General features: G+C 39.2%; 61 protein-coding genes (1 of these 61 running past the window's edge). 20 read left to right on the top strand and 41 right to left on the bottom strand.

Annotated features, from left to right (window positions below):
• The 5 genes from AC106S_RS01115 to AC106S_RS01095 all read right to left on the bottom strand — a co-directional run.
• Positions 1–171, bottom strand: partial view of a B12-binding domain-containing radical SAM protein gene (locus AC106S_RS01115; protein WP_482437292.1) — the start only. The gene continues 2,019 nt to the left of window position 1, outside the view; only the first 171 of its 2,190 coding nucleotides appear in the window; the start codon lies at positions 169–171; its stop codon lies beyond the left edge, outside the window.
• A gap of 367 nt (positions 172–538) precedes the next feature.
• Positions 539–1,279 carry a bactofilin family protein gene (locus AC106S_RS01110; RefSeq protein ID WP_482437291.1) on the bottom strand — a complete coding sequence of 247 codons (741 nt, stop codon included), beginning with the start codon at positions 1,277–1,279 and terminating at the stop codon, positions 539–541.
• Positions 1,280–1,520: 241 nt separating this feature from the next.
• Positions 1,521–2,399, bottom strand: coding sequence for a DMT family transporter (locus AC106S_RS01105; RefSeq protein ID WP_482437290.1), 879 nt, complete (start codon positions 2,397–2,399; stop codon positions 1,521–1,523).
• 76 nt (positions 2,400–2,475) lie between these two features.
• On the bottom strand, positions 2,476–3,747 hold the full coding sequence (locus tag AC106S_RS01100) for an aminotransferase class I/II-fold pyridoxal phosphate-dependent enzyme (protein ID WP_482438409.1): 1,272 nt from the start codon (positions 3,745–3,747) through the stop codon (positions 2,476–2,478).
• Between the two features lie 83 nt (positions 3,748–3,830).
• Positions 3,831–4,868, bottom strand: a complete 1,038-nt coding sequence (locus AC106S_RS01095) for a PLP-dependent cysteine synthase family protein (protein ID WP_482437289.1) — start codon at positions 4,866–4,868, stop codon at positions 3,831–3,833.
• A 222-nt stretch (positions 4,869–5,090) separates the two neighbouring features.
• On the opposite strand from AC106S_RS01095, the gene AC106S_RS01090 reads away from it, so the two are divergent.
• The 3 genes from AC106S_RS01090 (at position 5,091) to AC106S_RS01080 (ending at position 10,777) form a co-directional block, all read left to right on the top strand.
• Positions 5,091–8,576, top strand: coding sequence for a glycosyltransferase family 117 protein (locus AC106S_RS01090; RefSeq protein ID WP_482437288.1), 3,486 nt, complete (start codon positions 5,091–5,093; stop codon positions 8,574–8,576).
• Between the two features lie 102 nt (positions 8,577–8,678).
• Positions 8,679–10,166 (top strand): hypothetical protein, encoded by a 1,488-nt coding sequence (locus AC106S_RS01085; protein ID WP_482437287.1) that lies wholly within the window; start codon positions 8,679–8,681, stop codon positions 10,164–10,166.
• A gap of 83 nt (positions 10,167–10,249) precedes the next feature.
• Positions 10,250–10,777, top strand: coding sequence for a DUF1697 domain-containing protein (locus AC106S_RS01080; protein ID WP_482437286.1), 528 nt, complete (start codon positions 10,250–10,252; stop codon positions 10,775–10,777).
• A 900-nt stretch (positions 10,778–11,677) separates the two neighbouring features.
• Here the strand turns inward: AC106S_RS01080 and AC106S_RS01075 are convergent.
• The 6 genes from AC106S_RS01075 to AC106S_RS01050 form a co-directional block, all read right to left on the bottom strand.
• Positions 11,678–12,235: a DUF4256 domain-containing protein gene (locus AC106S_RS01075; protein WP_482437285.1), complete on the bottom strand. Its 558-nt coding sequence runs from the start codon at positions 12,233–12,235 to the stop codon at positions 11,678–11,680.
• A 37-nt stretch (positions 12,236–12,272) separates the two neighbouring features.
• Complete coding sequence (locus tag AC106S_RS01070) at positions 12,273–12,671, bottom strand: DoxX family protein (protein WP_482437284.1); 399 nt, start codon at positions 12,669–12,671, stop codon at positions 12,273–12,275.
• A gap of 18 nt (positions 12,672–12,689) precedes the next feature.
• Positions 12,690–13,268, bottom strand: coding sequence for a YdeI/OmpD-associated family protein (locus tag AC106S_RS01065; RefSeq protein WP_482437283.1), 579 nt, complete (start codon positions 13,266–13,268; stop codon positions 12,690–12,692).
• Between the two features lie 159 nt (positions 13,269–13,427).
• On the bottom strand, positions 13,428–13,925 hold the full coding sequence (locus tag AC106S_RS01060; protein WP_482437282.1) for an SRPBCC family protein: 498 nt from the start codon (positions 13,923–13,925) through the stop codon (positions 13,428–13,430).
• Between the two features lie 156 nt (positions 13,926–14,081).
• Positions 14,082–14,414: an ArsR/SmtB family transcription factor gene (locus AC106S_RS01055; RefSeq protein ID WP_482437281.1), complete on the bottom strand. Its 333-nt coding sequence runs from the start codon at positions 14,412–14,414 to the stop codon at positions 14,082–14,084.
• Between the two features lie 501 nt (positions 14,415–14,915).
• Positions 14,916–15,335: an XRE family transcriptional regulator gene (locus tag AC106S_RS01050; protein WP_482437280.1), complete on the bottom strand. Its 420-nt coding sequence runs from the start codon at positions 15,333–15,335 to the stop codon at positions 14,916–14,918.
• A gap of 150 nt (positions 15,336–15,485) precedes the next feature.
• On the opposite strand from AC106S_RS01050, the gene AC106S_RS01045 reads away from it, so the two are divergent.
• Complete coding sequence (locus AC106S_RS01045) at positions 15,486–15,710, top strand: SymE family type I addiction module toxin (protein WP_482437279.1); 225 nt, start codon at positions 15,486–15,488, stop codon at positions 15,708–15,710.
• A 287-nt stretch (positions 15,711–15,997) separates the two neighbouring features.
• Here the strand turns inward: AC106S_RS01045 and AC106S_RS01040 are convergent, their stop codons facing one another.
• From AC106S_RS01040 to AC106S_RS01030, 3 genes are all read right to left on the bottom strand, one after another.
• Entirely contained in the window at positions 15,998–16,471 is a 474-nt protein-coding gene (locus AC106S_RS01040) for a DUF6265 family protein (protein ID WP_482437278.1), read from the bottom strand.
• Positions 16,472–16,739: 268 nt separating this feature from the next.
• Positions 16,740–17,549 (bottom strand): DUF6597 domain-containing transcriptional factor, encoded by an 810-nt coding sequence (locus tag AC106S_RS01035; RefSeq protein WP_482437277.1) that lies wholly within the window; start codon positions 17,547–17,549, stop codon positions 16,740–16,742.
• Positions 17,550–17,759: 210 nt separating this feature from the next.
• Complete coding sequence (locus tag AC106S_RS01030; RefSeq protein WP_482437276.1) at positions 17,760–18,155, bottom strand: VOC family protein; 396 nt, start codon at positions 18,153–18,155, stop codon at positions 17,760–17,762.
• A 149-nt stretch (positions 18,156–18,304) separates the two neighbouring features.
• Between AC106S_RS01030 and AC106S_RS01025 the strand changes: the two genes are divergently transcribed.
• Positions 18,305–18,823 carry a hypothetical protein gene (locus AC106S_RS01025; RefSeq protein ID WP_482437275.1) on the top strand — a complete coding sequence of 173 codons (519 nt, stop codon included), beginning with the start codon at positions 18,305–18,307 and terminating at the stop codon, positions 18,821–18,823.
• 30 nt (positions 18,824–18,853) lie between these two features.
• The gene (locus tag AC106S_RS01020; RefSeq protein WP_482437274.1) at positions 18,854–19,441 is read left to right on the top strand and encodes a hypothetical protein; all 588 of its coding nucleotides are present in this window, start codon (positions 18,854–18,856) and stop codon (positions 19,439–19,441) included.
• Between the two features lie 362 nt (positions 19,442–19,803).
• Here AC106S_RS01020 and AC106S_RS01015 read toward each other — a convergent pair whose 3' ends face one another.
• From AC106S_RS01015 to AC106S_RS00995, 5 genes are all read right to left on the bottom strand, one after another.
• Positions 19,804–20,097, bottom strand: coding sequence for a hypothetical protein (locus tag AC106S_RS01015; protein WP_482437273.1), 294 nt, complete (start codon positions 20,095–20,097; stop codon positions 19,804–19,806).
• A gap of 163 nt (positions 20,098–20,260) precedes the next feature.
• Complete coding sequence (locus AC106S_RS01010) at positions 20,261–20,545, bottom strand: bacteriocin-like protein (protein ID WP_482437272.1); 285 nt, start codon at positions 20,543–20,545, stop codon at positions 20,261–20,263.
• Between the two features lie 416 nt (positions 20,546–20,961).
• On the bottom strand, positions 20,962–21,555 hold the full coding sequence (locus AC106S_RS01005) for a TlpA family protein disulfide reductase (RefSeq protein WP_482437271.1): 594 nt from the start codon (positions 21,553–21,555) through the stop codon (positions 20,962–20,964).
• Between the two features lie 8 nt (positions 21,556–21,563).
• Positions 21,564–22,100 (bottom strand): TlpA family protein disulfide reductase, encoded by a 537-nt coding sequence (locus tag AC106S_RS01000; RefSeq protein ID WP_482437270.1) that lies wholly within the window; start codon positions 22,098–22,100, stop codon positions 21,564–21,566.
• Positions 22,101–22,291: 191 nt separating this feature from the next.
• Positions 22,292–22,699, bottom strand: coding sequence for a hypothetical protein (locus AC106S_RS00995; RefSeq protein ID WP_482437269.1), 408 nt, complete (start codon positions 22,697–22,699; stop codon positions 22,292–22,294).
• A 185-nt stretch (positions 22,700–22,884) separates the two neighbouring features.
• On the opposite strand from AC106S_RS00995, the gene AC106S_RS00990 reads away from it, so the two are divergent.
• Positions 22,885–23,676, top strand: coding sequence for an XRE family transcriptional regulator (locus tag AC106S_RS00990; protein ID WP_482437268.1), 792 nt, complete (start codon positions 22,885–22,887; stop codon positions 23,674–23,676).
• A 66-nt stretch (positions 23,677–23,742) separates the two neighbouring features.
• On the opposite strand, the gene AC106S_RS00985 is transcribed toward AC106S_RS00990, so the two are convergent.
• On the bottom strand, positions 23,743–24,180 hold the full coding sequence (locus tag AC106S_RS00985) for a hypothetical protein (RefSeq protein ID WP_482437267.1): 438 nt from the start codon (positions 24,178–24,180) through the stop codon (positions 23,743–23,745).
• An 11-nt stretch (positions 24,181–24,191) separates the two neighbouring features.
• Positions 24,192–24,803, bottom strand: a complete 612-nt coding sequence (locus tag AC106S_RS00980) for a class I SAM-dependent methyltransferase (protein ID WP_482437266.1) — start codon at positions 24,801–24,803, stop codon at positions 24,192–24,194.
• 162 nt (positions 24,804–24,965) lie between these two features.
• On the opposite strand from AC106S_RS00980, the gene AC106S_RS00975 reads away from it, so the two are divergent.
• Complete coding sequence (locus AC106S_RS00975) at positions 24,966–25,457, top strand: hypothetical protein (protein ID WP_482437265.1); 492 nt, start codon at positions 24,966–24,968, stop codon at positions 25,455–25,457.
• 218 nt (positions 25,458–25,675) lie between these two features.
• Here the strand turns inward: AC106S_RS00975 and cysK are convergent, their stop codons facing one another.
• The 7 genes from cysK to AC106S_RS00940 all read right to left on the bottom strand — a co-directional run bounded on the left by cysK (position 25,676) and on the right by AC106S_RS00940 (position 31,634).
• Entirely contained in the window at positions 25,676–26,587 is a 912-nt protein-coding gene (gene cysK, locus AC106S_RS00970) for a cysteine synthase A (protein WP_482437264.1), read from the bottom strand.
• Positions 26,588–26,609: 22 nt separating this feature from the next.
• The gene (gene epsC / locus AC106S_RS00965) at positions 26,610–27,440 is read right to left on the bottom strand and encodes a serine O-acetyltransferase EpsC (protein WP_482437263.1); all 831 of its coding nucleotides are present in this window, start codon (positions 27,438–27,440) and stop codon (positions 26,610–26,612) included.
• Positions 27,441–27,445: 5 nt separating this feature from the next.
• Positions 27,446–28,684, bottom strand: a complete 1,239-nt coding sequence (locus AC106S_RS00960) for a sulfate adenylyltransferase subunit 1 (protein ID WP_482437262.1) — start codon at positions 28,682–28,684, stop codon at positions 27,446–27,448.
• A 191-nt stretch (positions 28,685–28,875) separates the two neighbouring features.
• Entirely contained in the window at positions 28,876–29,784 is a 909-nt protein-coding gene (gene cysD / locus AC106S_RS00955) for a sulfate adenylyltransferase subunit CysD (protein ID WP_482437261.1), read from the bottom strand.
• 11 nt (positions 29,785–29,795) lie between these two features.
• Entirely contained in the window at positions 29,796–30,509 is a 714-nt protein-coding gene (locus AC106S_RS00950) for a phosphoadenylyl-sulfate reductase (RefSeq protein WP_482437260.1), read from the bottom strand.
• An 80-nt stretch (positions 30,510–30,589) separates the two neighbouring features.
• Positions 30,590–31,006 carry an RrF2 family transcriptional regulator gene (locus AC106S_RS00945; protein WP_482437259.1) on the bottom strand — a complete coding sequence of 139 codons (417 nt, stop codon included), beginning with the start codon at positions 31,004–31,006 and terminating at the stop codon, positions 30,590–30,592.
• 118 nt (positions 31,007–31,124) lie between these two features.
• Positions 31,125–31,634, bottom strand: coding sequence for a GNAT family N-acetyltransferase (locus AC106S_RS00940; protein WP_482437258.1), 510 nt, complete (start codon positions 31,632–31,634; stop codon positions 31,125–31,127).
• Between the two features lie 142 nt (positions 31,635–31,776).
• Here AC106S_RS00940 and AC106S_RS00935 point away from each other — a divergent pair, with 142 nt between their 5' ends.
• The 3 genes from AC106S_RS00935 to AC106S_RS00925 all read left to right on the top strand — a co-directional run bounded on the left by AC106S_RS00935 (position 31,777) and on the right by AC106S_RS00925 (position 34,308).
• Positions 31,777–33,171, top strand: coding sequence for an aminopeptidase P family protein (locus tag AC106S_RS00935; RefSeq protein WP_482437257.1), 1,395 nt, complete (start codon positions 31,777–31,779; stop codon positions 33,169–33,171).
• A 230-nt stretch (positions 33,172–33,401) separates the two neighbouring features.
• On the top strand, positions 33,402–34,010 hold the full coding sequence (locus AC106S_RS00930) for a DNA-3-methyladenine glycosylase (protein WP_482437256.1): 609 nt from the start codon (positions 33,402–33,404) through the stop codon (positions 34,008–34,010).
• Between the two features lie 130 nt (positions 34,011–34,140).
• The gene (locus tag AC106S_RS00925) at positions 34,141–34,308 is read left to right on the top strand and encodes a lmo0937 family membrane protein (protein ID WP_482437255.1); all 168 of its coding nucleotides are present in this window, start codon (positions 34,141–34,143) and stop codon (positions 34,306–34,308) included.
• Positions 34,309–34,388: 80 nt separating this feature from the next.
• Here AC106S_RS00925 and AC106S_RS00920 read toward each other — a convergent pair whose 3' ends face one another.
• Positions 34,389–34,895 carry a TlpA family protein disulfide reductase gene (locus AC106S_RS00920; protein WP_482437254.1) on the bottom strand — a complete coding sequence of 169 codons (507 nt, stop codon included), beginning with the start codon at positions 34,893–34,895 and terminating at the stop codon, positions 34,389–34,391.
• Position 34,896: 1 nt separating this feature from the next.
• Entirely contained in the window at positions 34,897–35,331 is a 435-nt protein-coding gene (locus tag AC106S_RS00915) for a rhodanese-like domain-containing protein (RefSeq protein ID WP_482437253.1), read from the bottom strand.
• A 368-nt stretch (positions 35,332–35,699) separates the two neighbouring features.
• On the opposite strand from AC106S_RS00915, the gene AC106S_RS00910 reads away from it, so the two are divergent.
• Positions 35,700–37,379 carry an FAD-binding dehydrogenase gene (locus AC106S_RS00910; RefSeq protein WP_482437252.1) on the top strand — a complete coding sequence of 560 codons (1,680 nt, stop codon included), beginning with the start codon at positions 35,700–35,702 and terminating at the stop codon, positions 37,377–37,379.
• Between the two features lie 9 nt (positions 37,380–37,388).
• Positions 37,389–38,192, top strand: coding sequence for an SDR family oxidoreductase (locus AC106S_RS00905; protein WP_482437251.1), 804 nt, complete (start codon positions 37,389–37,391; stop codon positions 38,190–38,192).
• 117 nt (positions 38,193–38,309) lie between these two features.
• Here AC106S_RS00905 and AC106S_RS00900 read toward each other — a convergent pair whose 3' ends face one another.
• Positions 38,310–39,299 (bottom strand): aldo/keto reductase, encoded by a 990-nt coding sequence (locus AC106S_RS00900; RefSeq protein WP_482437250.1) that lies wholly within the window; start codon positions 39,297–39,299, stop codon positions 38,310–38,312.
• Positions 39,300–39,577: 278 nt separating this feature from the next.
• Between AC106S_RS00900 and AC106S_RS00895 the strand changes: the two genes are divergently transcribed.
• Complete coding sequence (locus tag AC106S_RS00895) at positions 39,578–40,846, top strand: NAD(P)/FAD-dependent oxidoreductase (protein ID WP_482437249.1); 1,269 nt, start codon at positions 39,578–39,580, stop codon at positions 40,844–40,846.
• A gap of 48 nt (positions 40,847–40,894) precedes the next feature.
• Complete coding sequence (locus tag AC106S_RS00890) at positions 40,895–41,896, top strand: SDR family oxidoreductase (protein ID WP_482437248.1); 1,002 nt, start codon at positions 40,895–40,897, stop codon at positions 41,894–41,896.
• Positions 41,897–41,986: 90 nt separating this feature from the next.
• On the opposite strand, the gene AC106S_RS00885 is transcribed toward AC106S_RS00890, so the two are convergent.
• From AC106S_RS00885 to AC106S_RS00865, 5 genes are all read right to left on the bottom strand, one after another.
• Positions 41,987–42,880: a hypothetical protein gene (locus AC106S_RS00885; RefSeq protein ID WP_482437247.1), complete on the bottom strand. Its 894-nt coding sequence runs from the start codon at positions 42,878–42,880 to the stop codon at positions 41,987–41,989.
• Positions 42,881–42,892: 12 nt separating this feature from the next.
• Complete coding sequence (locus AC106S_RS00880; protein ID WP_482437246.1) at positions 42,893–43,723, bottom strand: hypothetical protein; 831 nt, start codon at positions 43,721–43,723, stop codon at positions 42,893–42,895.
• A 13-nt stretch (positions 43,724–43,736) separates the two neighbouring features.
• Positions 43,737–44,561, bottom strand: coding sequence for a hypothetical protein (locus AC106S_RS00875; protein ID WP_482437245.1), 825 nt, complete (start codon positions 44,559–44,561; stop codon positions 43,737–43,739).
• A gap of 102 nt (positions 44,562–44,663) precedes the next feature.
• Positions 44,664–44,987 (bottom strand): helix-turn-helix domain-containing protein, encoded by a 324-nt coding sequence (locus AC106S_RS00870; protein WP_482437244.1) that lies wholly within the window; start codon positions 44,985–44,987, stop codon positions 44,664–44,666.
• A gap of 8 nt (positions 44,988–44,995) precedes the next feature.
• Entirely contained in the window at positions 44,996–45,436 is a 441-nt protein-coding gene (locus AC106S_RS00865; RefSeq protein WP_482437243.1) for a transposase, read from the bottom strand.
• A gap of 564 nt (positions 45,437–46,000) precedes the next feature.
• On the opposite strand from AC106S_RS00865, the gene AC106S_RS00860 reads away from it, so the two are divergent.
• The 3 genes from AC106S_RS00860 (at position 46,001) to AC106S_RS00850 (ending at position 50,393) form a co-directional block, all read left to right on the top strand.
• Positions 46,001–47,590, top strand: a complete 1,590-nt coding sequence (locus AC106S_RS00860; RefSeq protein ID WP_482437242.1) for a tetratricopeptide repeat protein — start codon at positions 46,001–46,003, stop codon at positions 47,588–47,590.
• Between the two features lie 142 nt (positions 47,591–47,732).
• The gene (locus tag AC106S_RS00855; RefSeq protein ID WP_482437241.1) at positions 47,733–49,580 is read left to right on the top strand and encodes a chloride channel protein; all 1,848 of its coding nucleotides are present in this window, start codon (positions 47,733–47,735) and stop codon (positions 49,578–49,580) included.
• Between the two features lie 312 nt (positions 49,581–49,892).
• Positions 49,893–50,393, top strand: coding sequence for a hypothetical protein (locus tag AC106S_RS00850; protein WP_482437240.1), 501 nt, complete (start codon positions 49,893–49,895; stop codon positions 50,391–50,393).
• 49 nt (positions 50,394–50,442) lie between these two features.
• Here the strand turns inward: AC106S_RS00850 and AC106S_RS00845 are convergent, their stop codons facing one another.
• Positions 50,443–51,459, bottom strand: coding sequence for a phosphotransferase enzyme family protein (locus AC106S_RS00845; RefSeq protein WP_482437239.1), 1,017 nt, complete (start codon positions 51,457–51,459; stop codon positions 50,443–50,445).
• Between the two features lie 9 nt (positions 51,460–51,468).
• Positions 51,469–52,503, bottom strand: a complete 1,035-nt coding sequence (locus tag AC106S_RS00840) for a threonine aldolase family protein (RefSeq protein ID WP_482437238.1) — start codon at positions 52,501–52,503, stop codon at positions 51,469–51,471.
• Positions 52,504–52,588: 85 nt separating this feature from the next.
• Here AC106S_RS00840 and AC106S_RS00835 point away from each other — a divergent pair, with 85 nt between their 5' ends.
• Together AC106S_RS00835 and blaIND are read left to right on the top strand one after the other, a co-directional pair.
• Positions 52,589–53,242, top strand: a complete 654-nt coding sequence (locus AC106S_RS00835) for a metal-dependent transcriptional regulator (RefSeq protein WP_482437237.1) — start codon at positions 52,589–52,591, stop codon at positions 53,240–53,242.
• Between the two features lie 495 nt (positions 53,243–53,737).
• Complete coding sequence (gene blaIND, locus AC106S_RS00830) at positions 53,738–54,457, top strand: IND family subclass B1 metallo-beta-lactamase (protein ID WP_482437236.1); 720 nt, start codon at positions 53,738–53,740, stop codon at positions 54,455–54,457.
• A 134-nt stretch (positions 54,458–54,591) separates the two neighbouring features.
• Here the strand turns inward: blaIND and AC106S_RS00825 are convergent, their stop codons facing one another.
• Genes AC106S_RS00825 through AC106S_RS00815 form a run of 3 tightly spaced genes read right to left on the bottom strand, consistent with a single transcriptional unit; the run spans position 54,592 to position 57,657 of the window.
• Positions 54,592–55,731, bottom strand: a complete 1,140-nt coding sequence (locus tag AC106S_RS00825) for a hypothetical protein (protein ID WP_482437235.1) — start codon at positions 55,729–55,731, stop codon at positions 54,592–54,594.
• A gap of 27 nt (positions 55,732–55,758) precedes the next feature.
• Positions 55,759–56,661 (bottom strand): TssN family type VI secretion system protein, encoded by a 903-nt coding sequence (locus tag AC106S_RS00820; RefSeq protein WP_482437234.1) that lies wholly within the window; start codon positions 56,659–56,661, stop codon positions 55,759–55,761.
• Positions 56,662–56,715: 54 nt separating this feature from the next.
• Positions 56,716–57,657 carry a type VI secretion system baseplate subunit TssG gene (locus tag AC106S_RS00815; protein ID WP_482437233.1) on the bottom strand — a complete coding sequence of 314 codons (942 nt, stop codon included), beginning with the start codon at positions 57,655–57,657 and terminating at the stop codon, positions 56,716–56,718.
• Positions 57,658–57,671: the final 14 nt, after the last annotated feature.

The following is a 57,671-nucleotide window of genomic DNA, read 5'->3' as shown; positions in this document are numbered from 1 at the left end:
AACCTTCCGGATGCCGTCTTTTGAAAAAAGTTTTAAAATAACATCAATTCCTAAGTCAACCTGATAACTGGAAATTTTTTTGGTATTCAGAAATCCCTTAATATAAGCGGTTGCCGGATAAGGGGTATTGAGCTGGGTAAAAGGCGGAGTGATAAGAAGAAGATCTTTCAACAGGAGTTTTTTACAGATTTATTTATAAATTCAGTTTAACAGAAGAAATAACAATGTGTTTTCATTTGAAAAACAAGCGGTTATGATTTGTGATTTCTTTTTCTAACTGCCCGCCAAAGATAGACAATTTGTGCTTTATATTGCAAACCCGGAATTTGATTTATTGGCAGACCGGCTGACCGGGATAGAACAATTTTAAGCATCCTGCTGCTCATTATTAAATTTTTTCTGCTCGCAGATTCAGCAGATTTTTATATTTAGATGAATAGAAATTTGCCTCTTAAAAGAAGTATAACAGGTAAAAGACTTTTACCATAACATTTTTCAACAAAAATATTTCCCGGGTTTAATTAATCTACGATAAAGTTTAATAGAATAAAGCCTCTACACTGTGATGGCTGATAAAATGCAGAAAAGCTTCCTCATCAAAATATCCGTTTTGGTCCAGAACCTTATGATGAAGTCTGGCTGCTTCTGTATCACTGTCAATTAAAGCATTTTCAATAAATCTTCCTGATTTTCCATCGATTTCATTATGGAAACTGATCAGGTATCTGGCATATATCCTGCCTTCTGAAACGGTGTACTGCCCGTTTTCTGCAACAAGGGAAGCATAGATATTACCTACGGTATACGTTTCATGATCATTGGACGATGCTCCGAACAAAACATTACAGGAAATACTGCCTGAGGAATAAAGAGAACCGTTAACAATTATATTTTTAGCTTTGACCTGACCTGTTACAATAAGAGTAACATAATCTTCAACGAATAAATTGCCGCTTAAGTTCAGGTCTCCTTCAATAAGCATAATTTTGAAACCTTCACCTTCTTCTGTAATCAGATTCAGGGAAGTGGAACATTCATTTTTCATCAGCAGGATTTCAGGTTCCTCCTCATCATTATCCATCTGCAAAGAGGCTTCTCTTATTTTTTCGGCTGTTTCAGCGTCCAGCATTTCAAGAAATTCTGAAAAACTGTCATCATCCGGATCATTTTCGCTGAGAAAAGTAAAATCGAGGGCGGCCTGAACAGCAGAATATAGTTTTTCAGATGCTATTTTTATCCTGCCATTGAGCTGTTCTTTTGTGAGTCTTTCTGTTTTCATTTGTGGTGTTTATTGATAACATAAAACTGCGTCTCTGTAAACAGGTTCTGCAGCTGAGGGATTGTTACACAAATATACATGGAAAAACTGAAAAATTTTACGCCAGAATATCAAATTTGCTTTTAAAAATTCTATGGAGTAAATAGATATATCTTTTTTTATTCGTACCTGACCTGAGAATTTCAAGACCAGGAGAAGCAGCCATTATATAAGACTGAAGAAAATCTTTGTCTGATCATCCTTAAGCATGGCTTATCCTTTTTTTATCCCCAATTACATTAAGGATAACTCCCAGAAGAATCAGCGTGATCCCGATAAAAAGATTACCTGTGAATTTCTCATGAAAGATCAATACGCTTACCATTACAGCTACTACGGGCTCCAGTGCTCCTAAAATGGCTGTTGGTGTGGAACCAATATATTTAATAGCGTATACAAGGCATAAACTGGAAATAACAGTGGTAAGAAATGCAAAGACTATAAAACTGAAAAATACAGACAGGGAAGGAACAGCAAATGACTCGCCGCCTGTGGAGGCTTTAAGCATAAAAAATGCTGAAGTAAACAGCATAGAATAGAAGGAAAGCTTAAATCCTGATACTTTAAGCTCTGATTTGTTGACAATCACCATATAAAGTGCATAAAACAGGGAACTTAGCATCACAACTCCCAGACCCGCAAAATTGATTTCCAGACCTTCTCCCTTTAAACATAAAACAATAACTCCTGCAAAAGCCAGTAACAGGGAAATTACAGATAGTTTTGTAAGTCTTTCCTTATAAAAGAAAAACATGATGAGTGCTACAATGACCGGATAAATGAAAAGCACGGTGGAAGCAATTCCCGGCGTGAGGAAATCGTAACCTATAAAGAGAAACTCAGAAGAAAGGGCATAGCAGATCCCCAGTACGGCAAGGATTAAAGTTTCCTTTTTGCTGATTCTGAAACGCTCTCCGGAATAAAGCAGGTACCCGCCTACCATCATCGCTGAAAACAGAAAACGGTAAAACAAAGTAATATCCATAGAAAATCTGGCCTGTTTCAGCGGCAGGATAAAAATAGGGATCAACCCATATGAAACGGATGATAAAACACCCAGCATATAACCCTTGAATTTCATTTTCTTTATATCAGTTTTTAAAGATGGCATAAAAAAACCACTGAATTTTCAGTGGTTTTTTTTTAATTTTTTATTATCAGATCGGCTTGAAACTTAAACCCTGCTCCTGCAGAAGTTTCTGTTCCTGCTCTTTATAGTAACCACTTACTAATTTATCGTGAATTGCTTCAAATGCAGCCAGCGTTTCATTAATTTCCGCATCTGTATGAGAAGCAGTAGGAATTAATCTCAGAAGGATCATTCCTTTCGGAATTACCGGATACACTACTACTGAAGTAAAGATTCCGTAGATCTCTCTTAAATCTTTTACCAGAAGAGTGGCTTCTACCGGCGTTCCCTGCATCATCACCGGAGTTACACAGGTATTGGTATCACCAATATTGAATCCTCTTTCTCTAAGTCCGTTTTGTAATTTATTTACATTTTCCCAAAGTTTGGCTTTGATTTCGGGTCTTGTTCTCAGTAGCTCAAGTCTCTTTAAACCTCCTATTACCATTGGCATAGTAAGCGATTTGGCAAAAATCTGGGATCTTAAATTGAATTTCAGGTATCTGATGATTTCTTTATCTCCGGCTAAAAATGCTCCGAATCCTGCCATTGATTTGGCAAAAGTAGAGAAATAAACATCGATCTGATCCTGGCATCCCTGCTCTTCACCAGCTCCGGCTCCTGTTTTTCCAAGTGTCCCGAATCCGTGGGCATCGTCTACCAGAAGTCTGAAACTGTATTTGGATTTCAGCTCGCAGATCTCTTTAATTTTCCCCTGCTGGCCTCTCATCCCGAAAACACCTTCCGTGATCACCAGGATACCTCCTCCTGTTTCTTCTGCAACTTTAGTCGCTCTCTGAAGGTTTTTCTCAAGGCTGGCAATATCGTTGTGTCTGTATGTAAATCTTTTTCCGGCATGAAGTCTTACACCGTCTACAATACAGGCGTGAGAGTCTACATCATAAACAATTACGTCGTTTCTGTTCACCAGGGCATCAATGGTAGAAACCATTCCCTGATAACCGAAGTTTAATAAATATGCTGATTCCTTCTGTACAAAATCTGCCAGTTCTCTTTCCAGCTGAAGGTGCTGCTCTGTTTCCCCGGACATTGCTCTCGCTCCCATCGGGTAAAACATCCCGTATTCTGCTGCTGCTTTGGCATCAGCCTCAATTACTTCAGGGTGATTACATAATCCTAAATAATCATTGGCACTCCAGAAAATTACTTCTCTTCCCTGGAACTGCATCCTCGGACCGATAGGCCCCTCTAATCTCGGGAATATAAAATAGCCTTCTCCGTAATCTGCAAACTGTCCAAGAGGTCCTGGATTTTCTTTTATTCTTTCAAAAATATCCAACATTTTGTATCGTAATTTTTAAGTAAAAAAGCCTTTCCTGTAGAACACAAAAGGCTTTATTTGTATCGTGGTTTATATTATCTCTATTTAATAAATTCGGTTTTGAAAACTTCGTCGTAATTATGTACGCAGTTGTTGACAAACCCCTGTTCAGCCATCCATTTATCGCTGTATACTTTGGTAATATACCTTGAGCCATGATCAGGATAGATCAGAACAATCATATCGTCCTTAGTCAGCTCATGAGACTGTGCATACTGAATTAACGCCTGGGTTACAGCTCCGGTAGTATATCCGCCCATAATAGCTTCTTTTAAAGCAATTTCACGGGTTCTGTAAGCCGACATTTCATCGTTTACTCTTACAAATTCATCTACTTTATCAAAAAGAAGGGCAGAAGGGATCAGGTTTTTTCCCATTCCTTCAATCTGATAGGGATGAACGTCTTCTTTATGAATTTCTCCTGTTTCGTGGTAACTCTTCAGAATAGATCCGTCGGCATCCACACCGATAATCTTGATCGCCGGATTCTTCTCTTTTAAAAATTTTGCCGAACCTGATAATGTTCCACCTGTTCCAGTGCAGGCAAAAAGGTGTGTGATTTTACCTTCCGTCTGCTCCCAAATTTCAGGACCGGTAGTCTGGTAATGTGCATCAATATTCAGCTCGTTGAAATACTGATTGATGTAAACTGAATTGGGCGTTTCTGAAGCAATTCTTTTGGCAACTTCATAATATGATCTCGGATCATCTGCGGGAACATTGGCCGGACATATGTATACAGTAGCCCCAAGTGCTTTTAAATAAGCAATTTTCTCAGGCTTTGTCTTGTCACTTACGGCAAGAATACACTGGTATCCTTTAATGATACAAACCATTGCTATAGAAAAACCGGTGTTTCCTGAAGTGGTCTCAACAACAACGGAACCTTCCTTCAATAAACCTTTCTGTTCTGCATTTTCTATAATATGAAGTGCAATTCTATCTTTTGTGGAATGTCCAGGATTATATGATTCTAACTTGGCATAAACGGTTGCAGGAATATCTTTTGTAACAGTATTTAGCTTCACCATAGGAGTATTTCCTACAAGGCCAAGAATATTATCGTAAACATTACTCATTATTTGTTATTTTCAATAAAAATCTGACCGCAAAAATACAAAAAAATAAATAATTTCTAAACTTTTGTTTGAATTCTAGACAGCGATTTAGGAAAATCTATTTTCTTATTTGCAATCTTAGCGGAAGTATCATCACAAATACTACGCCATTTTTTTTAAATTTTGTTAAAAACAACATAAAATAATTTAAAAGCCTTACTTTCGCGTAATTGATTTAATACTATGAAAAATTGGACTTTTAGGCGATGGAACACCGTTTTAGGATGGGTGATTTTTGTCATTGCTTTTTTCACGTACTTGTCTACCATAGAACCCAACTTCAGTTTCTGGGACTGTGGCGAGTACATTTCTTCTGCAGTAAAACTTGAAGTAACGCATGCTCCCGGAGCGGCATTATTCCAGATTGTGGGGGCTGTGGCCGCCATTTTTGCATTAGGAAAAGGCGAAAATTATTCAATCGTAATCAACGCGATGTCGGCCCTGTTCAGTGCACTGACGATTTTGTTTTTGTTCTGGACCATTACTCATTTTGTAAGAAGACTGCTGAACAAAGATTTTGATGAAATTACAAAACATCAGGAAATCTCCATTCTCTTTGCGGGAGCAGTGGGAGCTTTGTGTTTTACCTTTTCGGATACCTTCTGGTTCTCGGCGGTAGAAGGAGAAGTATATTCAATGGCCTCCATGTTTATCGCTCTGCTGGTGTGGCTGATCACAAAATGGGAAAATGAATACCAGGCAACGGACAGCGAAAGATGGATCATCCTTATTTTCTTTGTATTGGGACTTTCTGTGGGAGTTCACATGATGTGTATGCTGGCTGTTCCTGCTGTATGTCTGGTTTATTATGCCAGAAATTATAAGTTTACCTGGAAAAATTTTATCTGGGCTAACGTGATTACTCTGGGAATCCTGATTATTGTTTTCAAAATTATCTTCCCTCTGATCATGACCATGTTCGGAAAACTGGAGATCTTCTTTGTAAACGGACTGGGACTTCCTTTCCACTCAGGAACGATTGCTGCATTCATCTTAATGACGGCTGCATGCTATTTCCTTATTAAGTATGCCAGAAAAGCAAAAAGAAATATTTTCCAGACGGCGGCTTTATCGGTGGTGTATATGATTATCGGTTTTTCATGCTGGATGGTAATCCCGATCAGGGCAAATGCCAACCCTCCGATGAACCTTAACGATCCTGATACTGCGATCGGTATGCTGGATTATTACAACAGAGAGCAGTACGGAGACTGGCCAACGATCTACGGACAGAACTATACCGCCTTCCTTGATGCCAAAGGAATTGAGAAAAATGAAGACGGAAGTTTCAAGACCACAAAAACCGGAGAAGTATACGAAAAAGACGAAAAGACCGGAACATACAGAAAGACGAATGACCGTTTCAACTATGTATTCAATAAGTCCCAGGTAAGTCTGATGCCCAGGATGTTCAATGAAGATAAAGACGTAATGGCCAACTACATTTCGATGTACGGAGCTCCTGATTTTACCTTCAACTATGCCAATGAAGATGTGGCGGATAATCCTCAGGCCAAACAGATCTTTGATGAGCTGAGAGCCAAATATGAAGATAAAACCATCACGGCTGCCGATTATTTAAAAGTAAAACCCTACGATCTGATCAATGTTCAGAAACCTTCATTGGCTCAGAATCTTGATTATTTTATTTCCTTCCAGAACGGATATTATTTTGTACGATACCTGATGTGGAACTTTGCAGGAAGACAGAACGACCTTGAAGGAAACATGGAAAATACAAAAGGAAACTGGATCTCCGGAATTTCATTCATCGACAATGCTTTATTAGGAAACCAGGATAAAATGCCTGCCAAGTTCCAGAATGAAAGTACCGTGAAATTCTTCTTCCTTCCATTGATTTTAGGACTTATCGGGTTCTTTTTCCAGCTGAACAGGGATTTCGGCAGATTCTATGCCCTGCTTTCATTATTTGTTCTTACCAGTGTGGGGATTATTTTCTATACAGGAGTAAAACCTTTTGAACCGAGAGAAAGAGATTATGCGATGGTAGGCTCTTTCTATGCCTTTGCCATCTGGATAGGGATGGGGGCCGGAGCTATTCTTTGGTTCCTTCAGTCTAAAGTAAAGTCCAGCGGAGCGAATATTGCCTTAGGCGTTATTTTGCTGGGAGTTCCTTTTATGATGGGATTCCAGAACTATAATGTACACGACAGAAGCAACAGATATACCGCCTATGATTATGCTTATTCCGTATTGAAATCACTTCCGAAAAACGATATCTTATTTGTTTACGGAGATAATGATACTTATCCGGTTTGGGCCATCCAGGAAACCGAAAGATTCAGAGATGATGTGAAAGTGGTTAATTTCACGCTTGCTTCAACACCGTGGAACCTTGATCAGATCAAAAGAAAAACATATAATGCCGAAGGAATTCCAAGTCAGCTGACTCACGAAGATTACAGGGAAGGTTCAAATGACCAGATCTATATGATGAAAAAAGAGGACTGGGAAAGTGTATTCTCCATGCTTAAAGAGCAGGGAGTTCCTGATACCGAATTCCAGGCGTTCAGAAAATACCTTACTCAGGATTCCTTAACCCTGAAAGAAGCGATCAACTTCATCAAGTTCAAATCTCCTGAAAAAGATGAGCTTCTGAAAATGTATTTCGGGGAAGAAAAGTATGAGAAATACAACATCCTTCCGGTAAATAAATTCATCCTTCCTGTTAATAAAGAAAATGCATTAAAAGCAGGAATCATTACCCAGGCAGACCTTCCGAATGTAGTGAACCAGATCATGATCAGTTACAAAGGAAACACGCTTTATAAAAACAACCTGATCATGATGGACCTTCTGGCGAATTTCGACTGGAAACGCCCGATCAACTTCTCGTCAGGAGGGATTTATGACAGCGAAAATATCTTCTATCTGAACGAATATCTTCAGTTTGACGGATTCAGTTACAGGCTGGTTCCTGTACACACGGTACAGACTCCGGACGGAGATATGGGTAAAGTAGATGCCAATTCTCTTTATAATGTAGTAAAAAACTTCAGATGGGGGAACTTTAAAAACTTAAATGTTCATTTTGATGAAACGGCTACGTCAAACATTATGAGTTACAGAATGTCAGCAAGCAGGGCTGCTTCGGCACTGGCTTTAAGCGGACAGAAAGCTAAAGCGGTTGAGATCCTTGATCTTGCTGCAAGAGAAATTCCGGCTGAAAAATACAATGATCCGCGTTCATTAAGTGCGATGATTACAGGATATATTGTGGCAGGACAGGAGCAGAAAGGTCTTCAGCTGGCAGAAATCCTTAAAAAAGGAATCTTTGAAGAATATGATTATTATTTAAGTCTTGACCCGGTTGACCAGACCTATGTACGCAGACAGATGAGAACAAAACCGATGGAATATTCTCTTGTGGTTTCTGCCGTAACCGATGCTTACAAAAAAATCGGCCAGAATGAGAAAGCTTATGCTTATCTGGTGAAATCTATTGAACCTATTGATAAGAAATTCAATGTCTTCATCAAAGAACTTCAGCAGATGGGTAAAGAAAAGGCATTAAAAGAATCTGAAAACGTACAGAAGATCACTCCTTTTTACCAGTATTTATTTGATGTGATGGAACCTTTTGATTCCACTTATTCAAAAGAAAAAGAAGAACAGATCACAACAGCGATCATTAAAGTAACCCAATAACAGCTTTAAACTTCATATTTTAAAAACGGAACTTCGGTTCCGTTTTTTTATTATTGGGATTCCTGATTTTTAAGGTTATATTTGTGACGCTAAAAATACACGATGACCGAAACCAAGAACAGCCAGCTTCCCATTTATGCCGCCGCTTTTACGGTAGTTATTAAACTCTTCTTTTTACTCACCCATTACATTCAGGAGGATGCTTTTATTACCTGGAGAGTCGCCCAGAATTTATTGGATTACGGGGTAATAGGTTTTAACGGAAATACAAAAATATCAGCTTCTACCACACACCTGTATGTTTTTGTGTCCTATTTCTTCAACCTGATCTTCGGTAAAGAAAACTTCATTGAACCGCTTCTGATGTTCAATTCTCTGCTCTTCACCATTGGGACGGTGCTGCTTTCCCATCTGGTTCTTAAAAATCCGTGGCATAAGGCTATTTTCATATTTCTGATCGGTATTCTGCCTCCGGCCATAAAGATTTCAATCTTAGGAATGGAATACGGGATCCTGTTCTTTCTTGAAATGGCACTCCTGTATTATGGCTTCAGTAAAAACAAAAAATGGGCACTGATCCTTCTCCCGGTACTGATTATGTTTACAAGAATCGATACGGTGATCTTCCTGGGAATTGTATTTCTGGTGGATGTCTTCTGGAACAGAAAGATCAGATGGCGCTACGTGCTGGGAGGGATTCTGGGGCTTGCCTCTGTATTGTCTTTCAACTGGTTTTATTTTGGTGAACTGGTAAATAATACGATTGTTGCCAAAAAACTTCTGTATGAACATCATTTCACATTCCGGCAGCATATGGAATACTTCTGGTCCAGCTTCGGGAACTTCTGGGGAATGCTTAAACTGCCCGGAAACTTCAATCCGATAACCGTTGTTATCCTGATTTTTGAGCTGCTGTGCTTTATTTACCTGATCAGACAAAAAGAAAAAAGAAACTATTTTCTATGGATGATCTTTGTTTTCGGATGGGTAAAACAGATTATTTTTATTTCTCAAAAAAGTTTATTCGACTGGTATTACTGGGTTCCGCAACTGCTTCTTTTTGTGCCTGTTCTTATTTTTGTACTGGAGCAGAAGGAAAGAAAAAAACTTTGGCTGTCCCTGCTTATTATATTTTATATCCTTCCGATGCTTGCTTTCCAGACGGTACATTCTATTGCAACAGGAAACGGGGAATGGTATTACCGCAGATCTATCGGTCTGTTTTTAGGGACATTGGAAAAAGATAAAAAACAATGGATCCTTCTGGAGCCTGCTGGATATATTCCTTATTTTTCGGGGCTGAGAACCATTGACGAAGTAGGGCTGGTAGATAAACAGATTCAGGAAGAAGTAAAAAAAGACAGGGCCAACTACTGGATCAATACGGTTAAAAAAAGAAAACCAAAATATCTTCTTGCCTATAAAAACCTGTTTGAAGGAAAAGATGCCGCTTATTACCAGGCTCATTATAAGCTGATACAGGAATTCAGAATAAAAGACCATCTGAAAAGCCGGAGTAAAATCCTGGAAAAGATATACAGGCTAAAACCTTCCGGAACAGACTATAATTTATATATTAGAATAAATTAAGATTTTTTAAAACAGGGGAGAAACCTTATGTATATGCTCGGGCTTTTAAGACCTTTCTCCCGTATTAATACTGTCAAAAAACGATGAAATACTGTGCTTTTCTCCGTGGTGTCAACGTAAAAGGAACCAATATGAAAATGGCTGATGTATGCCAGGTCTTTCAAAAAGCGGGTGTAACAGATGTGAGCTCTGTGCTGGCTTCAGGCAATATTGTTTTTTCTTCTGATAAAGATGCCGCAGAACTGAAACAGGTACTGGAAAAAGCCATGTCTGATCACTTTTCCTACGAAGCTTTTTTATTTGTAAGATCTCCTGAAGAAACAGAAACTTTCTGGAACGGGAAGCCTTTTGAAAAAAATGATGATTTTCATTTGTATGCATTTGTCGGAAATCCGGGGGTTGAAAATATCCTGATGGAGGAGTTTGAAAAAGCTTCAAAAGCCGAAAATGAAAAAGCTGAAATAGTGAATGGTGTTTTTTACTGGCAGGTTCAGAAAGGGAATACTCTGGATTCCACGTTTGGGAAAGTGTTGGGAAAGAAAAGCCTGAAAGATCAGTTTACGAGCAGGAATATCAATACGTTTGAGAAGGTACTGAAGAAGATGAAATAATCTTTTGTGCCTGTTATAATTTCCCACGGATCGCACAAATTTCACAGATGTTTGTGGATGTTTTTTGCCCGCAGATTTTGCAGATTTTGCAGATTTTTTTGTTGGGATACGCAAGGTCGCAATAATTATTTTACAGGCTGTATAAAAAAGGCGCAATGATTTTATCTCCGATAAAATTTCACACCGCAAGATCCATAAAAGTCTTTGATCTTTAAGCTTAAGTATTCTTCTCAACATAAAGTTTGTTTCTTAAAAGAATCTTTTGTGTAAAAATCTTTTGACTACGTCGAACCTTCGGTTTGTGGTTAAAATAATTTCCCACAGATCGCACAAATTTCACAGATGTTTGTGGATATTTTTTGCCCGCAGATTGTGCAGATTGAGCAGATTTTTTTGTTGGGATATGCAAGGTCGCAAGAATTATTTTACGGACTGTATAAAAAAGGCGCAATGATTTTATCTCCCATAAAATTTCAAGTTGCAAAATCCATAAAAATCTTTTGACTACGTGGAACCTTCGGTTTGTGGTTAAAATAATTTCCCACAGATTCCACAGATTTCGCAAATGGTTATGGATATTTTTTACCCGCAGATTTTGCAGATAGTGCAGATTTTTTTGTTGGGATACGCAAGGTCGCAATAATTATTTTACAGGCTGTATAAAAAAGGCGCAATGATTTTATCTCCGATAAAATTTCAAGTCGCAAAATCCATAAAAATCTTTGATTTGTGGTTAAAATAATTTCCCACGGATCTGAGGAATCCGCAGGATTAAAATAGAGTATATTTCCAGACTCTTTGGGAGAAAAGCATAATACTTCATTGTTGTATATTCCGGTCTCAAAAAATGAGTTATTGATTATTACTCATTACTCATTACTCATTACTCATTACCTATGATTAAACCGTCAGTGCTCCCCGAAATCCCCGTGCAGCATAATAAGAATCTGCTCCGTTGTGGTACATGAAAACCGTATTGTAGCGCCGGTCGCAGAAGATGGCTCCTCCCAATTCCCTGATATGAGGTGGTGTTTGTACCCAGCTGGATGTTTTCAGGTCAAATTTTCCGAGTTCCTGAAGGTTGCGGTACTGTTCTTCGGTAAGGATTTCTATGCCCATTTCTGCGGCTTTATCAATGGCGTTGCTTTCCGGTTTATTGGCTTTTCTGGATTCCCAGGCAGGGTAGTCGTAGCACAGGCTTCTCCGTTTCGGGCTTTCCGGGGAGCAGTCTGCGAACAGGTATTCATCCGTTTTTTTGTCATAGCCTATTACGTCGGGTTCACCTTCTGTTTCTTCCATTTCGTTTAAAGACCATAGTTTTTCGGGATGGGATTCCAGTTTGGCCTGAATTTTTTCCCATTCCAGACCTTTGTGGCGGCTCATATTTTTTTCAAAACGGGATTGCAGTACTTTTAAAAGAATTTCGCTTTGTTCAGGAGTTAATGGTTTCTTTTTCATATCAGGATTTTTAAGTGGTTGATTTTATATAAAATTACTAAGATTGAATGGAAATTTTTCTATCTGCAGGTCTGAAATACCAGGAAATAATAACCAGAGCACATAATAAAACAGCAGGGAAGGTTCTTCCGGCAGTATCGCCAACAATAAGATGCGAAATAACGGCTCCGGACATCACGAAGAAAAAACCTGCATAAGCCCATTCTTTTAGTAATAAACGTTTCGGAATGAGGATGGCTATAACGCCCAGAAGCTTCCAGACTCCGATGATGATCATCAGATAGGCAGGATATCCGAGGGTGGTAAAATTGGCCAGTTCGTCTTTGTTTTTCATGAGCTGTACAATGGCCGTAGAAACCATTCCCAGCGCCATCCAGATGGTAAAGATCCAGTAGATGATTCTTTTTGTTTTTTGTGATTGGGATGATGTTTGCATTGTTTTGGCTTTTAATTTTCAGTCGTTAAGTCCTTTTCCGTCAAGGATCTGCGGAATGCATTTTTCAATTCTTGCTTCCCTGGTTTTGGACTGTTTGGGAGAGGAAAAGTGGAGCAGGTAAGCCCTTTGTCTTCCCGGAGTAAGAGATTCAAAGGCTTTTTTTAATGGGCTGTCATGGTCCAGTCTTGCCTGAAACTCTTCTGCCATGTCGAATTCTCCGGTCTTTTTCATTTCAATTTTAGCGCCGGATTCTTCAATTTCAACCGCTTCAAACATATAGGCCTGAAGTTCTTTTTCCAGATCAATGATTTGCTGTACTTCTGTAAAGCGGATCTGTCTTGCGGCCTGTACATTTTTACTTTGCTGAATTAAAATATGATCCGGATCTTTCATCAGTGATCCTTTAAAAAAGAGTAGGGCGCAGTATTCTTTAAATCCGTGGATCAGGAAAATATTTTTTCCTTCATAGGTGTAACAGGGGCATCCCCATTTCAGATCTTCTGCCAGTTCGGTACTCAGGGCAATGGCTCTTAATTTTTCAAATTCTTCCTGCCACTGTCCGGCGTTTTCGAAGAAAAAATTAACTTTTGGATTCATTGGAAGTCAAAATTTCAAGTTTAATGTTTAATGTTTAATGTTTAATGTTCATGGCTGTTATCTTTTCACGGATAATTGACGATTCACCTGCAAAACAAAATCCGCTATTGCTATTCACAATCCAAACTTTGGTATCTCCCGTCTCTAGTCTCTCATCTCTCATCTCTCATCTCTTCGTCTATTATCTATTACCTCCCTCTCCCCAAACATCTCCTGCAAACGGTTATGCGCCATATTAATTCCCTGTGCGAATGGCATTTTCAGGTGCTGATCCCGGAATTCTACGGATTTATATATGGTCTGGATGGTGATTTTGCTGGTGGTATCGGTTAATCTTTCAAATTCCAAAAATTCGATCTGTACCGGGAAAGGTGTGTTTTCCATCTGGAAAGTCCTTATAATTTTCTCATTCTGAATAATATCATGAATGGTTCCATTGGCGCTGAAGACTATCTCTCCGTGAGGATTTAAAGTTTCAAAACGGTAGCTTCCGTGCTGTTTGTTTTCAAATTTGGTCACTTGGGTTCCCATCCACTGTTCGAAAAGTTCCGCTTCTGTATACGCTTTGAAAAGCAGTTCTACGGGAAGATCAAATTCCCTGGTGATGAAGATTTCCTGCTTTCCGTCTTCTGCATGAATTTTTGTTTTAAGTTCCATATTCTGTTTTGGTGTTTAGGGTTTGAGAGTAGAAGAGCTTAAGGTTGTTATTCTCTCACTGATGGTTGACGATTCACTTACGAAGTAAAATTGACTATTGACATTCACAAATTAAATTTTGAAGTCATTGTCTATTATCTATCCGTCTATCATCTTTTATGTCTTATTATTCACATTCTGATACGCTTTCATCACACTTTCCAACTTATTGAATTTCTCATCCCACATTTTGCGGAACGGCTCTATAAAGTCGGCTATTTCTTTCATTTTATTGGGATTGAGGTGGTAAATAATTTCACGGCCGTTCTGTTCAGATCTCAACAGTTCGCACTCGGTGAGGATCTGAAGATGCTTGGAAACGGTAGGTCTTGCAGTATCGAAATTGGAAGCAATGGCCCCGGCAGTCATAGATTGGGCAGCCACCAGTATCAGTATGGATCTTCTGGTAGGATCTGCAATCGCCTGAAAAACATCTCTTCTTAAATTCATTGTGTAGTTATTTGACTACAAATATAAGTGTAGTTATTTGGCTACGCAAGTTTTTAAATAAAATGATTTATAATATTTTCAAGGAAAGGAAAAATATTATAAATCAAATTATAAAGATTTTTATACTTATTATTAAAAAAATTAGTCTATATATGATTGTGTTATTTCTTTATATGACTCAAGCAAATCATTGTAAGCTGGTATCATATTAGTTTTTTTATATATATCTAGCAGTGATTTTAATGGTATATGTTTATTATTATTGTTTTTTATGCATTCTCTAAGAATCTTAATTGATTCAGGTATATTTTTTTTAACATAATATTCATATTCTCCTTTCATAACATTTTGAATCTCTTTTGATCGAGAATCAAAACTTCTTTCCACATTCTTAAAAAGTTCTTCAATCTTTACTTTATCTTCTTTAATTAAATATGGTTTCCTAACTAAATCTTTCGAAATTTTATTATAAAGAAGTAATTTTGTCTTTAAAAATAATTTTTATTCTTTGGAGATAAGTTTCTCCAACTTTTCAATCATCTCCCTCTGCTGCTCAAGCATACGCTCATAAAGCTCCACCATCTTATCAATAGGATTAAAACTTGGTTGATAATTAAATCCTGAAGCGATAGCATTATCTTTAAAGTCTTGAAAAGAATATGTATTTGAAATAACATTCACCGCCTGTTCCTCATCAAAATTCTCAATCGCTTCCGCCGGCACTTTCAAAATCTTCGCTACCTGCGCCAGAATATCAGATTCTACGATTTCTTTCTGTTCTAAAAGAGAAACTTTCTTCTGGTTCCAGTCATCGCCTAATTCAAAAGCTAAGGCTTCCTGTTTGATGCCCAGCATTTCACGGAAACGTTTGATATTTCTGCCCTGATGTATTTTTTTATTCTGCATATCTGTGTAACTCATAATAACAAATATAAAGTTTTTACCATAGAAAAAGAAGCCCGTTTCTAAAATAAATTATCTGCTAAAATAGCTGTTTTTTAGCGTAAAATATCCTATTAATAACTGGTACAGCCTGCCGGATATTTCTTCCTTTGTTGAAAAAACAACGATATGAAAGAAATAACTATCCGGGGCAAATATAAAATAGTGTCCGTTCGTAACCTTACGGTTTCCCATAAAGCATTTGAAAGAGCATACCGAAGACTGGTTTTCTTCCCGGAAATCCGGTTGGCAGGGAAGTGGCTGCTGGAATGTGGTTTTGAACCGGGAGACAAAGTAATAGCAACGGTATGCAAAAACAAAATCGTATTGGAAAAGGAAATGATTTATAAGTAAATCTATGGCTGTAAAGAATGCTTTGTGCAGACAGAAAGTTTGTTGTGATTTGTAGAAATCTGTGCGAACCCAGGTGGATAAAATTCCCCACAGATAACGCAGATCTCATAGATTACTAAAACTAAAAATTGAAATAAGAGCTTTATATAAGGTTTTAGGATACAGGTTTGTATTTTTAAGGCAGGAAATAACTTTACCTGATGAAATGAGAAAAGATAGGTTTCGGGGGCCGCCCGCGCCCCCAACCCAAACCCAAATAATTTCAGATAATACTTGGCTTTAAGCCTTTATTTCATCTTCTTCATCGGAAACTGCTGTTTCATTTCCCGGCCGTTTTTACTTCCTGAAATTTCCGCCAGAAGAGAGTCTTTTCCTGTTTTTCTGTAAGAAATGGTTTGTGGAAAATCATGAAGGGGATTTTCAAATACAACAGCTTCATTTTCAGAGATATTTTCTGCAGCAAAACTTACAGGCAGTCCGCCGTTCTGTTTTTTTACCGAAACCGTATAATGCAGTTTTTTATCTTTTTCTATGAGCCGGACAGTCTCGAACAACAGCGTATCTTTATTTTTCAGAAAATAGCTTTTTCCCTGAAATTCGGTATTGCTTTTCCTTGTCCATGTTTCATATAAGCTTCCTTTGGGAGTTTTGGTTTCCCAGGTTCCGAGAAGCCATTCCATTTTTTTGAGTTCACTTTGCTGTTGTGTCCAGCTTCCTGCTGTCCATATTCCGATTACGGCAAGGATGAGTTTTGCTTTCATTGTCGTTCTGTTTTTTGTACTCACAAAATTCAGGGATGTGGCAGACTTAAAATTGTAAAAATGCGACAGGATATTTTTTGAGGATAGAAGAGGGTATAGGGGAGCTCCGTAGGAGCGACCTGATAATTATTACATTAATATGTTGTTCTGTCAGAACCTTAACAGGGACAACATTTGAAAACAGTTTTGCAGACCCTCCTCAGTTTGGAATAAGAATATTTTAACCCGGGCTCAGGGTGTTTAAGCATTTGAAAACAGTTTCAGATCATCATTCTGTTCCATAAAAAAGGAACGTCATCTTCAGGTTTTCACCATAGAATTCTTTGGGAGTAAGCCCTGTAAATTCCTTGAAATCTTTGATAAAATGAGCCTGGTCATAATATTCAGACTCATGAGCCAGGGCAGTGAGACTGGAATATTCTTTATGGAGAAGAAGTTTAAGGGTGGTTTGCAGTCTTATCGTTTTGGAAAGCTGTTTGGGGCTTAAACCTATTGTGGAGGAAAATTTGCGTTCCAGCTGTCTCCGGTTGATATTGGTCTGCCTGGAAAGTTCATTCACTGAAATTTGTCCGTTCACGCTCAAAAGCAGGTCAACTGTACACTGTACAATCCTGTCAATGGTCTGTGTGTTAAGTCTTTCCAACAAAAATGCTTCAGCCACAGCTATTTTATCTTCCGTTTTTTTGGCAGAAAGAATCTTACGTTCAAGTTCGGTTCCGGAATTTCCAAAGATTTCGTCCAGTGAAACCGCTCTGTTATCCATTTCTTTTATAGGAAGTGTAGCAAACGGAATAAAGCCATTGTGATGAAAACGGACAGAAAATATTCCTGTAATTCCCGTTGGGATGATCTTTAAAGGCTCGGTAAGCTGACCGAAAACACAACTTCTTGGCTGTACAATCAATTCATTGCCAACATATTGCTTATACAGATCCCCATAGTGAAAGATCATTTCCATGCATCCGTCCGGAACGATGGTTTGGACCTGAGGGATGTCTTCTCCGGGACTGTCCAGGGTCCAGTAGCATTTGATAAGGTCCGCCAGATCAGGATGTGGCTGGAATGTCTGATAATCCATAGGTATGTCAATATTCTGAACTTATAAAACTATAAAATAAAACGGAAATATCCCGGATTCTGTACAAATCATAAAAATGAAACTTTCTGTATAAGGAAAACGTTTAAAAGCCCGTATGAGACGTTGTTTTTCATCCGTTACCTATGCTATTTACCTGATAAATAAAGCGTTAAACAGGGCGGAATACTTTCCGGTTTATTATCCGGATTTTTACATGTGAAATACATTAAATTTATGTCCGTCCGGATCTGCAAAGACAAAACCGTAATATTGGGGTCCAAAACTTTCAGGGGGTGAAATAACTGTTCCTCCGGCTTTTTCAACTTCTTCAGCCCAACGGTCTGCCTGATCTCTGCTTTCGGCGGACAGAGTAAAGATAATTTCATTGGCTGTATGAGGATCGCCAAATTCCATCATCTTTAAATTGTTTCTGATCACTTCTTTAAGGAAAAAATGGATTACAAAATCATTTTCGCCGAAGAAAAAGCTGACCAATTCATTGGAACTGTGAGGATGATTAGGCTTAAATCCCAATTCTGTATAAAATTTCTGTGTGCGGTCCAGATCGGCTACTGCCAGATTGGCCCAGATCATTTTAGGTTTCATATTATTTTATTTTATTGATTAGAATAAAGGTAAAACGTTTTGTTATGAGAAAGCTTGCCATGTGGCAAGATTTTGTATTTTTATCCGGCGGTTAAACACAGGGAAACACCATTTGAATTTAACATAATATAGAATCAAAAAAGAAAATAATGCAGCTAAGAAAGGAGATAGAACCTGATTTTGAAACGGCAGAAAAGCTTTATCCGGAGATTCTGAGACTTATCCTGGAATATACAGCCTATTGTGATGAAAACGGCGATGAAGACCTGCAGGAATATAAAAAGCTGGAAAACACACTTCATCAGATGACAGGCAAAGAGATGTCACAGTTTGATCTCTGGGAATGGTGGGAAAGTGATGGGGCTGAAAATCTGGCATTCAGTATAAGTTTACCGGTTCCTCAACGGGTTGACCATATGACTAAAGATGAACTGGATGAAATTGTAAGACGAATGAAAACCTTTGAACTTCCTGATCCGGAAGACAATACCTTTAAAGCACAATTTTATACTTATCTGTCTTTTGGTCATGATTTTTATCCGGAATTACTGAAAATAAACGGTATCCCATACGATATCAGATTATTTCAAAGACATAAGGACAAATCCGGAAATTACTTTGAATACAGCCAGGAAGAAATCACAGATCAACTGTGGAACAGAAAATAATTCACTAACAGATGTAAAAAAAAGAAGTAAATGAATGAACAGATTGTAAAGAAACTTCGCATTCTGGGAGGAAATGTAGAGACCATAAGTGCTGATAAAAGTTTTGCCGAAAACTGGCAGACTGTACAGTTTAGCCATCATCTTTATGACAGGGATTGGGATGTGTACGGGATTGATCAGTTTTATGAACAGCATAAAGATCTTTATATCCATGACAGGGATCAGTTTTACGATGAGCTGCGGGAGCATTATTTTTCTGATCATGAACTGCCATACGGGCAATATTTTTTCAGGAACTGGAAGTTTACGCCGTTTAAAGCAGGCTCAGAGGATGAAGGAGAACTTGACGGGCTTGTAGACGAAGAAGAAGTAAAAGCTTTTGTAGAAGGATCGGAAATGGAATTTATCTGTCTGTTTTATTTTTATGGATATCCTGATCATTTTTTTGTCTGCACAACAGATCCTGATCAGTCCAACCCGAAAGTTTACAGTACGGATCATGAAGTTTATTTCAGTGAAATTGAATGTGAAGGCAGTCTGGAAGATTTTCTGGACAGATTTATGACGAAAGACGAATTTGTTGAAGTTGTGAAAGAATATTTGGAAAATAGAAAATAATGAATAAAATGGGCCAACCTTCTTCTCTTCATCAGGAATTATAAAATTCCTATAATTTATATTATGTTAAATTGTATTATTGCAACATTAACTGAACAAATGATCTTCCAGTTGTGCAGCTAACCTGCAAATCCTTGTCAAACTTCTGAAATAAGGCCCGTTCAGAATTGATTATATTACCTCGGATAAGGCTTGGGAAATTTTATCCGATTCTCGGCAATTAGAATTTTATGGATTCTAAAATTAAAACTGAGTTTTATTTTAATGTATCTGGCTGTTGTTGAAAAAACACCTGATTTTATTATTCAATTAAGCTTATTGTTTAAATTAATTTCAAGGCCTGGTTTCATCTGTTCAGGCTGCTATTTTCGGGAACTTTGTAAAATAATCTTCAAAAGCAGTAATCCTATAACAATTAACAGGAATATCGCCAGATAATTTTCCCAGGATTTGCTGATCTCAGAATCCGGAGCATCCTGGTAGAAACTTTTCTTTTCAGATAGGTTCATTGGTGAATGACGGTCTTCCCGGTCGCCACCGCCACAAATTCCACAGCTTCCTCCGTTTTTAGCACAATGCTTACAGTAATTGCAGGTTTCACAGACTCTGCAGGATGCACTGCCGGTACATCTTCCGCGTCCGTATGCCGGTTGCAAATTGAGAATCAGTGTTATAAAAATTAAAAATATGGACCTCATGTAAGCACGGTGATTATTATTTCAAAAATAGGAATATAAAAACACTGCTGCTAACGGGAACCCGTAAAAAAACCGCCCTGAAAAGAGCGGTATAATTTTTAATGTCAGTGCTTTTTGCTTCTTAGCAGGTAGATCCGCACTCAAGTAATTTGATGTGAACCACACCATTGATTACACACTGAGTCTGGCACAGAGCATTTCCTACAACGGTTCCTACACCGCCAACAACTCCACCAACGGTAGAGCCTACTCCGCCTACTACTCCGCCTACGATGTTACCCACACCGCCAACTACTCCACCTACTACTCCGCCTAATCCGCCAAGTAGTCCTCCGATTGGATCAAGAAGTCCGTTTCCTGAAATAGCCTTTAATTCGTTTCTGTCTAGTTTTTTTAGATTTTTCATGATATAATTTTATATGATTAATACATCACTAAAATATGAAAAATAATAATACGCTAAAATAATTTTCAATAAAATAATTATATTTTTTTATTATTTAATATTCCATTAATATAACTCATATTTATTGAATTATTCATTTTATGATTTATCTGTTTGATTTTATTTATGTTAAATGCCAACTTGTGCTTATTGAAATGTTGAATTAATATTAAGGGCTTTGTAACAGGGATTTAAATTTTGTACTTTTAAGGTATCATTTCACCCTGATATGACTTTTTTTAGCCCTCATTTTATCACCAGAATTGAATGCCGGTGTCAGAATTCTTAAATTTTATTGAAAAAAATGTTTTTTAGAACCATATGAAGAAACCCTCTCCGGATAAGGAAAGGGTTAAATGAATATGGGCTTAAAGTATTTATTTTTCTTTTAAAAGCAGATCTATCTGATTATAAAATGAATTCCTGCTGTAATCCGCCATCCCCGTATGATGCAGCCTTATTCTACCCTGCCTGTCCAAAACAACAGTAGTAGGAAGTGATCCGCTGTAATATTCTTTTGGAATAGTTTGCACAGCGGTAAGAAATGGAATAGTAAAATGATTATCAGACAAATATACTTTTCCAAGTTCAGGATTATCATCCAGATTTACTGTCAGAAATATCAGATCCGGATGAGTTCTGTATTTATCGTATAATTTTTGAATGGAAGGAAACTCGGCACGGCACGGCGGACACCAGGAAGCCCAGAAATTAATAAAAACAACCTTACCTTTCAGCTGGGCGGTATTTATTATTGTTCCGTTCTCATCCATTATTTCAAAGGGCATGGCATCAGAGGTCTTTTCACCGGCTCCCGCAGGAGCTTCAATGCTGGAATTGAAAATTCCCGTGGCTATCATTTGCCGCATCAGCCAGGCTTTGGCATCCGGACTTACCAGAAGAACAATAAGTAAAGCTGCTAAAATAAGAGTAGACCAGTTTTTCCTGATCCATAACTGTATATCTTTCATACTGTATTTTATTGATCAGACAATTCTTTTAATGCACGATAAATCTCATCATCTCCAAAATCTCTCATTCCCTGGATGTTAGCCGCCAGTTTGCCCTGTTTATCATATATCAGGGTGGTTGGCACCACATTTTTGAACAGTGATGATGAAACACGGCTTCCCGCTATGTGGACAGGAAGATTGAGATTACGCTGTTTCATAAACTTTTTTGCTTTAGTAAGATTGGCTTCGATGTTCAGCATGATAAAAACAATCTCATCATTGCTGAATTTATTTTTGAGCTGCTGTATAGACGGCATCTCTTCAATACACGGTCTGCACCAGGTTGCCCAGAAATTAATAAATACTACTTTACCTTTTAAATCACTTAAAGATATTTTCTTTCCGTCTTCCTGTATAAAAATAAGATCATCTTCCGAATATACAGATGTTTCCTCAGGTAAGAGATTTTCAGGAACTGTCTTACTTTTTCCTGAAACAAAATAGGATGAAGCAAAAAAAGCAACAGTTACAGTAACTGCTTTTATAATATGAATATTTTTCATTTTTTAATGGTTTGATTTCTTTTGATTAATGAATTATGTACCGGACCACTGCTCAGTAAGCAGGTCTGGAAATAAAAAGGATTCCGGAGAATCTGTCCGCTTACGGACCTGTTCTCAGGTAAAATAATCGGAGTCAGCAAAGCTGAATGTAAACTGACCGGCTATTTCAAACAGATCAGTAAATAAAGAAATCAAATGATAAGCTTACGGTACTGCAGAAAAATAGGAAGCCGGTTCCCTGTTTTTACAGTACTGTAAAAAGGATGTTTTAAAAGTTTAGACCATAGAAAAGCTCCGGAGAAAACGATGAAACTGAAAACGGCTAACTCCGGAATATCGGAGAAACTGAAATCTTTATAACTTTGTTCTTTAACAACGAGAACCTCTTTTTCTTTACAGATCTTGCATACAGAAGGTCCTGAAGCACGAAAGCTTTTTTCTTTGGAAGCTGAAGATTGGGAAACAGAAGTACATCCGGAATTCAGCCATTGCCTGATACTGTTTTTTACAGCACACGAAGAAATAAGGACACAGAAAGTAAAGACCATTGCTAAAATGGTTCTGAACTTTTGAGGTGTATGCTGTCTCACGGAAATCATCAGGCAAATATTGTATTATTTGCTGCAATAGCCAAAATATTAACAAATTTTATCACAGGTTTTTATATGACGCGCTTCGGTTCATTTATTTTCAGATAAAATTTCTTTATATCCTTTGGTAAAACCTGCCTTAATCATTGATAAACGGAAGCAAATTTTGTATTTTTGCCGACATACTTATACCAATGTCAGTTTTTTCAAATAATATACGCTTTTTAAGAGCTAAAAGAAAGCTCTCCCAGCAGAATGTAGCCGATGAATTAACAATTTCCAGAGTCCGGTACTCCAAATATGAAAACGGAATATCTGAACCACCTATCGGGTTGCTGATAAAAATATCCAAATACTTTCATGTAAGCATAGACCTGCTGCTGTCGGTAGATATCGGGAAATATCCAATGGATGAAATGCTGAAACTCCCGGATAACAGGATTGTTCTTCCTGTGGCAGTAGATACTCATGGAAACGACACCATCGAAATTATTCCTCAAAAAGCATCTATGGGATATCTGGAGGGTTACAGCGATGTAGAATATATTGAAAGTCTCCAGCGTATCGCACTCCCCTTTCTCACCAACGGAAAATACAGGGCTTTTCCGGCAGATGGAGACTCCATGCCACCCTTCAGAAACGGTTCTTATATTGTAGGAAAATATGTAGAAGGAATCAATGAACTGAAACCGGGGAAAACTTATGTCTTTGTAACATTAAATGATGGAATCACTTATAAGCGCTTTAAAGAAAAGAAAGAAAATTCTATCTGTGTAAGCGCCGACAACTCGTTTTATGAACCTTATGATATTCCTTTTGAGGAAGTGGTAGAAATATGGCAGTATGCTTCAGGAATTTTTCCGGAAGATTTTGAGCCCGGGGATTATGAAAGCTATAATTTTAAAGAAATGTTCCGGGAGCTGAGACAGGACATCAGAGAACTGGACCGTAAGGTTTCTGTGCGCGGCCGGAAGACTTCATCATAATAATGTACAAAACCGGCTCTTCAAAAAACAATTGATTTTGGAGAGCCGGTTTTAATTTTAATCTCATCAGTAATAAAAATGATGAGTGAAAAAATAAATATAACCGCCTTCAGTTTCAAGCATAAAGCAGATCTCAGAGTCGTAATCGGTCCTAATGGTATCGGTAACCTGATAAATATGCCTTATTTCTTCTTTAATATATTTTTCAATTTCCAAATCTAATTTCCACAGGTACTGAAAATCAGAGATTGTTTCCAGCATGGCTTTCTTATTTGTAGGAACCAAATGCATTTTACTCATATCATATTCGTCCAGACCGGATCTTCCCATTGCTGAAATAAGGAAGGAAACCAGGTCCGGAATATCTTTTTTCAGTGCCCGGATCACATTGAAAATAATTTCATCCCGGTTAAAAATAACCTCAGTAATATCCTTTTTAGGGATAAAAAAATCATAATCACGGTTCTGAAGTCTTTCAGACATCACAGCAGGATCAAACGGCATGAGGAGAAGATTTATAATTTCTTAAATCCGCAAAACTGGAAATTCTGTACAGTATTGAAAGGAGTAATATGATCTTCTGTGAAACATTTTACAGCTTCAAAATCACGGTTGAACTTTTCTTTCATGGCTGCTTCGGAATATTGCCTGATTTCCAGTCCGCTGCACTTCTGAGGCCCGTTTTCCGAAAATGTTCCTAATAAAAAATGTCCGTTTTCCGCAATGGAACGGCTTAAAAGAACCTTGTATCTTTCAATATCATCTTCGTTGGTAAGAAAATGGAAAACAGCCCTGTCATACCAGAAATCAAAAGAAATATCATTCCTGAATTCCGTAATATCCGAGACTACCCAGTGTATTCTCTCCGCTTTTTTTCCTAACCGCTTTTTTGCTTTTTCCAGAGCGTTTGCGGAAATATCAAGCACCCAGATGTTTTCATACCCTTTTTCAAGCAATGCGTCTGCAAAATTACTTTCACCACCGCCAACATCAATGATATAAGCTGTTTTGGGCAACTGAATTTCTTCTAAATACTTCATGACGGTTTCAGGATATTCCTGCGTCCAGCTTACTTCCTGAGGTGATTTTTCGGAGAATACCTTTTCCCAGTGCTCTTTATTTTTCATTTCTAAGGAATTTGTTGGTAAATAACTGTGCAATATTAAGCTTAAAAAAGGCCGGATACAACGTTTTTCTGTTGGAATATGAAGCTTATTTGTGAAACATTGCACGATCATTTGGAATACAAGTAATAAAAATATTATTTTTGACACAAGAAAAGACCAATTATGCTGAATGACGCTTCCCACAAGCTGATTCCGATGACCGATTTTGTCATTGAGTACTACTCAAATGAAGGATATGCCGATCTTCAGACATTGAAAATGATGAAAAACTATGCCGGTTTTTTGCGCCAGCGTCTCTCTCTTGGGATGTTTGTACCCGTAGATACTCAGGGAAATGTACTGAAAGAACCTAAAAATTATGCTGACTGGAAATCTCTTGAGCATAATGACGGGAAAAGAAGTGACACGGGAGGATTTGAAGAGCAGGCAGAATACCAGGCAGCAGAAGAAAAATGCCTGTTTGAAGGGTTTAAAGTGGATTATAATGGGTATTCAAAGGTCAGAATTATTGCCGTATACGACCCTTCCATAGAATTATCCTTTAATAAAACCGATCTGCTCCCTTCAGGATTCAATGATGTTGAATCACTGACTGTTTTTGATGATATTTACCTTACCGGCAGCGCTTTAAAATTGATCGGGATAAAAAAATAACTCATGTTCCGGTTTATATAGTACAAAAACCTCTATCTGTTACGATAAAGGTTTTTTATGCATCGTTTAGCTGACACATGCCCGCTTTATGCCAGGAAATATCCGGAAAAACAATCCCTGTTGATACAGGTCAAATCCGCTCATCTGCACGGTAATGTGTTCAGCCTTTTTCCGGTTAATTTTTTTAGGTTTCGGTAGTTGGAGTCTTCGTTAAGGATTTAGAAGAGACCTTCTACTGACAGATACCTTTCTCCGGTATCATAGTTGATGGTAAGGATTTTTGCGTTAGTTTGTATTTCCGGAAGATGTTTTGCAATGGCTGCAAGAGCGGCTCCTGTTGAAACGCCAACAAAAAGCCCTTCTTTTTTCGCTGCATTGATTGTATATTCATAAGCTTCGTCTTTCCCTACCGTGATAACACCATCCAGAAGACTAATATCAAGAATGGAAGGTACAAATCCGGCTCCCAGCCCCTGTAATGGATGGGGTGCAGGGCTTCCTCCGCTTAATACCGGGGATAATTCCGGTTCCACGGCAATGACTTTAACGTTGGGATATTTTTCTTTTACGGTTTTGGCAATCCCGGTAATATGTCCTCCTGTTCCTACTCCGGTAATGATGTAATCCAGTCCGTCCGGGAAATCTTTTAAAATTTCCTGAGCAGTGGTTTCGGTATGGATTTTTACGTTGGCCGGATTGTCAAACTGTCTCGGAATCCATGAGTTTGGAGTTTCTTCTGCCAGTTCATTGGCTTTTTCAATGGCTCCTTTCATTCCTTTCTCCCTGGGGGTCAGCACAAATTCAGCTCCATAGGCTTCCATGATCTTACGGCGTTCAATACTCATGCTTTCAGGCATTACAAGTATAAGTTTATAGCCTTTCACAGCAGCTGCCAGAGCCAGTCCGATTCCTGTATTTCCGCTTGTAGGTTCTATAATGGTGCTGTCCTTATGTAATAAACCTTTGGCTTCAGCATCTTCAATCATGGCCAGGGCAATTCTGTCTTTAATGCTTCCGCCGGGGTTGCTTTTTTCCAGCTTGATCCATATTTCATAATCTGTATTGAAAAGGTGGTTGATCTTTACGACGGGGGTATTTCCGATCGTTTCTAGTACGTTCTGAAATTTCATATCAATGTAATTTTTTTGTTTTTTATATCACAAAGGTTAACGATTCAGGTAATGAACTGTTGTCCTTTATTTTGATTTCACTTTTATGGTAAACCAGAGAATGGGCAGGGACATCCTGGGTAACCCAGACGTTTCCTCCAATGATGCTTTCTCTTCCTATGGTTGTATTTCCGCCCAGAATAGTGGCTCCGGAATAAATAATGACATCATCTTCAATATTGGGATGTCTTTTCTGGTTGGCTTTTTCTTTGGAAACATTCAAAGCTCCGAGAGTTACGCCCTGATACATTTTGACATGGTTTCCTATCACGGTTGTTTCACCGATAACAATTCCGGTTCCGTGATCTATAAAGAAAGATTTTCCTATTACTGCACCCGGATGGATGTCAATTCCCGTTTTACTGTGTGCATATTCTGAAATGACACGGGGTAATATCTTGACTTCCTGTATCCAAAGCTGGTGCGAAATGCGGTATACATAGGTGGCGAAAAATCCGGGATATGCCAGATAAACTTCCTCCAGAGAATCCGCAGCAGGGTCAAACTCTAAAATAGATTCTGCATCCAGAACCAGCTGCTCATACAGTTCGGGTAAAGCTCCAAAGAACCGGTCGGCATGATCTTCTGCTTTTCCTTTATTTTCCGTTACCGTACTGATCAGGTCAAAAAGTGTTTTATGCAGGGCATCAAAGTTTTTTCTCAACAGATCTTCCGTATTGTCATTCTGCGGAAGGAAAAGGGTTTCATACAAATCCTTAACCCATTTTTTAGTTTTTATTTTATCAAAGAATCCATTGGGATTATTCTGTTTGGTCTGATGAATTCTTTCAATTAAATGATTGGAAATGGCCATTTTTTCTACTGAATTATACAGGCGGCAACCGTTGAGTTGGAAGTTTCATCCACCAGAATGGCTGCTCCTGTGGTTTTATTATTGCTAAAGCTATCATAAACCAAAGGCTGTGCCGTACGGAGTGTAACTTTTACAATTTCATTGAGTTTTATTTCGTTCTCAATCTGTTCCCGGTTCAGCGTATTCACATTGATCTTATATTCAATATCTTTAACAATGGTTTTAACCTGTCTGCTGTTTTGCTGAAGGATATATTTATTACCGGGCTGCAGAGGTTTCTGATCGAGCCAGCATAACAGAACTTTCAGATCTTTTTCTACGTAAGGAAGCTCTTCTTCAGCGGTAAAAACGTCTCCTCTGCTGATATCCAGATCATGCGCAATATGGATCACTGCCGGCTGGCCTTCAAAGACTTCTTCTTTTTCTGCTCCATTAACCTCAATTTTAGAGATCAGGCTCGTTAAACCTGCCGGAAGAATATGAATCCGGTCTCCTTTTTTGAACTGTCCGCTCAGTATTTGTCCTGCATAGCCCCTGTAATCATGAAGTTCCTCGGTCTGAGGACGGATCACATACTGAACCTGAAAACGGTTTCCTTTATTTTTTTCTTCATTCAGCGTTACCTGTTCCAGATATTCCAGAAGGGAAGTTCCTTTGTACCAGTCTGTCCTGGATGAAGTGGTGACAATATTATCTCCTTTCAGTGCAGAGATCGGAAAATAAGTAACGTCATTCAGTCCCAGGTTTTCTGCAATTTTGGAATAGTCTGATTTAATGGATTCAAAAACATCTTCAGAATAATCCACCATATCCATTTTATTGATGGTGACCGCTACTTTCTTTAACTGTAAAAGTGAGGCAATGATGGAATGCCTTCTGGTCTGCTCTATCACTCCTTTTCTGGCATCAATCAGAATAACCATCAGATCGGAATTGGATGCCCCGGTGATCATATTCCGGGTATACTGTACATGGCCCGGAGCATCGGCAATAATAAATTTCCTTTTGGGTGTTGAAAAATAACGGTAGGCTACATCAATAGTGATCCCCTGTTCTCTTTCTGCCCTCAGCCCGTCGGTTAAAAGAGCCAGGTCTACACCATCTTCATTTTTGTTTTTAGAATGTTTTTCAAGCACTTCCAGCTGATCCTGTAAAATGCTTTTGCTATCGTAAAGCAGTCTTCCGATAAGGGTACTTTTACCGTCATCTACGCTTCCTGCTGTTATAAATCTTAATATATCCATCGGGTTTTGTTTATAAGTAATGGGTAATGAGTAATGGGTAATGGGTAATTTTAAATTGTATTCCAGTATCCTTACCCTTAAAAATGAAAGCTTTCTGTAAAAAAAGTAAGGATATAATAATTTTCACAGGCTCTCCGTAAGAATAAGTAAACTGTCCGTTTATTACTTATTATCCATTGCTGATCGTTTATCTAAAAATAACCTCCTTTTTTTCTGTCTTCCATCGCAGCTTCCGTTACCCTGTCGTCAATACGGGTTTCTCCACGTTCTGAAATTCTGGTGGCCACGATTTCTTCGATGACGGCATCAATGGTTTCGGCCCGGGATTCTACTGCGGCAGTACAGGTCATGTCGCCTACGGTTCTGTACCGTATCTTCCTGGTTGTGACAATATCGTCAGGTTCTAAAAATACATGTTCGGAATTCGCAAGCCATTGCCCGTTAAAGTCTACCACTTCTCTTTCATGCGAAAAATAAATGGATGGCAGCGCTATCTTTTCTCTCCGGATATAGTTCCAGATATCAAGTTCTGTCCAGTTGCTGATCGGGAATACCCGTACATTTTCTCCTTTGTGGATTTTTCCGTTGAAAATATTCCACAGTTCGGGACGTTGAAGTTTAGGGTCCCACTGTCCGAATTCGTCGCGGACAGAGAATATCCTTTCTTTGGCACGCGCTTTTTCTTCATCTCTTCTTGCTCCTCCGATACAGGCATCAAATTCAAACTCTTCAATGGTATCCAGTAAAGTATAGGTCTGCAGCCAGTTCCTGCTTGGGAATTTTCCTCTGGCTTCAGTAAGCTTTCTGCTTTTGATGGTATCTTCCACATTTCTTGCAACCAGCTCCACATTCAGCTGATTTACCAGCTGGTCCCGGAATTCCAGTACCTCCGGAAAGTTGTGCCCGGTATCTACATGAACAAATTTAAAGGGGATCTTTCCGTGGAAGAATGCTTTTCTTGCCAGGTGAGCCAGAACAATACTGTCTTTTCCGCCGCTGAATAATAAAGCCGGTCGTTCAAACTGTGCCGCAACTTCTCTTAATATGTAAATAGATTCGGCCTCCAGCTGATCTAAATAATTTAATTGGTGTATTGACATTTTTCTCTTTTTTATTGATGAATATGCAGACCGCATTCTTTTTTACCGGCATCTTCCCACCACCAGCGTCCTGCTCTGAAGTCTTCCCCTTCTTTAACCGCTCTGGTACAGGGGGCACATCCTATGCTGACAAAGCCTTTTTTATGAAGCCGGTTGTAAGGTAAGTGATGGTCCTGTACGTAATCTGCCACCTGTTCTGAAGTCCAGTGAAGAATAGGGTGAAACTTAATGATCCTGTTATCAGGATCCCACTCCAGTTCGGGCATATTTTGCCGGTTCGCCGAATGTTCGGCTCTCAGTCCTGTGATCCATACCCGGTATCCTTCCAGTGCTTTTTTCAAAGGGTGTACCTTACGGATGGTACAGCATGCTTTCCTTTGCTCTACGGACTGATAGAATGAATCCGGTCCGTTTTCTGTTACAAATTTTTTTAATTCTCCGGTATCAGGATAATAGGCTTTAATATTCTTTTTAAAAAAAGCTTTGGTATTGGTCCACGTCTCATAGGTTTCCTCGAAAAGACGCCCTGTGTCTAAGGTGAAAATATCGATATCCAGATCTTTGATCAGATGAGTGATCACCTGGTCTTCATAGCTGAAACTGGTGGAAAAGATAACCCGCCCCGGAAATCTGTTGACCAGTATCTGTAATCCATTATCCTGAAAAGTACTTTCAGAAGCCTCTGCCACAAGCTTTTCAAATTCATGTTTCAGATTGTTTTCCATATTCCTTTGAAATTAAGTCTTGCAAAGATATATAAAATACTATAAATCCTATCAAAATAGTAGAATTTAAATAAAAAAAATTAATCCTTACTGATGAACTTGGTCAGAGTGGCCTCCATCATGCTTTTTCTTGTTTTCTCACGAACGATCATCAGTTCTTTTCTGAGGTAGCAGACCGCTTCATCTGTACAATCATCACATGCTTCATAGAAATTTAAAGAAACGCAGGGTGTAAGAGCAATTGGACCGTCAAAAATGCGGTAAATGTCGGCTAATGAAACTTCATCGGGGGATTTCAGTAAATAATACCCTCCTACCTTGCCCTGCTTGCTGTTGACCAGTTTGGCTCTTTTAAGTTCCAGAAGGATCTGTTCTAAAAACTTTTTCGGGATGTTCTCATCCTGCGCAATAACTGAGGTGGGCAGAAAGCCCTGACTGTAATTTCTTGCCAGTCTGACCATTGCTTTTAACGCGTATTTGCACCTTTTGGACATCATAATTGCTGCAAGTTATAACAAATTATCTGATAAATGAAATACAGGATCTGAATTGGTGATTATTCAGATAAAGGAAAGTATGGCGCAGCACTTCTCATCTATTCTGAATCTGTAAGATTTAATTATTCCGCAACAGAAAATAAGCCAGTTCTTCATCTTCACGGATCAGGTTTTCTATTCTTCTGAATCCGCATTTAAGAAGTACTTTCTGTGATCCGGTATTTTCCAGATCCGTGACTGCAACAATCTCTTTTTCTTTGTTCAAAGTATGACAGTAGCTGACAAGAGCTTTACAGACTTCGGTTCCGATACCTTTTCCCCAAAAATTTTCTCCCAGGGTATACCCTATTTCTATCTGATCCGGATTATGGAAAAAAGTTCTGGCCAGGCACATTCCGATAAAATCACTGCTTTGTGCATGAAATATACCCCATCTGCTGAAAGGGCTCTCCCGGTAATCTGATAATGCTTTATCAAACATCTCTTTATACTCTTCTGAGGTTTTGTAGGGAAGATAACGGGTCACATTTTCATTTTCAAAAAGTGCGCTGAACAAAGCAAATTCCCCAGGATCAAATTCACGGATGATGAGGGTTTCATTTTTATAATGCATAAGAATTTTGGGCATATAATGGTTGAACATATAAAGGTACATCAATAAATCGAGAACTAATAAACTTTATACTGGATTTTATTTTATCCTATAAAAGAGTTTTCAATCCCACAAAACCGTAACTTTAAACGTCTAAAATAAAAAGTATCCAACCTCTATGTTTTCAGCACAGACTTATCAGAACAGAAGAACAGTATTACAGAATAATATATCCGGCGGAGTTTTATTATTTCCGGGCAATATAGAAAACCCTGTGAATTTTGAACATAATCCCTATTATTTCCGTCAGGACAGTACTTTCTTATATTATTTCGGGATCCGGGAACCTAAAATTGCAGCCATAATTGATATTGATGAAAATAAGACAATCGTTTTCGGAGATGAATTAAGTATTGATGATATTGTATGGATGGGAAGACAGGAAACCCTGGAAGAGAAAAGTCTGAAATCCGGTGTACAGGATACATTACCTTACGCAGAACTTTCTCAGTATCTTCTGAAAGCACAGGCTTCCGGCAGAAAAGTACATTATCTTCCTCCTTACCAGCCTTCCAACAAGATTTTGCTGGCTGATCTTCTCGGGACTAAAATAGCAGAATTACAGCCTTCGGAAGAGATGATCAGAGCGATTGTCAAACAGCGCTCCATCAAAGAACCTCAGGAAATAGTACAGATAGAACAGGCTGTGAATGTCTCCAATGAAATGCACCTGTTGGCGATGCGTATGGCAAAACCAGGCGTTAAAGAATATGAAATTGCCAATGCTATTCAGTATCTGGCGGCGAATAAGGAATGCCAGATGTCCTATCCTCCCATTGTCACTATAAACGGAGGGATACTTCACAATCATTACCGTCTCAATACGCTGAAAGAAGGAGATCTTTTCCTTAATGATTCCGGAGCGGAAACAGCAATGGGATATGCGGGAGATCTTACCAGAACATTCCCTGTCAGTAAGACATTTTCGACGAAACAAAAGGAAATGTACGAAGTGGTTCTGAATGCATTCAATAATGCCCAAAGCATGCTGAAACCGGGAATCAGATTCAAAGATATACACCTGAAAGCTTCCCAATACCTGGTAGAAGGACTTATTGATCTCGGGCTGATGAAAGGCAGTCCGGAAGAAGCCGTGAAAAACCACGCACATACCCTGTTTTTCCAATGCGGATTGGGACATATGATGGGACTTGACGTGCATGATATGGAAGATCTCGGGGAACAGTATATCGGCTATACTGACGAAGAGCCAAAGGATACCAAAACATTCGGGCTAAAATCTTTACGTCTGGGAAAGGCTTTAGAATCAGGATTTGTATTGACGGTAGAACCCGGCATTTATATGATCCCGGAACTGATTGATATATGGCAGTCTGAAAACAAAAATGCAGACTTTATAAGATACGACAAAGTGAATGAATACAGGAATTTCGGAGGGATCCGTATTGAAGATGATTTTCTGATCACTGAGGACGGATACAGGCTTTTAGGGAACGGATTGATTAAAACAGCTGAAGAAATTGAAAATTACAGGGCTGAACATCAGGATTGATTCGGTAAAAAGATAAAAAAAATCCCCGGATCGCTCCGGGAATAAAAATGTCAAAACCTATATTTTTATAGTGGTGTGAAATGATGTTGAAATAAAAATAACAATGGGTATGCCAAATTAGTCACTGTTTAATGAAAAGTGAATTTTTGTGGTATCTTTTTCCTTATTCCCGTTTTTCAGCTTTTCACAGGATTGCACCATTGAAGCAAAAACTACTAAAATCATTAATTTTGAAACTATCACTCTCCTACTATTCCAGTGAAGATGTTCTTTTCCTGGCCCGGGATCTTTTGGGAAAAGTTCTTTATACAGCGGTCAACGGCGAAATAACGGCCGGAATTATCGTAGAAACGGAAGCCTATGCCGGAGTAAAGGATAAGGCATCCCATGCTTATGGTGGCAGGCGTACTCACCGTACAGAAGCCCTGTACGGTCCCGGAGGAATTTCCTATGTTTATTTATGCTACGGAATTCACCATCTTTTCAATGTGGTAACCTCGGTAGAAAACGATCCCCATGCGGTTCTGATCAGGGCCGTTGAACCTTTTACCGGTAAAGAGATTATGGAATCCAGAAGAAATATGCCCGCTTCCAGAGCTGCTATTTCCTCAGGTCCGGGTTCTGCTGCTAAAGCTCTGGGAATTGATCGGTCTTTTAATAAAAGAGACCTCACGGGAGACGAAATATGGATTGAAGACCACGGAATTCAGTATAGTCCCGTTGAAATTGCAGCCGGACCCCGTATTGGTGTTGCCTACGCTCAGGAGGATGCCCTTTTGCCCTGGCGCTTTTTTGTGAAAAACAACAAATACGTAAGTAAACCGAATAAAATTCAGTAGGAAACACCTGTAAATATTCTCTTAAAAAGAAAGTCGGATTAAACCCTGATTTCAATTTTTTTAAGCATCATTTTCAATAAAGGCATAAAATATGTACTATTCATAACAAATAACTTTAAAATTTACAGTCATGAGAAATTTATTATGGTTAGTAGCTGTTATCTGTATTGTTGTTTGGCTTCTGGGAATGCTGAATATTGTTCCGGGAATAAGTACGGGTTATCTCGTACATGTCTTACTGGTTATTGCAATTATTGTGATCCTGTATAATATTATCTCCGGCAGAAAGCCTTTATGACCCGGCTGGGCAGGTAAAAATATGATGAAAGAAATATTTCAGAATTAAAATAAAAAGAGCAGTATCTCCACTGCTCTTTTTTATTGGTTTTTGCTAAAATACCCGGAGATAAATTCTTCCAGTTCTTTTCCGTGAAGATTTTTTGCGATAATTGTTCCCTGTCCGTCTATAATAACATTAAAAGGAAGTTCATCAACCTCATACGATTTCGCGACCGGACTTTTCCAGAATTTAAGATCGCTTACCTGTACCCAATTGATATTGAAACGGGTAATTGCTTTTTCCCAGCTCTCTTTATTCCGGTCCAGAGAAACACCCAGAATCTCGAATTTCTTATCTTTCACCTGTTCGGAAAACGTTTCGTACAGGGTTTTGAGTTCCGGCTGCTCATCCATACAGGGAGCGCACCAGGTGGCCCAGAAATCAATCAGGACAAGTCTGTTTTTCAATGATGAAAGTGAAAAAGAACTCCCGTCAGGTTTGGCGAGTGTAATTTCCGGAGCTTTCTTTCCGGTTTCAATATTTTTCTGTGCAGTAATATATCCGGTAAAAACACTTAAAAATAATAAGCTAAAAAGAACTTTCATATTAATCATTTGTAGGATAATCTTTGTCCAGCCAGTCCGTTTTGATATTTTTCGGAAGATTGAGAAGTTTTGCGTTTTTAAAGCCCATTTCCTGTAAAAGCTGAAATGCCGGGCGGATATTAGGACATTTTACAAAAGGGCAGCATCCGCAGTAGATCACTACTTGCTTACCTTTTGGAACCTTTTTAAGGTAATTTTTTAATTTTTCCAGATTTTCCGGTTCATGGGTAGGGCCTATATCTATGGAGCCTTTAATGATGGCCTCCGGTCCTACTGAAATGATCACCAGATCTTTTGTTTTGTGCTGAGTGATTCTGGAAGCCAGTAATGCGGGATCCATCAGCTGGCTTTCATTCCACGGATCCTGCTTCTGCTGTGCAGAAACCTGACTGAAAACCGAACAGATAAAGCACATCATGATCAATACATATCTCATATTTTCTATTTTTAACAAAGATACTATGTTTTATTGATTGGATGTCCCGTATAAGTCTTTAGAATTATATAAACGGGAAATTTATATATAATGAGATTTTCAGAAATTAAAAATCATCTAATTCAACCTCCGATGTATTTGAAAATGAAATTGTTTAAACTTTTCTGTGATGTTCTCTTTTCAGAATGATGATCAGCCTTCAATAAAGCTCCTCAAACTTTTATGTCTTTTGTGATTATGATAAAAAAGTTTAAGCTGCTTTAATAAAAGGAATGCCTGACGGAATAATTTCCGGTTTATATATATTCAAGTGTAAATATTTTATACATTTATGTACAGTATTAATCAACAGGAAATCCTTTTAACGAATGGAAACAATATTCCAGCCTGATGCTATCATCATCGGATCCGGACTGGCAGGGCTTACTGCTGCGATGGAGATTACCAACGCCGGAAAGAAAGTACTTTTAATTGATCAGGAAACCGAACAGAACATTGGCGGACAGGCATTCTGGTCTTTTGGCGGATTATTTCTGATCAATTCGCCCCAACAGCGCAGAATGGGAATCCGCGATTCTTATGAACTGGCTCTTCAGGACTGGATGGGAACAGCCGGATTTGACCGCCAGGAAGATTACTGGCCCCGCAAATGGGCGGAAGCTTATCTTAAATTTGCAGCTCATGAAAAGTATCAATACATTTCTAAACTCGGCATCAGGCTGATGTTTATGGTAGGTTGGGCTGAACGTGGAGACGGCTCTGCAAACGGCCACGGAAACTCAGTTCCCCGTTTTCATGTAAGTTGGGGAACGGGTACCGGAGTGGTAAAACCTTTTGTGGAAAAAGCTTATGAAGCTCAAACAAAAGGACTGCTCCGTATGAAATTCAGGCACAGAGTTACTGAATTACTTCTTGAAAATGGAAAAATCAGAGGTTTAAAAGGTGATATCCTGGAAAGCGACGATAAAGTAAGAGGTGCGGAAACCAACAGAAACGTAATTTCACAGTTTGAATATACTGCATCCCATATCATTATTGCATCAGGAGGTATTGGTGCCAATCACGAATTGGTGAGACAAAACTGGCCGGAACGGCTGGGAAAAGCCCCGGAAAATATGGTATGCGGAGTTCCTGCCTATGTAGACGGAAAAATGATCGGTATTGCAGAAAATGCCGGAGCGCACATCATCAACCGAGACAGAATGTGGCATTATACGGAAGGACTTCAGAACTGGGATCCCATATGGCCTGAACATGGTATCCGGATACTTCCCGGACCTTCTTCCCTATGGTTTGATGCAAAAGGAAACCGTCTTCCTGCTCCATTGTTTCCCGGATTTGATACTTTGGGTACCTTAAAATATATTCAGGATACAGGATTTTCCTACTCCTGGTTTATCCTCACCCAGAAGATCATAAAAAAAGAATTTGCCCTTTCCGGCTCTGAGCAGAACCCGGATATCACCAACAAAGATTATGCTTTGTTTCTGAAAAGAATATTCGGTAAAAAAGCACCGGGGCCTGTTGAAGCTTTTAAAGAACACGGAAAAGATTTTATAGTGTCTGATCAGCTTGAAGACCTTATCAAAAGAATGAACGGACTTTCCGGGGACCATCTTCTGGATTATGAAAAAATAAAATTACAGATAGAAGCCCGAGACCGGGAACTGGACAATCAGTTTTCAAAAGATACTCAGGTAAATTATATACGCAGCACCCGGAAATATCTGGGAGATAAACTGGGACGTGTAGCTGCCCCTCATAAGATCCTTGATCCGGAAAACGGACCTCTGATTGCCGTTCGGCTGAATATACTTACCCGGAAAACACTGGGAGGAATCAAGACCAATCTGAACGGACAGGTTCTGAAGGAAGATGAAAGCATCATTGAAGGATTGTACGCTGCGGGTGAAGCAGCAGGATTTGGCGGTGGCGGTATGCATGGCTACCGTGCCCTGGAAGGAACCTTTCTCGGAGGCTGTATTTTCTCCGGAATGAAAGCTGGAAAATATATAGCAGAACTTAAAGCAGATAATTCCACTACATAAAATAGCAGAATGAACACGTATTTTAATGATAAAGTAATCTGGATTACAGGAGCCTCTTCAGGAATCGGGGAAGCGTTAGTGAAAGAACTCGCAGTGAAAAGCACAGCAACCATCATCCTTTCATCCAGACATGAGGATCAGCTATACGCTGTTGCTGAAAAAGCAGGACTTTCTACTGACCGTTTTACCGTAGTTCCCCTGGATCTTGCCGGTTATCAGAATATGAATGATAAAGCTTCGGAAGCGTTAGAGAAATTTGGAAGAATTGATATACTCATCAACAATGCGGGTTTATCACAACGTTCTCTGGCGATGGATACCGATATTCAGGTAGATAAACGGCTGATGGATATTAATTTTCTCGGGACCGTTGCACTTACCAAAGCAGTGACTCCTTATATGATCACAAATGGTGGCGGACATATTGTTGTAGTATCCAGTCTGATGGGAATTTTCGGCGCTCCGATGAGAAGTGGTTATGCTGCCGCCAAACATGCCCTCCATGGCTTTTTCGATTCATTCAGAGCAGAGCTGTATGAAAAAAAGATCCTGGTTACCATGATCTGTCCGGGATTTGTTCAGACCGCTATATCTGTGAACGCGGTAACAGGTGACGGCTCTCTCCAGGGAACAATGGATGATGCCACAATGAAAGGAATGCCCGCGGAAGTATTCGCAAAAAAGATGCTTACCGCCATCCGGCAAAAGAAAAACCAGAAATCCATAGGAGGACGTGAAGTGGCCGGTGCTTATCTGAAAAGGTTTTTCCCTGCCCTTCTTGCAAAAATAATAAGAAAGGCAAAGGTGGTATAACCGCAGATTATTTCAGTTTATTTTCCTTTGAAATGCTGACCGGCAGACTTTCTGATCAGGAAAACAGCTGTGGCAGTAAATTTTCTTACATCCTTTCTATGGGTCATACAGAGCCTTTTAATCCGGGACCTGTGCTTTTTCATAAATCAATCCCTCCGCTTTCAGCTCATTCCAGAATTCTGATGGGATGATATTATTAAGCCCTTTTATATTATCCCTCACCTGCTCGGGCCGGCCTGCTCCGGGAATAATAGAAGCAAACTCATCTGAAGCAAGTACAAAATGCAATGCGGCATACACAATATCCGTATGGTACCTTTTTGCAATTTCTGCTATTCTGGCACGTTTTTCAGCCATACCTTTCGGAATTACATCCTTGTAATTATAACGTTCTCTCCCTGCCATATACCCGGAATTGTATCCGGCTCCGGAAACCAGCTTAACTCCTGCTTTTTTAACTGCAGGCAGTAACCGGTCCACAGCATCTTCATGCTCCAGTAATGAATATTGGGTAGCAGACAGGCAGATATCAGGATCTGAGATTTCAATGCAGTCCAGTATCGGTTCAATTTTGTTTACTCCCATTCCCCAGGCTTTGATCACACCCTGGTCCCTTAGCTCGGAAAGCGCTCTGAAAGCTCCTTTTTCAGCCTGTTTCAAAAAATAAGGATACCGGTCTCCTACCTGGTCTTCCGAAAGATCGTGAACATATACAATATCAATATGATGTAAACCCGTCCTCTGCAGACTGTCTGCAATAGATCTTTTAACGGCATCGGCCGTATAGTCATGTCTGAAATCATAATTCAGCGGTTTTTTCCACATGGTGGGCGGAACCTCAGATTCCGGAACTTCAGTAAACAGCCTTCCGACTTTGGTAGAAAACACAAAATCCTCCCTGTTTTTATCTTTTAAAAACTGTCCGAACCTCCTTTCACTTTTCGTAAGACCATACCACGGTGATGTGTCATAATACCGGATTCCCAGATCCCAGGCAGTTCTCAGGATTTCATAAGATTCTTCGTCCGTTATATTTTCAAAGGCGGTTCCTATTGCAACTCCACCAATTCCCAAACGGTGTTTCTCTGTTAAAATGTCAGATTTCATATGTATATTTTTAAGTGATGGCAGTTAAAACTGAAGCAAACATCGTGCAGACATTTTTTTGAAGATGTAAGGTTTAACAATTATTTGTCCGGATAAAGGTTAAAAAAATGAAAATTAAAAATCCTGAAAATCAAATAACTGTTGCTGATCATACTTCCCACCTGAAATCATAAGTTTTTATTCCGGACTGTACGTTATTTTATGTTAAATATTTGTTTTACAGCATGGTTGGTCCTGTTCTTGAATGAAAAGAGATACACCACATCAATACTTTTAATATGAAAAAGCACATTCTAATCGTAGGAGGAGGATTTGCCGGTATCAATCTTATCAAATCACTCAGGAACGACAGCCGGTTCAGAATTACTCTGGTTGATCAAAACAATTATCATTTTTTTCCCCCTCTGATCTATCAGGTAGCAACAGCATTTATTGAAGCCTCAAATATAAGCTATCCTTTCCGCAAACTTTTTTCCGGCAATAAGAATGTCAGTTTCCATATGGGCCGTCTTCAGAAGATTATTCCCGAAAGAAAAACTGTTGAAACAGATACTGGTGAACTGCATTATGATTATCTGGTACTGGCTTTGGGAACAGAATCCAATTTCTTTGGAATGGAAAATGTCCGGAAATGCGCCCTGCCGATGAAAAATATAGAAGAGGCCCTTTATCTGAGGAACCACATCCTGTTTACGCTGGAGGAAGCAGCCCGTAATAAAGACATTACCCAGGCCGAAAAGCTTCAGAATATCGTTATTGCCGGCGGCGGCCCCACCGGAGTGGAACTGGCAGGAATGCTTGCTGAAATGGGGCGGTATATTGCGCAGAAAGAATACCCGGAGATCAAGCTGATACTCTCAAGCATCTATCTGATTGATGCATTGCCCACCCTCCTTTCTCCTATGAGCGAAATGGCTCAGAAAACAGCTTATGAAAAGCTGGACAAACTGGGAGTTAAGATCCTTTTGAATGTTTCTGTAAAAGATTACCGGGACTGCCGGGTAATTTTAAGCGACGGCAATACCATTGAAACAGAAACCCTGATCTGGACTTCAGGTGTTATAGGCAGAGAAGTTCCCGGTATTCCGGAAGAAAGTATCGGTAAAGGAAGACGTATTCTGGTGGATGCTTATAATAAGGTCCGGGAAACTGAAAATATTTATGCCGTAGGTGATATCTGCCTGATGCAGACAGAAGAAGAATACCCAAAAGGACATCCGCAGCTTGCCCAGGTGGCTATACAGCAGGGAAAAAATCTTGCTGCCAATTTCAGGCGTATTGAAGATGAAAAGGTTCTTATCCCGTTTCATTATAATGATAAAGGAAGTATGGCTATTATTTCTAAGTTTAATGCAGTAGTAGACCTTCCGAAACTTTCCTTTAAAGGATTTACGGCATGGCTTACCTGGTTGTTTATTCATATTATTCCACTTGTAGGTTTCAGAAGCAAGCTGCAGCTTGCCCTGGACTGGTTCAGGCTTTTTATTACCAATAATCCTTCCATAAGACTTATTCTTCTTCCCAAACGGAATACAGAAAACGGGTAATGACAGAATGGGAAATTTATTAATACACATCATTTAAAATATAGAATCATGAAAAATAGCAGAAAACCTTATTTCTTTGGAAAAACAGTAGTCATCACGGGAGCCTCCAGTGGTATCGGAAAAGCTACTGCTGAGGCCTTTGCTGCCGAAGGGGCAGATCTTGTCCTGACAGCACGCAACAGTGATGCATTGAATGAAACAGCTGAGATATGCAGACAGGCAGGAGCTGAAGTATTGACTGTTCCGGCTGATATTTCAGTGCCTGAAGAGGTATCCGGGATTGCAGAAAAAGCTTTTGATTTTAAGGGGCGTATCGACTGCTGGGTAAACAATGCCGGAGTTCTGGCTTTCGGAAAGTTCGAGGAAATACCTGTGGAAGTAGCGGATCAGATTATCAGGACCAATCTTTTAGGGTATATGTATTCGGCACATGCAGTATTACCTGTTTTCAAGAAGCAGAAAAAAGGAATACTTATTAATAATATTTCCATTGGCGGATGGATGCCGGCGCCTTACGGAACAGCTTATACCGCTTCCAAGTACGGAATACGCGGAATGACAGAAACTTTGCAGGGAGAAGTGTCGGATTTTCCGGATATCCATATCTGTGCATTGTATCCGGGATTTCAGAAGTCTTCAGGAATAGAGCATGCAGCCAATTATTCAGGAATAAAACTAAGTACCCCCCCGCCCGCTTTTGATCCGAAGAAACTTGCCGCTGAAATAGTAAAAACAGCTAAAAATCCTGAAAATGCCGTATATCCCGACTGGTTCGGATCTGTTTTCAAAAATATATACGAAATGTTTCCGGGAACCGTCCGCTACCTTTCCTCTGCGGCGATGAGGCTGGTGATGAAAAAAGCCGGTAAAGATGAAAATACATCAGGAAATGTACTGGACGCTTCACATGGAAATATGGGTATTCATGGGAAAACCCTGCTTCCGGAGCCTTCCAAAACTATGAAAACTGTATGGACAGGTATCGCGGGTTTATTGGCGGCAGGTGTACTGATTTATTCACTCAGAAACACAGATAAAGCGCAATCATAAAACTGTTTTCCCCCCTCAAAGAGGGCCGGGACAATTATCCTGTCCCGGCTATATAAAGGCATTTGTGTTTATAGGGATAAGCTGTTGAATCTATTGTTCAACAATCGTTAAAACATTATATCCGCCTGTATTAAGCAGAGCCCGCTTATCCGGATCCCAAGCCACGTTAATCCAGACAAAAGGCCTGAGTTTATCTCCTGCATTCAGATAAACACTTACCGTACAGGCAGAGCCGGCAATTACGGCATTCGGTGGATTTCCGGTATCCTGAGGGTAACCGTTATTGGTTTTAACTCTTTGTGTTACCACATTGGAAGAATCCCTTACCTCCCAGATCGCTTCCGTCTGGTTTTGTCCGAAACTGGTATTGATCTGGCTTGGGGCAAGCGCAAACGTAAATGTGGCAAAATAAACACCTGCCCTGGGAGCTATAAACTCTCCTGTTACGGGATTAAAATTGGTTCTGGGCTGTCCGGAATCCGAATCCAGCTTCTCTGTCCATGAAGTAAGATAGGTAGAGGATCTACCGGGAATTCCGTCTGTATAATCTCCGACAGGCCATAATCCCGCTTCAAAAACAGTACAGTTGTTGTCTGTTTTTTCTGCCATTACCACAATTCTGGGTTTTCCATAAGGAAGAATGGGGATCCAGGAATTTCCGTCAGAATATTCTATATATCCCCGAACACCGATAGCCGGACTTGGATTATACCGGATCGCTCCTGCTCCTGCCCCGGTAGCCGTCTGGTCGGTCATTCCTACTGCCATAGCTCCGTTGGTTCCGTTTCTCAGATCGACAGCTGTTTTAGGAAGGGCTACTCCGGCTCCTATTTTCCCTGTTTTATCAATGATGAATTTTTCAGCAGTATTTATTTCCACTGCATTATCCTGACTGGGATTAGAAATACCAATGCCAATCTGGGACTGAAGGACAGCCGGAAAAATTCCCAGGCTTAAGAATAGTATATTTTTGTTCAGTTTCATGTGTTCAGTTTTTTATAATTCATAAATACTAATGCTGTTATTGGTTCCTCCGTTACCTGTATCAATATTTCTTGTACCTCCGAAATTATGATAGACTTTAAACTGAATGGTATTTCCGGCTGATAAATTGAAAATGGCAATACAGTTACCGCCTACAATATTGCTCACGGTATTGATATCCCATGCCGGATAAGAATTTACACTCCTGTAAACCTGAATATTGCCGGTGGAAGTACTGCTCTCAATAATTGTTTCTATTCGGGAGTTCTGGGCAATATTGGCATCCGCCAGGCTGATATTAAACGAAACGATGTAAAAACCTGCCCTGGGGGCTGTAAAAGTCCCGGAACCCGCGTTAAAATTAGACTGTGAATCTGTTATTACAGACCATCCGTCTACGGTTGTAACGGTGTTATTTCCGAAAGTTCGTGCAGTACCTTTATTGGCCAGGACCAATGCTTTTGGAGGAAGTACCATCGGAAGATTGTGCCAGGCTACACCATCAGAATACTGAATGATATTTCCGGTACTGTACCGTATAGCACCGGCCTTAGCATCAGTGGCAGTCTGAGAGCTGGTTCCCAGTCCAATGATGCCTTTCTGGTCAGCAGAACGCAGGTCTACTCTGGTTTTAGGATCTGTAACTCCTACCCCTACCCGGCCTTCGGAAGTCACGACTATATCATTCAGTATCTGTGGTGCTGTGGGTGATATTCCTGTGTTGTCTTTCCCTGCATCTATATGAAAAGACTGTAAGGGATCTTTGGTAAAGATACCGGTTTGTGCATGCCCGGAAAAGAATAAGGTAAGGAAGAGCATACTGTATATCAGGTTAATTTTCATTTTTATTATTTCTTTAATGTTCTATAATGGTGAGATTGTTAAAACCCGCATCGGGATGCATAAGGTCTGAATTTACCCTTAAGGCCCTTGAAGAGGTTGTGATATTCTGCCGCAGTTGAGGACGTACGGTCTGGCCGGCTGTCAGGTTTACAGTAATGGCGGCAGAACCTCCGATCTGGGCATCTTCATTGGCTCTGGCAAATGTTTTGAAAGACCGTGCCAGGATGGATGTGCTGCTGGGGCTGAAAAACTGGCTGGTTACTTCAGAAGAATTGGCTACCGGTCCTGAAACGAAATTATAAGTCATCAGAAAAGTATATACGCCGGCCCTGGGTGCGGTAAAAATCCCAGTGCCCGGTTCGAAGCTGTTCGTCAGATCCCTTACTTCAGTCCATCCGGTAACATTTACATCCGTATTATAGGCAACAGAAAATGTATTGGTCATCCTTGCTACAACTACTGCTTTAGCAGGAAGAATAATTGCGGTTTCCCAGGTATTGCCATCAGAAACCTGGATCTTTGAGGATGTGGGTTCATATCTTACGGCACCTGCTCCTGCGGCATTGGCTGTCATTGTTGTGGAACCAAGCCCTAAAGCATTCTGCGTACCTGCTGATCTCATATCCAGTTTCACTAAAGGAAGATCTGTCCCTGCTCCTATAAAACCTGATTGGGTAACAATAAGATCATTACTGATCTGCTGTTGGGTGACAGGAGTTACATTATCTTTTGCTCCGTCTATATGCAGAGCTCCGAGGGGTTCTTTTGTATGGATTCCTATCTGCGCGGCGGCAGACATCGAAATCAGAAGTGCTGTTGGCAGTAGATTTTTTTTCATTGTATATTGTTTAAATTAATATTGAAGTATCAATCAGGAAATATCTTAAATTGCTTAAAATGAATCAATTAAATTTGATTGATATTGATAAAAGAACTCTATTTACAGATACTTCTTTTTCCATTGGGCAATTGTATTTCTGCTTAATTTGAAATGACGGGAAAGCTGGGTATTGTTGTATCCGTTCTTTTTCTGAAAATCCAGGATCTGAAGGATAGATTCCCGGTCAAAAAAACGGTGTTTCTGGTTAAAAGTAAATGTGCTTTGATCTTCTCTTCCTGAAATAATACTGCTGCAGGTAATCACATCCAGCATTGAAAGATTCTTTTTGGAAAGTATATCTTTAATTTCCTCTTTTTTATCAGGATATTTTTCATTGATCATATCGGTGTAGATCCTTCTGTAATCAGGAATATTTTTCATCATTTCAGTGTTTAAGAGTTTATTTTTGTGTCATCGTATTTATTAATCCATTTATAAAGTGTGCTCTTGGGAATTTTGTATTCGGCAACCACGCCGGATTGGGTCATTTCCCCTTTCCGGATCTTATCCAGAACAAATTCTATAATTTCCTTTGTGTAAAGGTTTTTTCTGAAGGCTGGAAGTGAAGACGGTAGTTTTATCTTCCGGATATAATCTGTGGAAGACTGTGGTGCATATAAGATCAGATGCTGTGAGTAGAGTCTGAAGAAATCATATTCAAGAAGTTTGCACCATCGGAGCAGTACATCCGTATTCAATGACGCAGAACGGTACATCCCGTTAATTTCTTCTTCTGAGGCATCGAGAAACCGGGAGATACGCTGTATATCAATGCCATTTTTTTCTACGCATTCTTTAATCAGCAGTCCGATATTTAAATTTTTCAGATCCATATGTGTTTTTTAATTGATTTTTTTCTGTTTTGTTGAACCTACGAGCTTTCATTAAAACCAGAATGAAACACGGGAAAAGCAATAGGATAAAGCTTCGGATTGAGGGAACTGGAAGTTTTTGCCCTTAACATTGCTTTTCATAATCCGTATTTTAAAAGGCCTGAAATTTTATGTTTTTTGTTAAGCTCAGTCCTGAATGCAACATTAGCAGTTTATGAAGAGACCGTAAAATGAACCGTGTTGTAATTTCAGAATATGTTACATCTTTTAGGTTCAATATTTTAATCTGAATTCTGAAACGGTTATCTTCATAAAAAATGACTCCCCCAAATGATTTAATTTTTTTTACTGTAATAGCAATTACTGTAAGAATTTTTGCAAAAAGTGTTATTTCTGCGAAAGCTGACTATATATTATATTTCTGAGGTAATTTTTAATTTAAATCATTTTAAACTAATATGTTAAATTTATTATACGATACAATAAATTCGGAAAAACTAACACTATTTTTATGTAATAATAGTTAATTTTACACTTAATTTGTGGACTGAAAAACACAACCACATGAAAAAATTAACTCTCTTTTTTGTCTCTTTTATTTTCGGATTTTATTACGCACAGGTTGATATGGAATCTGTCAGCCGGATTGAATCAAAAATTAAAAAAGCCGAAGCACTGGCCAAAGACAAACCCTCTCAATCCATAGAACTTTTTCATGAGATCTACACCATTTCAAAAAAACAGGGGTACAGAAAAGGAATGCTGGAAAGCAGCACTATGCTTATGGCTAGGTATTTTGATCTGGGAAATCACAAAAAAGTAATTAATTTAAGCAGTGAGGCTGAAAAACTGGCTCTGGAATTAAAAGATGAAGCCATTCTGGCCAATGTTTACAGACTCAGGGCTTCATCCTATACGGAACTCGGCTTCAATGATGAAAGTATTAAAGAACTCAGAAAAGCTCTGAAAATAACTGATAAAGTAACATCCAATGATAAAAGAAAATATTTGGAGGCTTTAACGTATATTGGTTTTGCCACCTATTCAGCCCATGTGAACGCACCTTTGGACAGTGTTATTTATTACCAGAAAAAAAGCATGGAAAGCGCCGTCAGAATTGGAAATGATCCGGATTTTATATCAAAAAAATATCACCTGCTGGCTTTGGCTAATATCAATTTAGGAATGACAAGCGTTGCTGCCGGCCGGATAAATGATGCGGAAGACCACTTTGGAAAAGCTCTGGAGATATGCAGAAATGATCATTACGGTGTTTCGAAAAACCTGGAGATAACCGTCCTGAATGAATATGCCTGGCTTTACTACGATCAGAAGAAATATAATAAAGCAGTATATTATGCTTCCCGCGCCGAAGAATTTGAAAAAATAATCAGTATCCCGTATATACGCAGAGACCTGTACGAAGTATCCTTTAAATCATATGTGGAACTGGGAGAAAAAACGGCTTCAAAAAAGTATATGAACCTTTATGCAAAGCTTAATGACAGTCTGGTAAATGCAGAAAAGAAGGCTATCAGTATTCCTGTAAAGCAGATAATAGATAAACAGGGGCAGGCTCATACAGGCGATATGCGGAAGGTGCTGGTGGCTGCTCTGGCTGTTTTTGTCTGTATTGCTGTGGCAGGCTGGGGAGTATGGAAGATAACCCGGAAAAAGCTTCAGGACCGGTATGATCTTGCCATCAGAAACCTGAAAAACAATCCTGTTTCCATAACAAATAATCAGGAAACGGCAGAGACTTCGGAAAAAAGCATCTACATTACAGATGATACCGTGAATATGATCCTGATGAAACTGGATAAATTTGAAAAATCCCAGAAATTCATTAAAAAAGATCTCAGCCTTACTTCTCTTGCCAATGAACTGAACACCAATACCAGATATCTTTCTGAAATCATAAAACAGCATAAAGAAAAAAATTACAACCACTATATCAACAGCCTGCGCATCGATTATATTACCAAAAAGCTCTATGAAAATCCTATTTACCGGGAGTATAAGATCAGTTATCTGGCGGAAGCCTGTGGCTTTTCTTCCCGGGAGGTTTTTGCAGTTATATTTAAAAAAGAAACCGGAGTAAGTCCCTCCTATTTTATCAGTAATCTGAAGAAAGACCATTCCGAATCCAGCTGAATCATATGATTAAGCATTTCGTAAAAAAAATATTTTCACCCTGATTGACAGTATATTACATGTATTTCCTTGAACTCCGGTTAACCTGTTTATAAAGATATGCTTACCTTTACCTAACCTTTTGAGGTCAAAATTATTCCCGGTGAAGATTCACAATAAAAAAAGATACCTAAGTTTTCTAAAATTTAAAAGAGACTTCCAGAACTATGGACTGGAAAAAGCCCGAAGCTATGAGCTTGTTCTCCACTGGCTGAACAACAGACTCAGCCGGAACCAGTTTCTGGTGCTTTCCGGGATTCTTGTAGGCTGTACCGCAGGTCTTGCAGGAGTAATCCTGAAAACTCTGGTTCATAATATCCATTACTTCATTACCCATAAGGTTCATTTCGAATACCAGATCCTGTTTTATATTGTCTTTCCTTTTCTGGGAATTGTGCTTACATCATTGATTGTGCTTACTTTATTTAAAGGTCAGGACCGGAAAGGAATCGGAGCTATTCTGTATGAGATCGCCCAGAATTCAAGTATTGTAGCTTCAGTAAAAATGTATTCCCAGGTTATTCAGAGTGCTGTAACAGTAGGACTGGGAGGGTCTGCCGGTCTGGAAAGCCCGATTGCGGTAACAGGAGCTGCCATTGGTTCCAATTATGCACAAACATACAGACTGAGCTATAAAGAACGTACCCTGCTGCTGGCTGCGGGGGCTACTGCCGGAATTGCTTCTGCATTCAATGCACCCATTGCCGGAATTATGTTTGCCTTTGAAATTCTTCTTACCGGAGTAGTTTTCACAGATTTTATTCCTTTGGTGGTTGCAGCGGTCTGCGGAAGTCTTTTATCCAGGATATTGCTCCAGGAAGATGTGCTTTTCAGGTTTTATACCCGGGAAGCCTTTAACTATAAAAATGTTCCTTATTATCTTATTTTAGGAGTGGTAACGGGACTTTATGCACGTTATTTTGTTGTTATTTCACAAAAAGCAGAACATTTTATCACCGGGCTTAAGCTTTCCAAAATGCGAAAGGCTATGTTTGGAGGTGCGGTACTCTCCTTTCTTTGTGTTCTTTTTCCGCCCTTATTCGGGGAAGGATATGAAACGGTAAAAGCTTTTACCGGAGGTGAAATTCAGGAAGTCATCAGAAACAGTTTTTTCAGATATTTTGAAATCGGAGACTGGACAGTGATTATTTTCCTTGTTCTGGTATGCCTTTTAAAGGCTTTTGCTACTTCTTTCACCATATTCAGCGGAGGAAACGGAGGAAATTTCGCTCCCTCTCTTTTTGCCGGGGGGACCGTCGGTTATCTATTTGCGTTGATCTGCCAGCGCATCGGTTTCACGGAAGTTCCTGTGACGAATCTTGTTCTGGTGGGAATGGCCGGAGCTATGAGCGGTGTACTTTATGCACCTCTTACCGCTATTTTCCTGATTGCAGAATCCAGTTTCGGGTATGACCTGTTCATTCCGCTGATGATTGTTTCGGTAATGTCTTACCTCATAGCAAAATGGTTCTCTCCTATTTCCCCGGAGCTGAAGTCATTAGCCGATGAGGGAAAAATTTTCACCAACAAACATGATAAGAACATACTTTTTGCTCTCCGCACAGAAGACTTTATCGATAAATATCCTGAAACCATCCGGGAAACGGCTTCTGTTTCCGAACTTTTTGAACTGGTAAAAAGCGGAAACAAAAACATCTTTGCAGCAGTAGACCAGGAAGGAAAACTGAAAGGAATTCTTACCCTGGATGATATCCGGCCTTATCTTTTCAATTTTGAAACAGACAGTTCCCTTACGGTTGCCCAGATCATGAAAACCCCTCCTGCAGTATTACAGCGTGAGGATAAACCGCTGGAAATTCTTCAAATATTTGATGATACCGGGATGTGGAACCTTCCGGTAGTAAATGCTGATAACGGTTTTATCGGGTTTATTTCAAAATCATCCATTCTGATGAGTTACAGGCAGCTACTGAAAGAATATTCTGATTAAACCAGATGTGGTAAGATTTAAAGTTTGCAGAGCTTTGAACCATTATACTGCTAAAACAGAGGTCTTCAGGAAATAAGAAAAAATACTTATTTCAGTCTCACTGATTAAGCTGATCCGCCAGATTTAAAGTCCCTACAAAAAAGTAAAAACTTGCGTTGACCGATAAATACACGCTCTATTTTGTCGGAAGGCTCCCCGTAAGCTCCACCATAAGTCTAATAAGATATTTAGCCTTTTTATATTTTATTTTCTTTCATATTGAAATACTATTGCTAATTTAGTACGCTGAAATTTGAATTTAACAATTAAGGTATGAAAAAGTTAATCTTACTGGGATCATTATCCGTTTTTATGATCAACTGTAATAAGAAAGCAGAAGCCCCGGCTCCCAAACCTGAAAAAGATACTGTGGCCACAGCCGAACCTGTAATGGATACCCTGGGTCCAAAATCGTTCTGTTATATGGGAATTACCGGAAAAGACACCGTTTTTGCGTCCATTGATGATAATCTGGGCACCATTACCGGAAAAATGGCTTATAAAAACAGTGAAAAAGACAGTTCAAAGGGAGAGGTAACCGGTTTCAAATCAGGAGATACATTAAAGCTTACGTATGAGTTTCTGTCTGAAGGAACGAAAAGCAAAAGAGATATTTACTTCCTGCAGCAGGATGGAACTTTAGTTGAAGGAATCGGAGGTCATAAAGAAGAGGATGGACAGATGAAATATGCAGATGAGAAAAAAATCAGCTATAAAGATGGACAAAAATTAAGCACGGCAGATTGCCAAGCCATTACCAAAGCTTTAAAATAAAAAAATAAACTTTGCCAGCCAGGCTGTTTTCAATTACCGGAAACAGCTTTTATTTTTGCAGTAATTCAGAATACCCTTTTTCCCAATGGTTTTCGGCTATATTTTTCAGAAATCCGGTATATAATTTCACATGTGCCGGCTGGCTGAAAACATAGAACTGATCATGCGTGGTATGGAAGTTCATATAAAAAAGCCAGAATCCGAAAGCCAGATAAGGAATCATCATCAGCTCCTGTTCACTTACAGAACGGTATTCGCGATACCCTTTTAAAAAAATATCAAATGCTTCACCTGCCGCTTCAGTTTTCATTCTTCCCATGTATACATCCAGAATGAGATGCTGCCAGAAGGTCATAAGATCATTGGCCAGCCAGCCATACCCCATAAAATCAAAATCAAAAAAGGTAATTGAGTCATTTTCAAAGTGAAAGTTTTTAGGAAGAAAATCAAAATGGCAGTATCCATTTGAAAAACCGGAAGTGTCAGTCTGGGCCAGTTTACTCTGTATCCGGGCGGCTTTGGTCTGTAACCAGAGGTAATCTTCAGGATTTTCGCTAAAAACAGGCTTTAAATTTTCCAGAGGTTTCAGAATGGTTGTTTCAAAATCAAAACTCCAGCGGGAATTCCCTGTCGGAAGACCGGAAGATATATTATGAAAACGGGCCATTTCATTTCCCAATGCATGGAGTTGTTTTTCGTTCAGTATTCTTTCCACCTTTCCCGGAGCATAAGAAAATAATACGGCGTACCGGTATCCCTCAGCTGCATTTATCCGCTGGATCACTTCCGCCGAAAGATCTCTTACAGGATATGAAACCGAAACCCCGCCTTCCTTCAGTGCCAGCAATAATGTAACTTCCTCTTCTATCTGCGGAAGGCTCCGGTGGGAAGAACGGTAAACACGCAATATAAAACGGCTTTCAGCAGTTTCGATCAGATAAGTATCTCCAACTCCCCGAACCAGCAACCTGGACTGAACATTCTTCAGTCCGTATTTTCCGGAGATCAAAGACGATAAGGCAGTTGGGCAGAGTGTTGAGTAAACTGCGGGAAAAGTAGGCTCCATAAGCAAATTTCAAGACAATTCTTTTGTGATGATATCAATAAAACGGTTTACGGCATCGTCACCTGTATTCCAGGAGGTTATCAGTCGTATTGCGGATGTTTTTCCGTCTGTTTTTTTCCAGACATAAAATTCAAAGCTCTCAGATAAGATTCCGATCAGCTCATTGCTTAGAATTGGGAATATCTGATTGGTATATGTATCTGAAAGGAATTGTACGCCTCTTTCTTTCAGGGCATTTTTCATTCTCATTGCCTGCTTATTGGCATGTCTGGCCAGATCGAAATACAGGTCATCCTTCATGAGTTCCAGAAACTGAATTCCGAGAAGTCTTCCTTTGGCTAGTAATGCTCCTTTCTGCTTGATGTTGAATGCAAAATCCGTTTTCAGATCAGCATTCGTAATGACAACGGCTTCTCCTATCAGTGCCCCGTTCTTTGTTCCGCCCAGATAAAAAACATCGGTAAGTTCAGCAACCTTTTCCAGCGTCAGATCACTGATTTCCGAAGTAATGCCATGTCCCATCCTGGCACCATCCATAAAAAGATATAAACCGTGCTGTCTGCAGAAAGAAGAAAGTTCTTCAAGCTCTTCTGCCAGATAAACCGTTCCAAGTTCCGTAGAGTTGGAAATATAAACCAGCTTCGGCATTACCTGATGTGGGATATTTTTATGGTTTTCCAGAACGGGAAGAATATCTTCAGGCCGGAGTTTTCCGTCTTTCGTTTCAATACTTAAAACTTTATGTCCTGTGGCTTCAACAGCACCGGTTTCATTATTCAGAATATGTCCGGAAGCAGCAGATACAACACACTGATAAGGTCTTAAAGCTGAGGAGATAACAATAAGATTAGCCTGTGTTCCGCCTGAAATAAAGTAAATGTCAGCATCCTGATTTTTAATTTTTTCTTTAATTAACTCTTTTGCTTTTCCGGAATATTCATCTTCACCATAGCCAGCCTGCTGATCCGAATTATGCTGTAAAAGCGCCTGTAAAATATTGGGATGACATCCTTCTGAATAGTCGTTTCTGAATGAAAATTTCATTGAGTAAAATTAAAAAAAGTTAAAATAACAAGAGTGAATTTTTAATTTTATTTTGTTAGATTTGTAATGAAAACCATCTAACATTTTGAAAACAACATTAACAGAAGAAAATTATCTGAAGGCCTTGTTTCATTTAGTTGACAATGAAGGGAAAGTGACGATCAATGAACTCAGCAAATTTTTAAACGTAAAGATGCCGAGTGTGAATAACATGATGAAGAAATTTGCAGAAAAAAAGTGGGTCATCTATGAAACCTATAAACCTTTGCTCATTACTGAGAACGGAAAACGCGAAGCGGCTTTGGTGGTAAGAAAACACAGGCTTACCGAAATGTTCCTCGTTAAAAAAATGAACTTCGGCTGGGAAAATGTTCATGAGATCGCCGAGCAGCTGGAACACGTGCATTCTCAGATTTTTTTTGATAAAATGGATGAAATTCTGGACTATCCTAAATTTGATCCGCATGGAGAACCCATTCCCGATAAGGATGGAAATATCATTGCCCAGGACCTTCAGAAATTAAGCAACTGTGAAGTCGGGGAATCCGTTGTTTTTGCTTCGGTTACTCTTTCTGATGATGCTTTTTTAACTTACCTGAATGACAGAAAACTTCTCCTCAATACCAAAGTAAAGGTGATTAAAATTGAAAACTTTGATAAATCTATGACCATAGAGATCGGCGGCAGAAAAGAAATTCTCAGCAAAAAAGCCACAGAAAAAATATTAATTAAAAAATAGTATTTCCAGCCACGGATTCCTGTTTTTTTATTGATGAATTCGTGGCTCATCATTCATTGTATTCAACCGGCTTAATCACTAAAATTGACAATTAAATCTCTTCGGAGATAAAATCTTACTGTATTTTACATATTCCAACAAAATTTCTGCGCTATCTTCCCAATCAGTAAGAGAAGAACATCAACAAACACCCGTAAAATTTGCGGGAAATTATTTTTAAACCACAAACCGTGGGTTCGGCATTGTCAAAAAAGGGACAATTTTTTTACACTTTATTGGTTTCAGGTTTAAATACTTTGCGCATAAAAAAGCAATCAAAGACTCTTAATGGGTTTATTGATTAACTATTTTTAATCCATCAGCAACTGTTAAAAAACGGTTAAACTTGCATCAAACAAAAGCCGGGAATTTTAATTATCCCTAGCTTTGCAAAACTTTCTGATCAGAAAGACCTTCTGATCAATACTGAACTTTTTAATGTCCCCCCTGAAAATTATGAAAAAAAGCATCCGGTTTTTTATCCTCTCTATGTTATTAAGCCCTTTTGCAGGCGCGCAGGTAAGAGATTTTATTATCGAACCTCCCATAAAGCCCAACCTTTATATTTATAAAACTTTTGGTGTATTCGGAGGAAAAGAATATTCAACCAATGCAATGTATCTTATTACCAGAAAAGGAGTGGTATTATTTGATGTCCCGTGGCAGAAAACGCAGTACCAGAGTTTAATGGATACGATTAAAGAACGCCATCATATGCCTGTTATTGCTGTATTTGCCACCCATTCGCATTCAGACAGGGCCGGAGACCTGAGTTTCTACAATAATAAGGGAATCAAAACCTATGCTACCGCAAAAACCAATGAACTGCTGAAGAAAGAGGGAAAAGCAACCTCCAGTGAGATTATTAAAACAGGAAAAACGTACCGTATAGGCGGAGAGGAATTTATTGTGGACTTTCTTGGTGAAGGACATACGGCTGATAATGTAGTGGTATGGTTTCCCAAATACCATATTCTGGACGGGGGATGTCTCGTTAAAAGTAAGGCGGCCACAGATCTGGGATATACCGGAGAAGCGAATGTAGAACAATGGCCGTATACCATGAAAAAGCTGCAGGCCAGATATCCGCAGGCTACTTTGATCGTTCCCGGCCACGATGAATGGAAAGGTGGCGGACATGTGGAGCATACACTGGAACTGCTGAATAAAAAATAAATTAAAAAAAGACCTGAAATCCCTGTCAGGTCTTTTTTTATACCGCTGAAATCTATAAATAGGCATCATGATCTGATCATAAAAAAATCCCGGAATTTCCATCCGGGATATATATTTTTCAAATCTTCTAATTATTAATCTAAAACGCTCCAGCCTCTCTTCGGGTTATTGTTTGAGGATACTTCCTGCTCATTAACAATAATGTTTTCTTTCTTCTGACCGATGTAATCCAGTTCGCTCAGTTTGGAGAAAATCGTTTCCAGGCTTCTCAGCATCTGCTGAATATAAAGAAGCGGTTCTCCGCAGTTGTGATGGTCATAATTGGTTTCTGCGACAATAGAAAGCTGATTGAGTAACGTATGCGGGGCAATTTCACTCCATTCCAAACTGTAATTAAGCATTTCCTCCAGTTCGGCAGGTACCAGAACCTGTGTGGCATTGTAAAGATGAAGCGCAAGCTTGGCAAAAACTTCAATCAAAAATACAGGCGGCTGCCACGGGATCACATTTCTGAACTGGAAATAAACATCACCAAAAGTATTGACCATAGTGGTACACAGATATTTTACATTCTGTGCCAGTGCTGTATTCTGATTTTTGTGGGATGCTTTCTGGATGATCTTGAAGGCATATTGCTGCAGGTTTCCGATAGACTTGGCAAAGCTGCTGTAATAGTCTACCAAAGACGGGTGACTTTGAATGGATGTACAAGGCGGAATAAAATTGGAGTCTACCTGGGCAATGTTTGCTCTCAGGTCCACCTTCCCGATGATCAGATAATTCCCTCCCGAATAGCTGCTGTTCAGAGAAGTTACAGGAAGCAGTTCAATAAAATGGTTAGGCTGTGCATTCGGATGGCGCGGCGGGATCTCTTCCGGATCGATATCTCCGAAAGGAACCTTATCAAACGGGTTTACAGAGATCAGAATATAATATTCTCCGTCTGCCTGTTCCTCATTCATTGATTTTGCCAGCGATTTTACACTCACTCTCCTGTCGTTCAGATCAATACGGTATCCTGCCATTGTAATTGCACTGCAATGCCTGATTACAAGCTGCACATCATTGGTTGCCGTGTTGTGAACATCAAAAATGGTTTTGTCCGTATATTCTTTGGAAATCGGTAAAAGCCCGTAATTATAAGTGGAAATTCCCAGTGAATTGGAATCTCTGATAGTATCGATTAAAAAATTATCCTGATCATTAAGGTGTCTCTGGGATACTTTCATCCCGTCTACCCAATTGATCGCAAAATGTTTGATAGGCTGTATCATAGTTAATACTTTTTAAAATTTCTGTGATTATGATCTTCTTATAGCTCCTTCTTCCTCATGCTGGATCACTCTTTTGCAGATCACCACTTCATTTTCGGAAATGCCGTTCGTAGAGATATCCTGGTCGAAATCGATATATTTTCTAAAGCTGAAAAACGATTTTTTAGTATAAAAGATCCAGTAATAAGGTTCTTTTTCAACATCTGAAAGGTGGATGATAGAGCCCGGGTTTTTGTGGTTGTAATCATCTACTACCCTGTAAAACCAATCTCCGAAGGTAATTCCCGTCGGAAGTGTTTTTGCTTTAATTCTGAAGCGGTTGGCATCTTCCAGGTTTTTGCTCAGTTCCACATTCAGAACCATTAAACGGTCAAAGTCGGCCCCCTCAAAATCAGGAAGTCTCTGATCCGGCGAATATTTCCATGTTTTATAAATATCAAAAGGAATACTGATGAACTGAATATAGCAGTAATAAAATACCAGAGGTACCACAAAGATCACCATACTGGTGGCAGACATTACCGCATTACCGTTTCCTTTACCGATCAGGTTGAAGATCAGTGTAAAAAGATAACCTCCGAATGCAATACACGTTAATGAGAGAATCGATTCAAATAAAATACTCATTCCCACAGAATCAATATGCTTTCTGAAGTAATTATGCATTAAATTCACATGAATAATCCCCAGAATAAGAAAAATCACCTGTGCCACAAGATACCAGTACGGATTAAAAAGATTTCCTGCAAATCCGAAAACTCCGGGAATAGCCAGACATAAACTGCACAGAAGAACGTAAACAATAATTACTTTAATTTTGATAGCAGGTTTGTTTCTTCTGATCACCCCGAGTATGGCCATCATAATAACTGCTATTAAAGGCATTAATATATACCTTAAAAAAATACCTTTTACTGAAGAAATTTCCATTTGTTTCTTTTCGAATTTATACTTTGTTGGTAGCTGTAAATATAATAAATAATTTTAGAGGAAGGTGGAGTATCCGAGACGGCTGGCATTTCTTTCATTGTCTTCCAGACTGAATGAGTATTCCTGTTTCTCTGTAATAAAATGCTCCTCCACATCTACGGTTACGGGAAGAAAATAATCATAAAGAGCCTGAAGCACTTTTCTGAAAGGATTCCCCGGGATATACTTCTCCATATCCTGATAAGGAATCGGGCCGATATTTATCACCCAGTTCCGCTGCCCGTCCATATGTCTTCCGCTCGGAATATACGTAACGCCCAGTCTCGAATTTCCAAGAAGCATGGAATCGTCATTCTTTTCAATCCGGTCTATCACATTAGGAGTGAAAGTTACTTCTACCGGAACCTGAAGAAAAGCAGTCATACACCTTTCAAACCATCTTTTATCTCCTCTTATCTGGTGGAAGAATGGCAGAATATGAATAAAAATATAGGCATTCTGCTGGTCAAGCATTCTTACCAGTGGCCAGAGTTCGCTCACGGTTTCCAGCAGTGCATCTGTATTGCTGGTGATGTCAAACTCGGATTCTTTCAGCAAAGCACTGATTTCCGTAAAAAACACTTCCAGTTCAAAAGGTCTGAAAAATTTACGGGCATCCTCTTCTACTCTTTTCTGTTTACGGATCTCACGGACTACGGTATCCACATTCTTCCGGGAAGCTCCCAGTGAAGGCGGATGAAACAGCCCTTCGGGAAGATAGTCATAAACCCCTTCCCTGTAAGTTTCAATCGTAAAAACCTCTTCATCAAATCCTAAATAACTGCTCGAAATACTTTTGATATCTTTCAGGTAGGCACGGTCGTTAATTCCGATCCGCTCAATAAATATATTGCTTACCGCCCGGTGGTATTTCAAAAGGTTTACTGCCACCGCTTCTGCTTTGAAGTCCGTCTGCAGTTTATTGTAATGCATGTCTACAATATTATTCTCATACATAGTGTTTCCTGTGA

This window comes from Chryseobacterium sp. FR054 (assembly GCF_056844565.1).
The sequence above is the reverse complement of the archived record's forward strand: the minus strand, read 5'-3'. Positions and strand labels throughout refer to the sequence as shown.

Coding starts and splice junctions, on each gene's coding strand:
- AC106S_RS01110 (WP_482437291.1), bottom strand. CDS start 1,279: ATGAAAACAGAAAGACTCACAAAAGAACAGCTCAATGGCAGGATAAAA.
- AC106S_RS01105 (WP_482437290.1), bottom strand. CDS start 2,399: ATGAAATTCAAGGGTTATATGCTGGGTGTTTTATCATCCGTTTCATAT.
- AC106S_RS01095 (WP_482437289.1), bottom strand. CDS start 4,868: ATGAGTAATGTTTACGATAATATTCTTGGCCTTGTAGGAAATACTCCT.
- AC106S_RS01090 (WP_482437288.1), top strand. CDS start 5,091: ATGAAAAATTGGACTTTTAGGCGATGGAACACCGTTTTAGGATGGGTG.
- AC106S_RS01085 (WP_482437287.1), top strand. CDS start 8,679: ATGACCGAAACCAAGAACAGCCAGCTTCCCATTTATGCCGCCGCTTTT.
- AC106S_RS01080 (WP_482437286.1), top strand. CDS start 10,250: ATGAAATACTGTGCTTTTCTCCGTGGTGTCAACGTAAAAGGAACCAAT.
- AC106S_RS01075 (WP_482437285.1), bottom strand. CDS start 12,235: ATGAAAAAGAAACCATTAACTCCTGAACAAAGCGAAATTCTTTTAAAA.
- AC106S_RS01070 (WP_482437284.1), bottom strand. CDS start 12,671: ATGCAAACATCATCCCAATCACAAAAAACAAAAAGAATCATCTACTGG.
- AC106S_RS01065 (WP_482437283.1), bottom strand. CDS start 13,268: ATGAATCCAAAAGTTAATTTTTTCTTCGAAAACGCCGGACAGTGGCAG.
- AC106S_RS01060 (WP_482437282.1), bottom strand. CDS start 13,925: ATGGAACTTAAAACAAAAATTCATGCAGAAGACGGAAAGCAGGAAATC.
- AC106S_RS01055 (WP_482437281.1), bottom strand. CDS start 14,414: ATGAATTTAAGAAGAGATGTTTTTCAGGCGATTGCAGATCCTACCAGA.
- AC106S_RS01050 (WP_482437280.1), bottom strand. CDS start 15,335: ATGAGTTACACAGATATGCAGAATAAAAAAATACATCAGGGCAGAAAT.
- AC106S_RS01045 (WP_482437279.1), top strand. CDS start 15,486: ATGAAAGAAATAACTATCCGGGGCAAATATAAAATAGTGTCCGTTCGT.
- AC106S_RS01040 (WP_482437278.1), bottom strand. CDS start 16,471: ATGAAAGCAAAACTCATCCTTGCCGTAATCGGAATATGGACAGCAGGA.
- AC106S_RS01035 (WP_482437277.1), bottom strand. CDS start 17,549: ATGGATTATCAGACATTCCAGCCACATCCTGATCTGGCGGACCTTATC.
- AC106S_RS01030 (WP_482437276.1), bottom strand. CDS start 18,155: ATGAAACCTAAAATGATCTGGGCCAATCTGGCAGTAGCCGATCTGGAC.
- AC106S_RS01025 (WP_482437275.1), top strand. CDS start 18,305: ATGCAGCTAAGAAAGGAGATAGAACCTGATTTTGAAACGGCAGAAAAG.
- AC106S_RS01020 (WP_482437274.1), top strand. CDS start 18,854: ATGAATGAACAGATTGTAAAGAAACTTCGCATTCTGGGAGGAAATGTA.
- AC106S_RS01010 (WP_482437272.1), bottom strand. CDS start 20,545: ATGAAAAATCTAAAAAAACTAGACAGAAACGAATTAAAGGCTATTTCA.
- AC106S_RS01005 (WP_482437271.1), bottom strand. CDS start 21,555: ATGAAAGATATACAGTTATGGATCAGGAAAAACTGGTCTACTCTTATT.
- AC106S_RS01000 (WP_482437270.1), bottom strand. CDS start 22,100: ATGAAAAATATTCATATTATAAAAGCAGTTACTGTAACTGTTGCTTTT.
- AC106S_RS00995 (WP_482437269.1), bottom strand. CDS start 22,699: ATGATTTCCGTGAGACAGCATACACCTCAAAAGTTCAGAACCATTTTA.
- AC106S_RS00990 (WP_482437268.1), top strand. CDS start 22,885: ATGTCAGTTTTTTCAAATAATATACGCTTTTTAAGAGCTAAAAGAAAG.
- AC106S_RS00985 (WP_482437267.1), bottom strand. CDS start 24,180: ATGCCGTTTGATCCTGCTGTGATGTCTGAAAGACTTCAGAACCGTGAT.
- AC106S_RS00980 (WP_482437266.1), bottom strand. CDS start 24,803: ATGAAAAATAAAGAGCACTGGGAAAAGGTATTCTCCGAAAAATCACCT.
- AC106S_RS00975 (WP_482437265.1), top strand. CDS start 24,966: ATGCTGAATGACGCTTCCCACAAGCTGATTCCGATGACCGATTTTGTC.
- cysK (WP_482437264.1), bottom strand. CDS start 26,587: ATGAAATTTCAGAACGTACTAGAAACGATCGGAAATACCCCCGTCGTA.
- epsC (WP_482437263.1), bottom strand. CDS start 27,440: ATGGCCATTTCCAATCATTTAATTGAAAGAATTCATCAGACCAAACAG.
- AC106S_RS00960 (WP_482437262.1), bottom strand. CDS start 28,684: ATGGATATATTAAGATTTATAACAGCAGGAAGCGTAGATGACGGTAAA.
- cysD (WP_482437261.1), bottom strand. CDS start 29,784: ATGTCAATACACCAATTAAATTATTTAGATCAGCTGGAGGCCGAATCT.
- AC106S_RS00950 (WP_482437260.1), bottom strand. CDS start 30,509: ATGGAAAACAATCTGAAACATGAATTTGAAAAGCTTGTGGCAGAGGCT.
- AC106S_RS00945 (WP_482437259.1), bottom strand. CDS start 31,006: ATGATGTCCAAAAGGTGCAAATACGCGTTAAAAGCAATGGTCAGACTG.
- AC106S_RS00940 (WP_482437258.1), bottom strand. CDS start 31,634: ATGCCCAAAATTCTTATGCATTATAAAAATGAAACCCTCATCATCCGT.
- AC106S_RS00935 (WP_482437257.1), top strand. CDS start 31,777: ATGTTTTCAGCACAGACTTATCAGAACAGAAGAACAGTATTACAGAAT.
- AC106S_RS00925 (WP_482437255.1), top strand. CDS start 34,141: ATGAGAAATTTATTATGGTTAGTAGCTGTTATCTGTATTGTTGTTTGG.
- AC106S_RS00920 (WP_482437254.1), bottom strand. CDS start 34,895: ATGAAAGTTCTTTTTAGCTTATTATTTTTAAGTGTTTTTACCGGATAT.
- AC106S_RS00915 (WP_482437253.1), bottom strand. CDS start 35,331: ATGAGATATGTATTGATCATGATGTGCTTTATCTGTTCGGTTTTCAGT.
- AC106S_RS00910 (WP_482437252.1), top strand. CDS start 35,700: ATGGAAACAATATTCCAGCCTGATGCTATCATCATCGGATCCGGACTG.
- AC106S_RS00905 (WP_482437251.1), top strand. CDS start 37,389: ATGAACACGTATTTTAATGATAAAGTAATCTGGATTACAGGAGCCTCT.
- AC106S_RS00900 (WP_482437250.1), bottom strand. CDS start 39,299: ATGAAATCTGACATTTTAACAGAGAAACACCGTTTGGGAATTGGTGGA.
- AC106S_RS00895 (WP_482437249.1), top strand. CDS start 39,578: ATGAAAAAGCACATTCTAATCGTAGGAGGAGGATTTGCCGGTATCAAT.
- AC106S_RS00890 (WP_482437248.1), top strand. CDS start 40,895: ATGAAAAATAGCAGAAAACCTTATTTCTTTGGAAAAACAGTAGTCATC.
- AC106S_RS00885 (WP_482437247.1), bottom strand. CDS start 42,880: ATGAAACTGAACAAAAATATACTATTCTTAAGCCTGGGAATTTTTCCG.
- AC106S_RS00880 (WP_482437246.1), bottom strand. CDS start 43,723: ATGAAAATTAACCTGATATACAGTATGCTCTTCCTTACCTTATTCTTT.
- AC106S_RS00875 (WP_482437245.1), bottom strand. CDS start 44,561: ATGAAAAAAAATCTACTGCCAACAGCACTTCTGATTTCGATGTCTGCC.
- AC106S_RS00870 (WP_482437244.1), bottom strand. CDS start 44,987: ATGATGAAAAATATTCCTGATTACAGAAGGATCTACACCGATATGATC.
- AC106S_RS00865 (WP_482437243.1), bottom strand. CDS start 45,436: ATGGATCTGAAAAATTTAAATATCGGACTGCTGATTAAAGAATGCGTA.
- AC106S_RS00860 (WP_482437242.1), top strand. CDS start 46,001: ATGAAAAAATTAACTCTCTTTTTTGTCTCTTTTATTTTCGGATTTTAT.
- AC106S_RS00850 (WP_482437240.1), top strand. CDS start 49,893: ATGAAAAAGTTAATCTTACTGGGATCATTATCCGTTTTTATGATCAAC.
- AC106S_RS00845 (WP_482437239.1), bottom strand. CDS start 51,459: ATGGAGCCTACTTTTCCCGCAGTTTACTCAACACTCTGCCCAACTGCC.
- AC106S_RS00840 (WP_482437238.1), bottom strand. CDS start 52,503: ATGAAATTTTCATTCAGAAACGACTATTCAGAAGGATGTCATCCCAAT.
- blaIND (WP_482437236.1), top strand. CDS start 53,738: ATGAAAAAAAGCATCCGGTTTTTTATCCTCTCTATGTTATTAAGCCCT.
- AC106S_RS00825 (WP_482437235.1), bottom strand. CDS start 55,731: ATGATACAGCCTATCAAACATTTTGCGATCAATTGGGTAGACGGGATG.
- AC106S_RS00820 (WP_482437234.1), bottom strand. CDS start 56,661: ATGGAAATTTCTTCAGTAAAAGGTATTTTTTTAAGGTATATATTAATG.
- AC106S_RS00815 (WP_482437233.1), bottom strand. CDS start 57,657: ATGTATGAGAATAATATTGTAGACATGCATTACAATAAACTGCAGACG.